Raw genomic sequence first — 56,250 nt, forward strand, 5'->3', positions numbered from 1 at the left:
GTCCGGGGTGGACTCCGCGTGCGCAGCGGGCACGTCAGCATACGAGATGGCGTCGGGGACGGGGACGCGCACGGCCTCGACGTTCGCGGCATACCCACAGTTCGGGCAGCGGACGTAGGTGTCCTCGCCGTTCTCGGCGGTGGCGAGGAACTCCTCGCTCTTGCTGCCACCCATGGCACCGGCCATCGCCTGGACGATGACGTAGTGGAAGCCGAGCCGGTCGAAGATGCGGATGTAGGCGTCGCGGTGCAGCTGGTAGGCCTTGTCGAGGCCGGCCGCGTCGAGGTCGAAGGAGTAGGAGTCCTTCATGACGAACTCGCGGCCACGGAGCACGCCGGCCCGCGGACGCGCCTCGTCGCGGTACTTCGTCTGGATCTGGTAGATCGCCAGCGGAAGGTCCTTGTAGGACGAGTACAGGTCCTTGACCGCGAGCGTGAACATCTCCTCGTGGGTCGGCCCGAGCAGGTAGTCGCCGCCCTTGCGGTCCTGCAGGCGGAAGATGTTGGGGCCGTACTCGGTCCAGCGACCGCTCGCCTCGAAGGGTTCCTTGGGCAGCAGCGCAGGGAAGAGCAGCTCCTGGGCGCCGATCTCGTCCATCTCCTCGCGGACGATGGTCTCGACCTTGCGCAGCACGCGCAGGCCCAGCGGCAGCCAGGTGTAGATGCCGGGGCTGACCCGTCGGATGTAGCCCGCCCGGACGAGCAACCGGTGGCTCGGCACCTCGGCATCGGCCGGATCCTCGCGAAGGGTTCGCAGGAACAGGGTCGACATGCGCAGGGCCACGTGGCACTCCTCGGTTGGCGGACAACCCCCAGAGGATATCCGTCGGTATGCCGCGTGCTCACCACGGTTTCCTTCGTCGCCTTCGTCGGGTTGACGGGCGCCGCAACCAGCAGCGATCAGATCTCTGGGGGACGGGGTGCGACCTGCAGGTATTGGTCCCCGCCGGCTTGTGAGTTTGTCCGTTTTGCGGAAGTCTGTCGGTCGGGTCGGGGGTTCCCAAGCGGGGGGGTGATGGCTGCGTGTGGCCGTTTACACGAAAGCGATCGATGGATCGTCGAGAGCAAGAGGCTCTGAGGATTTCCAAGGCGAAGGCGGCGCGGGATCGCGCCGAGAACAACGCCAAGCAGCCGGCAGACCAGACCACGACCTAGCGCGACGACCGCCCGCGCGCGTCAGCGCCCAGCGGCCCTGAGGGCGGTGCGGATCAACGGGAGCTGCAGCGGCAGCCGTGCCACGGTGCCCGCGAAGGCGGCCTGCGCTGCCGGAGTGCCCTTTCGCTGCGCGCGCTTGCCGTAGTTGGCGCTCATCTGCACGTTGCCCGGCAGGATGGCGAGGAGCAGGGCGGCACTCGCCCACCCGGCATACCGGCGGGTGCGCGGGTGCAGCAGCCCCGCCGCGCAGGCGAGTTCGGCAACGCCCGAGAGGTAGATCAGCTCGCGCCGGCGCGGCAACGAGTTCGGCACCAGCGGCTCGAACAGCTCGGGCTTGACGAGGTGGGTCGTCCCCGAGGTGATGAACAGGCCGGCGAGGCCGACGATGTCCTTGGTCAGGGGCGCGACGGAGCGGGGCATGCCGCCATCCTGTCAGGCAGAGCTCGCGGCCAGCGGCGAGCTGCTGCGATCCATGCGCACGCCGACTCGCCGTCTAGAACGGAGGCGGGTCCTCGGGGGACGGGCCTCGGATCAGGCGCGAGGTGGAGCCATGGCCGTGGAACAGGAGTCTGTCCGCGTCGAGCCGGTCGCACACCTGGATGATCTCCACCCTCGAGCGCCCCCTCGTCGAGAACCACTCGAGGCGGCCGAAGTCGACCCGCCGCCCGGTCCGCAGCGCGCGGCGGTTGCGGGTGGTAAGGTTGCCGGGACGGCAGGCCAGTTCGACGAGGTGGTGCTCGGTCAGGTGCTGCACTCCCTCCTCCAGCAGCGAAGTCAGCCCGGCGATCCCGTCCATTTCCACGGCTATCTCGACGCCCACCTCGACGTCCACCTCAGCGTCCACGACCACCGCCGGGTGGGCGTCACCACTCATGGTGGTGATCGCTGAGGCGGCCTCAGATCCACACTGAAGCTGGTCGAAGGGCACGGTGGTGCTCAGGTGGCCTGTGGGATCGGTCCAGACCAGGGCGCCGTCCGCGTCGAGGCGCGATCGCCACCGTGGCCGTTGCTTGATGCGGTGATGGCGTCGACACAGGCACACCAGGTTGGTCGGATCGGTCGCGCCCACGGGCCACGGGACCACGTGGTCGACGTCGCAGAACCTCGCACTGATCGCACATCCGGGAAAGCGGCACTGACCGTCCCTCGCCTTGACGAAGTCGATCATCCACTGGGGAGGTCGATAGCGACCTGAGTCGCGACTGCCTGCACGGGACCCGCCCCCTGGAGCTGGGAGGCTCCGAAACCTTCGGGCTGGGCGCTCCGCGCTCATCGGCAGGGACGCGAGCGCGCCCGACGTGTCGTGACACGCCACCACGTGGAACGATGCGGTGGACTTCGGAGCTGACGGCGCGCCCGCGTCGCCAGCCGGCGCAGGCTCCGTCGCGCCACCGCGCGGTCCTTGTCGGCGCTGCGCCACCGACGCAACCCAGGAGGCGCGCACATGGGTGACACCCGGCATACCGAATCCCGTCACCGGCACCAGTTCGGCAGCGCGTCGGCCGCCGTCCCCGTCGCTCCTTGCGCCCTCGTCACGAGCCGCCTCTGCGGCGGCGGCCTCGCGGGCGACCGCGCTGGCCGGGACCGTCAGGTGCACCGTGACCTCACCGGTGGCCCGAGCGTGGATGAGATCCATCAGGGCGTCTGCCCGGGCCTGCTCGATGCCCGCGCACTTGCCGTCGAGGACATAGCTCCGGGCCAACCCGTCGACCACCGACCACGCGGTTCGCGACTCCTCGACGGGCACCTTCGCACTCCACTCGTCCACCCCGGGAGAGAAGGCGCTGCGACGCAGCGACCGCTCGGCCCGCGCGCGCTCGGCCTTGCGCCGCACGAGGTCTGCATCCACCGACGCCAGGACGCGACGAGTCCGGCGGCGCAACGCACCGCCTGCTTCGGTGCCGAGCCGCTCGCCGATCCGGTCGGCCACCTCGGCGCAGACCTCCGGCGTGGCGTCGGCCAGCTCCTCCGCAACGATCCCGGCGCGGTAGGTGTCGAGCCGCCCAGCCGCCATGGCCTCGACCAGGGCGGGGTGACGCGTCACGAGGTCCACCGCGGTCGCGACCCGGTCAGTCGCTCCGGACGTGGTGAGCCCCAACCGGTCCTGCACGAGAGCGGGAGCGTCCAGCCGCTGGTGGCCGAGGCCCCGGAACTCCTCCTCGATGGTGCCGTCCTCACACACGACGTCATCGGTCGCGGCCACGTGCGCCAGGGCAACCGTCTGCATCGCCGCCGCGACGTTGATCAGCTGCTGGCACGAACCCGCCAGCTCCACCCACTCCGCGCCCGACGCCTCGGCCCCGACGGCGCGCACTCGACCGAGCTCCGACTGGAGTCGAAGGTGGAGGTCGGCGAGTTCGAACATATGTCCACTCTAGCCCACGCAACACTCCCTTTCAACCTGTACGAGCGATGAATTCGATTGCCAGACAACAGAATTGGCGCAGTGACCCCACCACTTCACTGTCAGTGCCGCCTGCTATGAAGGCCGGGCTTCAGTCGCTGCGGTGCTCGCGCCGATAGGACAGCCGAGCCCTGAGGGCGAGCGCAAAGGTCGCGCCACCGACGACCAGCAGGACGAGGCCGACCCACAGCCACGTGCGCCCGGCTGTCTCCCGGCCAGGCACGGCGACGAGGAAGGCACCGAAGAGGGCGAGCGACCCGGTCATCCAGAGCAGCGCGTTTCCGGCAGCGGGTGTGTCCGGGCGCGGCTCCGACCGCAGCGAGGGGTCCATCAGGAGGGGTCCATCAGCAGCGAACGCCGCTCATCAGAGCAGGACGGTCGAGAAGTTACCGACGTCCTCGAAGCCGACCCGCGCATACGTGGCCCGGGCACTCTCGTTGAAGTCGTTGACGTACAACGTGACCCAGCGCGCGCGGGTCTCCATCACCTGCTCGACCACGGACGCCATGAGGGGCACGGAGAGTCCGCGCCCCCGCAGGTGCGGTGCCAGCCACACCCCCTGGAGCTGCGCGCAGCCGAGCGCAACGGAGCCCACGTCGGCCTTGAAGATCACCGCGCCGTCCTCGACCGCGATGAAGGTGTGGCCACGGTCGATGAGGGCCAGGAGTGCCGACCGGTATGCCGCGCCGGAGCCGGTGTAGGGCGGGTAGCCGATCTCGCCCTCGAACATGTGCGCCGCGGCAGGCATCACGAGGTCCACCTCGTGCTCCCGGGCCGGACGCACCCTCGGGTCGAGCTCGATCCCGAGGGCTGAGGGCCGGTCCATGCTGCTCATCAACGGCTGGTTCGCCCGCACGGCGCGTGCCGGTCCCCATGCGGGTGCGAGGTGCCGCCAGAGCTCGGCCACCTGGTCGGCCGGCCCGAGGATCGAGGCACAGTGGCGGCGCCAGCGGCGGACCCGGTCGGCGAAGAAGCTCAGCGTCTGCTCGTCGGCCTCCACCGGGACGAGGTTGGCGCTGGACCAGCACAGCGCCTCGAGACTGCCGCCGACCTTGTGCCCGAGAACGGTTCCGGGCTGGCTGCTGAGCACTCCCTCGAGGAGGCGGGCGGCCACGAACACGTTCGCCGGCAGGTTCCGCGCGCACACCTCCAACGCGGCGTCGCGGTCCGAGGGCGACAGCGCGTGGACCGGGTTTCGAGTGCGCAGCACGGATCCAGCCTAGGGCTCGCCGGGTCAGCGCGCCGCAGAACGCCGCCCTCCCGTCGTCCTGCGGTCCACAGCTGTGGCCGAGGGGGCGACGTAGTCGGGCTCCCTGGTGGACGACGCAGCTGCGTCTGCCACGGGATCGTCGAGTTTGCCGCAGCTTGCTGCGGATCCACGAGCCACCGCTCGTGCGGCAGCGACAAGCAAGAGCGACACGAACGCCGACACCAGGCGGGAAAACCAACACCAGCACCAACACCGGACCAGCTCACCAAGGAGACCATCATGTCCACGAACGACCGGGCCCTCGCGGGCCCACGTCCCGCAAGCCGTCGCCGTGCCTGGAAACGTGCGACCGGGGCTGCCGCAGCCGGCGCCCTCTGTGCGACCGCCCTCGCCTCATCGCCGAGCGGCGCCACGGCCGGCGTCGGGGGCGCCACCGTCGATCCCGACCCCGCGACGACAGCCGCCCAGGCCCGGCTGGTCGGGCGCTCCTCGCTCCCGGCCGAGACCTATCGACCGGGTACTGCGTCGTCGGGATACTTCCAGACCGGGACGACGGCGGTTGCGCGTCCCTACCCTGCCCAACCAGTACAGGGCTTCTCGGCCATGCACCGCAACGCCGACGGCAGCTACCTCGTCATGACCGACAACGGCTACGGCCAGAAGGGCAACAGCCAGGACTTCGAGCTGGTCGTCAACCGGATCCGGCCCGACACCAGCACAGGGACGACGACCTTCCTCGGTCTGCAGTTCCTGCTCAGCGACCCCGACCACCATGTCGACTGGACGATCTGGCGCGACGGCGGCTGCGCGGCGGCGGCGACCCTGCCGGCGGGCTACGCATGCCCCCCGCCGGACCGAGTGCTGACCGGCTGGGACTTCGACCCTGAGTCCATGCAGGTCGCGCCCGACGGCACCTTCTGGTTCGGCGACGAGTTCGGACCGTTCCTGCTCCACGCGGACGAACACGGTCGGCTCCTGGAAGCGCCCGTTCCGGCCCCGGGGGTGAAGGCGCCCCAGAACCCCACGCTCGCAGTTGGTGAGCAGCCCAACCTCGCGTCGTCGCGCGGGTTCGAGGGCATGGCGATCTCCCCGAACGGCCAGCGGCTCTACCCGATGCTCGAGGGTTCCATCGCCGAGGACAAGGCTGCCGGTCTGGCCTCGGACCTGCGGATCTTCGAGGTCAAGGTCAACCAGGACCTCGGGGCGCAGTTCACCGGCACCTACTGGCGCTATCGCCTCGAGAGCCCCGGGGACTCGATCGGAGATGCGATCGCGCTGAACGACCACGAGCTCCTCGTTGTCGAACGCGATGCGGGAGCGGGACCGAACGCGCGCTTCAAGGCGGTCTTCACCGTGGACCTCAAGGACCGGGACCACGACGGGTATGCCGACAAGCAGCTCCTCGTGAACCTCCTGGCCGTTCCTGACCCGGCCAACGTCGGCAAGCTGGGAGCCTTCTTCCCGTTCGCCTTCGAGACCATCGAGGACCTCGCCGTCGTCGACGACCACACGATCGCGGTGATGAACGACAACAACTTCCCCAACACCGGTGGCCGATCGGCAGTCGTCCCCGACCCGAACGAGTACATCGAGGTCACCCTGGACCAGGCGCTGGGCATCGACCCGCGGTTGCTCCCGCAGGGGTGAGCTGAGGGGAAGTTGCTGGCTCGGTCGCGGGGCTGAGCCGGGGAACAGGTCACTCTCGGGTCCGCTGGTGGGGGCGGGCCCGAGAGCCTGGTCAGCCGACCGTGACCGACGGAGCCCCGGCGCTTTCCTCGTCGATGGGCTCACCCATCTCGTCGGCGATGCGCATCGCCTCCTCGATGAGCGTCTCGACGATCTGGCTCTCGGGCACAGTCTTGATGACCTCGCCCTTGACGAAGATCTGGCCCTTGCCGTTGCCGGACGCGACGCCGAGGTCGGCCTCGCGAGCCTCGCCGGGACCGTTAACGACACAGCCCATGACCGCGACTCGCAGCGGGACCGTCATCCCCTCCAGTCCGGCAGTGACCTCGTCGGCAAGCTTGTAGACGTCGACCTGGGCCCGACCGCACGAGGGGCAGGACACGATCTCGAGCTTGCGCGGCTTGAGGTTCAGGGACTGCAGGATCTGGTTGCCGACCTTGACCTCCTCGACCGGCGGGGCGGACAACGACACGCGGATGGTGTCGCCGATGCCCTTGGACAACAGCGCACCGAAGGCGGTGGCGGACTTGATGGTGCCCTGGAACGCCGGCCCCGCCTCGGTCACCCCGAGGTGCAGCGGCCAGTCGCCCCGCTCGGAGAGCATCTCGTAGGCCTTGACCATGACGACGGGGTCATTGTGCTTGACCGAGATCTTGAAGTCGTGGAAGTCGTGCTCCTCGAAGAGGGATGCCTCCCACACGGCCGACTCGACCAGGGCCTCCGCCGTTGCCTTGCCGTACTTCTCGAGAAGCCGGGGGTCGAGCGAGCCGGCGTTGACGCCGATCCGGATCGAGACACCGGCATCCTTGGCCGCCGCTGCGATCTGCTTCACCTGGTCGTCGAACTTGCGGATGTTGCCCGGGTTGACCCGCACCGCAGCGCAGCCGGCGTCGATCGCCGCGAAGACGTACTTGGGCTGGAAGTGGATGTCCGCGATGACCGGGATCTGGGACTTGCGGGCGATCGCCGGGAGCGCCTCGGCATCGTCCTGGCTCGGGCACGCGACGCGCACGATGTCGCAGCCCGAGGCGGTGAGCTCGGCGATCTGCTGCAGGGTGCTGTTGATGTCGGTGGTGGGCGTCGTGCACATCGACTGCACCGAGATGGGGGCGTCACCGCCGACCTCGACCTTGCCGACCTTGATCTTGCGCGTCTTGCGGCGGGGCGCGAGCACGGGCGGGGGCAGGGCCGGCATACCTAGTCCAACAGTCATGCGTTGAGTATCTCCCAGAGAGAGGTGGAGGCCGACGCCGGCTGGAAGCCGGCTCCGCGCCGGCCGCGTGGCCGACCCGAGGCCGGGGTCAGCCGAGCTTGACGGGCTTGACGAAGTCGGCGTAGATGAGCAGCGCGGACATCACGATGAGCACCGAGGAAACCGCATAGGCGACGGGCAATGCCTTGGCGACGTCCACGTGCCCGGGGTCCGGGCGGTTCAGCAGGCGTGCCGCGTTCCGCTTGAGCCCCTCCCACAACGCTCCCGCGACGTGGCCGCCGTCCAGGGGCAGCAGCGGGATCAGGTTGAAGACGAACAGCGCGAGGTTGAGGCCGGCCATCAGGTTGACCAGGATCGCGATCTTGCCGCCGAGGCTGTCGTCGAGTCCCTTGATGGAGCCCGACGAGATTTCTCCGGCCATCCGGCCCACGCCGACCACGGACACCGGTCCGTTCGGGTCGCGTTCCTCGGAGCCGAACGCCGCCTGCGCGACGTCGGTCATCCGCTGCGGGATGTGCAGGAGCACCCCGGCGATGTGCGAGACCTGATCGCCGAGGATGCCAGGAACAACCGTGACGCTCTGGCGCTCGAGGGCCAGCACGGGAGCCGAGGAGACCCCGAGGAAACCGGCCTCGAGGACCACGGGCTGACCGTCGGCGTCCACCAGCGGGGTGCCGTCCGGGCCGACCTGCTGCACGGTGTTGCGGATCGGGCTGACCCGCAGCGTCTCCCGGACGCCGTCGCGCAGCACCACGATCTCGGTCTGCTCGCCGACCCTGGGCCGGATCTGCTTGCCGACATCGATGGTGCGCTTGATGGGTTGGCCTGCGATGGACAGGATGTGGTCGCCGGGCCGGATGCCGGCGATGAAGGCCGGGGTCTTGGGGTCGGAGGGGGCACAGGTCGTCTTGGCGGCCGCCTGGCTGGCGGGCACGACGCACTCGCTGACCGAGGCCACGACCGCCCCGTCCTTCTCCACCTGCATGCCGTAGATGGTCACCAGACCGGTGAGCAGCACGACGGCGATGACCAGGTTCATCACCGGGCCGCCCATCATGACGACGACCTTCTTCGGCACCGACAGCTTGTAGAAGACGCGGTCCTCGTCGCCGGGCCTGATCTCCTCGAGGCTGAGCTGACGTGCCTCGTCGGCGAGCTGGGTGAACCGGCCGGTGCTCGACACGCGCAACGTCCCGGGTTTGTCTCCCGGCCGCGGCGGGAACATGCCGATCATCCGGATGTAGCCGCCGAGCGGGATGACCTTGATGCCGTACTCGGTCTCGCCCCGCCTCGTCGACCACACGGTCGGCCCGAAGCCGACCATGTACTGGGTGACCTTGACCCCGAACTTCTTGGCGGGGACGAGGTGCCCGATCTCATGCAGCCCGATCGACAGGCCCACCCCCAGGACCACGAAGAGCACGCCGAGCACGTACAGCAGGGCCGTCATCAGCGAAGCGCCCCCTCGGTGTCCGCCAGCGACTCCTCGGTCATCGATCCAGTCTGCAAACCCAGCACCTTCCGAGCCTCCTCGCGCGCCCACGCGTCCGCGCGCATCACGTCCTCAACGGTCAGTGTCCCTGATTCGATCCCGCGTGCGCCGCCGGACCCGTGGATCTCCACGACCCTGGCCACCGTGTCGACGATCTCGACGAAGCCGATGCGACCCTCGTGGAAGGCATCGACGGCGACCTCGTTGGCTGCGTTGTAGACCGCTGGACTGGTGCCCCCGGCCTCGCCGACCTGTCGGGCAAGGCGCACGGCCGGGAAGGCCGCGTCGTCGAGCGGTTCGAACTCCCACGACTGCGCCTGGGTCCAGTCCACGGGGACGTCGACGTCGGCGAGCCGCTCGGGCCAGGACAGCCCGAGCGCGATCGGCACGAGCATCCGCGGCGGTCCGGCCTGGGCAATGGTCGAACCGTCCACGAACTCCACCATCGAGTGGATCAGCTGCTGCGGGTGGACGACGACGTCGATGCGGTCGAACGGGATGTCGAAGAGCAGGTGCGCCTCGATCACCTCGAGCCCCTTGTTGACCAGGGTCGCGGAGTTGGTCGTGATGACCCGCCCCATCGAGAAGTTCGGGTGCGCGAGCGCCTCAGCCGGGGTCACGGCTCGCAACAACTCGCGGCTGCGCCCACGGAACGGTCCCCCACTGGCGGTGACCACCAGCCGGCGCACCTCGTCGGCGCGCCCCCCGCGCAGGCACTGGGCGATGGCCGAGTGCTCGGAGTCGACGGGCACGATCTGGTCCGGCTTGGCGGCGGCCTTGACCAGTGGTCCGCCCACGATGAGCGACTCCTTGTTGGCCAGCGCGAGCGTGGAGCCCTCGGCCAGGGCCGCCAGCGTCGGACGCAGCCCGATGGCCCCCGTGATTCCGTTGAGGACGACGTCTGCGCCACACCCAGCGGCCGTCACCGCAGCGTCGTCCCCGACCACCACCTGGGGCCGGTATGCCGCGCGGCCGGCCCGCGCGGCATACGCACCGATCGCCTCGGCGACCTGCTCGTGGGTGCCGCGGGCCACCGCGACGAGGTCGACCTCGAACGTGACTGCCTGCTCGGCGACCAGCTCGACGTTGGACCCCGCGGAGAGGGCGACCACCCGGAAGCGGTCGGGGTTGCGCGCGATGACGTCCAGGGCCTGGGTGCCGATGGAGCCGGTCGAGCCGAGGACGGCGACGGTGCGCGGGGAAGTCACTGGTTCATTGTCGCGCATGTCGGCAGGCACGCGGTCCCACCCCGCTCGAGCCGCTGGCCGGACGACCGTCCTGCGCCACCTGGGTGGCGCGTCCGGGCACACCTACTCCTGGAAGACCCGCTCCTCGATGAGCTGCTCCTCGACCACGCGACCGGCTGGCTCGAACCGGCCCTGGTCGAACCGCTTCTGGAACTCCAGCTCGAGGTGGTCGGCGCCGTTGCGGTTCTTCTCGATCGACATGACGACCCAGTGGCGGAACCGCTCGGCGTTACCCAGGTGGTAGACGAGGTGGTGCTTGGCGACGATGTCGTACTTGTCATTGAGGATCAGGACGACGTCGGCCTCGTAGGCGAGGGCCGACGAGCCACGCAGGTCGTTGACCCGCATCCGCCGGCCGGCCACCAGGCTGGACTTGTCGGCGGCGACGATCGCCAGGACCGGGACGCCCAGCTCGAGCGCCATGTCCTTGAGCCGCTCGACGACGATGGAGACTCGCTCCTCCTCGCCCATGACCCCTGCCACCGGGACCTTCTGGAGGTAGTCGACCAGGACCAGTGGGGGTCGTCCGTCGGTCTCGATGATCTCGGCAACGGCGGCACGGATCTCGTCGAGCGTGGTGTGCATCCCGCTCGAGGTGTGCACGTGCAGTCGTTGGCCGTAGCTCTCGAGGGCCTCGACGGCCTCCATGCCGCCGACGGTCTCACCGAAGCGCTCGCGCATCGACTTCGTGCGGCTGTGCCTGGCTTCGAAGCCGGCCCTGATCTTGTTCAGACCGACGGCGTCGGTGCCGGCGATGGCTCCCGCCTCGATCGCGATGAGCCGCTCCAGGATGCTGTGGGCGTCGTGCTCGTAGGAGAAGAGCACCGCGCTGCGGTTGGCCGCGACGGCGTTGCGCAGCATCTGCAGCGCCATCGCCGTCTTGCCCAGTCCCTGCGGCCCACCGAGCAGGACCAGCTCGCCCGAGCGGAAGCCACCGGTCAGGGCCACGTCGAGGGCGTCGAAGCCCGTGGGCCAGACGCGTGCTCCGGCGGTCTGGCCCAGCCGCAGCTTCTCGTCCGTCTCGAGGAGGACGTCGGCGAGCGATCGCAGTCGGCCGACGTTGCGCGACTGCACTGGCGGTTCGCCGGTGATGGACAGGACGCTTGCTCCCGCTGGTTCAGCGCTGGTCATGCGACAGATTGAACCGTCGATGTGCCTCCGGTGGAAACGGTTCGGTGAACTTTGGCACCGAACGGATGACCCCAGTTCAGCCCTTAAGGGGCAATCCCGACATAGGTGGTCTCGAGGTACTCCTCGATGCCCTCGAAGCCACCCTCCCGGCCGAAACCGGAAGCCTTGACGCCGCCGAAGGGGGCTGCCGGATTGGAGATGATCCCCTGGTTGATTCCGATCATCCCGTACTCCAGCGCCTCACTGACCCGGATCACCCGTCCGAGGTCGTTCGTGTAGACGTACGAGGCGAGGCCGAACTCGGTGCTGTTGGCCTTGGTGATGGCCTCGGCCTCGGTACGGAAGGTGGCGATCGGGGCCACGGGCCCGAAGATCTCCTCCTTCATCATCCGAGCCGTCATGGGCACCCCGCTGATCACGGTCGGCTCGAAGAAGTAGCCCCGGCCCTTGACCTGTCCTCCGCCGGTCAGGACCGTGCCCCCCTTGGCCTTGGCGTCCTCGACCAGCTCGCTGACTCCGTCGCGCGCCTTGGCATCGATCAGCGGACCGACGTCGACGCCCTTCTTGGTGCCCTTGCCGAGGGTCAGGCCGGCCATCCGCGCGGCGAACTTCTTCGCGAACTCGTCAGCCACACCCTCGTGGACGAAGAAGCGGTTGGCCGCCGTGCACGCCTCACCGATGTTGCGCATCTTGGCGAGCATCGCGCCATCGACGGCCCGGTCGAGGTCGGCGTCCTCGAAGACGATGAACGGGGCGTTGCCGCCGAGCTCCATGGAGACCCTGAGCAGCTGTTCGGCCGACTGCTCGACCAGCCTGCGACCGATCCCGGTGGAGCCGGTGAAGGTGAGCTTGCGCAGCCTGGGGTCGCGGATGAGGGGTTCCATCACGTCACCCGTTTGGGACGTCGTGACGACGTTGAGGACACCGGCGGGCAGCCCGCACTCGCGCAGCAGGTCCGCCAGGGCGAGCATGGTCAGCGGGGTCTGGCTGGCCGGCTTGACGACCATGGTGCAGCCGGCAGCGATGGCCGGCCCGATCTTGCGCGTGCCCATCGCCAGCGGGAAGTTCCACGGCGTGATCATCAGGGTCGGCCCGACGGGCTTCTTCATCGTGAGCAGCCGGGTCGCGCCGTTGGGAGCCGTCGACCAGCGACCGTGGATGCGAACGGCTTCCTCGGAGAACCAGCGGAAGAACTCGGCGCCGTAGGTCACCTCTCCGCGCGACTCGGCAAGCGTCTTGCCCATCTCGAGGGTCATCAGCGTGGCGAAGTCCTCGGCGCGCTCGGTGATCCGTTCGAACGCGGCACGCAGGATCTCGCCCCGGTCGCGCGGAGGCGTCTTGGCCCAGTCCCCTTGCGCTGCAACGGCTGCATCGAGGGCCGCCTTGCCGTCGGCCACCGTGGCGTCGGCCACGTGGGCGAGCGTGGCACCGCTCGAGGGGTCCTCGACGGCAAGGGTGCCGCCGCCCGTGGCGTCGCGCCACGCGCCGCCGATGAACAGTCCCTTGGGAACCGAGTCGATGAGGGTCTTCTGGGTGGTGGCCATCAGCCGTGGTCCTCCGGTGCGTGGTCGTGCGTGGCGTGGGTGTGGTGGTGCTGCGGGATGTGCCCCTCGGGAATGGCTCCGTTGCGCCCGGCGAGCAGCGGTTGCGAGGGGTCCCAGCGAGTTCCCTCCCGCTCGTCCTGCCGTTTGCGCGCGATCGCCGAAAGGGCTTCGAGGACAACGCGGTTCGCGAGCGCGGCGGTGATGTCGGCGTGGTCGTAGGGCGGGCTCACCTCGACGATGTCGACACCGACGACCGGTAGCTCGAGACAGATCCGGCGCACGGCGTCGAGCAGCTGTCGGGCCGAGAGCCCACCGGGCTCCGGGGTGCCGGTGCCCGGCGCATGGCCCGGGTCGCAGACGTCGATGTCCACCGACAGGAAGACACCGTCGCAGTCGTCCGTGGCGATGGTGAACGCCTCGGTGAGGACCTCGTCGAGACCCCGGTGCACGATTTCGGTCATCTCGAACGACCGCATCTCCTGACCGGCCATCCAGTCGAGGGTCTCCGGCGGGGGCCAGTAGCCCCGCAGCCCGACCTGGAGGAACCGGTCGCCTCGCAGTGCACCGGACTCGATCAGCCGGCGCATGGGCTGGCCGTGCCCCCACAGGGAACCGAACTCGATGTCACCGGTGTCGGCGTGCGCGTCGAAGTGGATCATCGAGATGCGGCCGTGGCCGAGGACGTTGGCGACACCCTTCGCGTCCGGGAAGGCGATCGAGTGGTCGCCCCCGAGGACGACGGGTATGGCGCCCGCCCGCGTGACGCGCTCGACCGCGGCCTCGAGCTTGGGCAGGGACCGCTCGATGTCGCCGGAGTACATCTCGACGTCGCCCGCGTCGACGACCCGGAGGTCGACGAGGCCGTCGGTCCGCAGCGCCAGGGAGGGGCGCGACCCGTCGTGCGGCAGGTAGTCGGTCATCCGGATGGCCTGGGGTCCGAAGCGCGTTCCGGGCCGGTGTGAGGTGCCCCCATCGAAGGGCGCACCGAGGATCACGACGTCCGCATCGGCATACGTGCTCTCGTCTTCGAGGTCGCAGCGGTCCACGCCGAGGAAGGTGAAGTCGGGGCCGTACTGCTGCCCGTATCGCGTCATGATTCGACCCTAGTGCCGTTTCGAGGTCATGGTCTCAGCGGTCTTCCTGGCCCCAGGGCGAGCCGTACCCGCCGGGCTTCGGCGCCGCCAGGAGCTCGAGGAACGGCGCCGCGTCGAAGGCCTCGGGGCCGAGGACGCCGGACCCGCTCCAGGTGCCGTTCGCCAACAGCTCCAGGGCCACCACCGGGTTGACGGCGGTCTGCCAGACGACGCACTGGGCGCCGTAGTCACGCATCGTCTCCTCGTTGTCCACCACGTGGTAGAGGTAGGTGCTGCGCGGCTGACCGTCCTTGCCGGTGCCCGTGACCCAGACCCCGGCGCAGGTCTTGCCCTGCATCCGCGGGCCGATGGTGGCGGGATCGGGCAGCACCGCGGCGACGACGTCGCGGGGCGACACCTGCACGCCCTTGACGCTGACGGGGTCGGTGCCGTCGAGGCCGAGCGTGTGCAGGGTGCGCAGGATGGTGATGAGCTCGTCACCGAGGCCGTACTTGAAGGTCACCCGCTGCGCGTCGAGCCAGCGGGGCATGAGGAGCACCTCCTCGTGCTCGACGTGGACGCACTCCACCGGCCCGATGCCCTCGGGGAACTCGAAGACCTCGGGCTCGCTGAACGCCGGCAGGGTGAAGAAGCCCGCTTCGACGTCTCCCCCGCCCGCGTCGGCCCGCGAGCGCTCCCACACCACCGGCGGGTTGAGGCACTCCTCGATGATGGTCCACATCGAGAAGCTCGGTGCGAAGGTCTCGTTGCCGTCGTCGTCGAGGACCGCGAGGTTGGCGCCGTCACGGGTCCCGAGCTCGTCGATCGTCGAGAACAGGTGGTCGGACGCATAGCGCGCGAGGACGTCCGACAGCCCCGGCTCGACCCCGATCCCCAACAGGGCCAGCTGACCCGACTCCTCCCAGTCCCCCTGCATGGCGAACTGCTCGTCACCGAGCTTGACGCCGACCTTGGCGTAGGGCTCCTCGGGGTGGCGGCAGGACAGGCTCATCGCCATGTCGAGGTAGCCCGCACCTGCGGCGAGGGCGCCCCTGAAGATGGGCATGACGAACCGCGGGTCCACGGCGTTGAACACGTGCGTCGACCCGTGCTCGCGGGCCAGCGCGGCCACCGCGTCCTCATCCGACGCGTCGACCTGGGCCGCGACGAGCCGCTGCTCGCCGTCACGCCTGGCGCTCGCCGCCGCGACCGTGGCCTGAGCACGACCGAGGTCGTAGTCGGCCACGACGAAGGACTCGAAGAAGTCCCGTTCGACGGCGATGCGTGCGGCAGCGTCACCGACGCCGCCGGCGCCGATCATCAGGATGCGCATGGCGGATCAGGCTGCTTTCTGACGTCGGCTGGAGAGGAGCTGCCCGGTGATCACGAAGCCGAGGGCTGCCAGGAACATGACTGTCCCGATGACGTTGACCTGGACCGGGACGCCACGTTGGGCCGCACCCCAGACGAACATGGGGAAGGTGATCGAGCTGGGTGAGGCGTTGAAGTTGGTGATGATGTAGTCGTCGAAGCTGAGCGAGAAGGCCAGCAGCGCCCCGGCCGCGATGCCGGGCGCCGCCAGGGGCAGGGTCACCCGCAGGAACGTCTGGGCGGGTGTGGCACCCAGGTCGGCCGCAGCCTCCTCGAGCCGTGGGTCGAGCGTGGCTACCCTCGCCTTCACCGCAACCACCACGAACGAGACACAGAACATGATGTGCGCGATGAGGATCGCCGTCGCACCTGAGGGGATCCCCAGCATGAGGAACAGGGTCAGCAGGCTGGAGCCCATGACGACCTCGGGAGTGGCCATCGGGACGAAGATGAGCAGGTTCGTGGCCGCCCGCCCACGGAACCTGTAGCGGCCAAGGGCGAGGGCCACCATCGTGCCGAGCACGGTGGCGACCACCGATGCAGTCACGCCGATCCGCAGGCTGAGCCCCAGCGAGCTGCAGATCCCGGGAGACCCGCACGGGTTCGTCCACGCGTCCGTCGAGAAGCGTGCCCAGTTGTAGTTGAACTTGCCCACGGGGTCGTTGAAGGAGAACAGCGCCACGACGACGTTGGGGATGAGCAGGTAGAGCAGCACGGCGAACGCCGCGAAGGCGACGAGGTGCCGGCGAATCCAGGCGAGGACGGCCATGTCAGACCAGCTCCTCGGTGCCGGCCTTGCGCACGTAGGCAGCCACCAGGGCGACGATGAGGATGAGCAGGATGAACGACAGCGCCGCGGCCAAGGGGTAGTCGAGCACCCGCAGGAACTGGCTGTCGATGACCTGGCCGATCATCACGGTCTGGGTGTTGCCGAGCAGCCGCGAGTTGATGAAGTCGCCCGCGGCCGGGATGAACGTGAGCAACGTGCCGGCGACGACCCCGGGCAGCGACAACGGCCACGTGACGCGCCGGAAGGCCTCCCTCGGGGAGGCGTAGAGGTCGCCCGCCGCCTCGACGAGTCGACTGTCGAGACGCTCCAGCGACGCGTACAGAGGCAGGATCATGAAGGGCAGGAAGTTGTACGTGAGTCCGCAGATCACGGCGAACTTGGACGCCAGGAGGGTGTCGTTGTCGGTGAGGCCCACGGCCTGCAACAGGCTCGTGAAGCCCGTGTTCTGGGCCAGTGCCACCACCGGGCCGTCGTCGGACAGGATGTTGCGCCACGCCAGCGTGCGAATGAGGAAGCTCGTGAAGAACGGCGCGATCACGAGGACGAGCAGGATGTTCTTCCAGCGACCGGCCTTCTGGGCCATGAAGTACGCCAGCGGGTAGCCGAGCAACAGCGCGAGAATCGTCGCACTGCCGGCGTAGCCGACCGACCGCACCAGGTGCGGCCAGTAGCGCTCGAAGGCGTCGGCGTAGATGCCCACGTTGCCCGTGAACGTGTAGCCCTCGTCGACGTTGCCCTCCTGCAGCGACTGGGACCCCAGCGTGATCATGGGTGCGACGAAGAAGACCAGCAGGAACAACAGACCGGGGGCGAGCAGCGCGTAGGGAACCCAGCGACCCCGACGGACGGGCTTGTTGACGGGTGTCCCCGCGCCGATGGCAGCGACCTCGGCCACTACCCCTCCTCCTCGACGCCGGCGTCCGCGGCCTGCGCCGCGTCGAGTGCGAACCCGTGTTCGGCCGCCCACGAGACGGTGACGTCGTCTCCCCGCCTCGCCCGACCCGACCCGTCGTTCTGCTGCACGACGGTGAGCTCCTGGCCCCACGGCATACGCACGAGGTACTGCGTCGCCACACCCGAGAAGGAGACGTCGGTGACCGTGCCACTGAGGCGGTTGGGTCCTCCGTGCTCCCCCAGGCGGAGCTTCTCGGGCCGCACCCCGAGCCAGATGTCCTTGGTGCCCTCGGGCAGGTGGTCAGCAGCCACCGTGAGTGGCGTGTCGTATGCCGTGACCGGCACCTCCGCGCCTGTCGCACCACCCGTCACCGTGGCCTTGAGCAGGTTGGACTGGCCCAGGAAGTTGGCCACGAACGTCGACGCCGGACGCTCGTAGAGGGTGGCCGGGTCGCCGAGCTGCTCGATCCGCCCGGCGTTCATCACCGCGATGGTGTCGGCCATGGTCATGGCCTCTTCCTGGTCGTGGGTGACGTGGATGAAGGTCAGACCGACCTCCTGCTGGATCCGCTTGAGCTCGATCTGCATCTGGCGTCGCAGCTTGAGGTCGAGGGCGCCGAGGGGCTCGTCGAGCAGCAGCACGTCGGGACGGTTGACGACCGCACGGGCGAGCGCGACGCGCTGCTGCATGCCCCCGGACAGCTGCGCCGGCTTCTTGGTCGCGACCTCCCCGAGCTGGACGAGCTCGAGGACTTCCCTGGCCTTGGCCTTGGCGGCCTTGTCGCCTCGGCGCTTGAGCCCGAACTCGACGTTGTCGATCACACTCATGTGGGGAAAGAGCGCGTAGGACTGGAACACCGTGTTGACATTGCGCTGGTGCGCCTTGGTGTCGGTGATGTCCGTGTCGCCGATGTGGATCCGCCCCCCGCTCGGGTGCTCGAGCCCGGCCACCATCCGCAACGTCGTCGTCTTGCCGCAGCCTGATGGGCCGAGCAGCGCGAAGAAGGAGCCCTGGGGGATCACGAGGTCCATGGGGTGGACCGCGGTGAAGGTGTCGAACTGCTTGGTCAGACCGGTCAGCCGCAGGTCCCCGGACGTCTCCGTCGCCATCAGCCCGTCGCCAGGTTGGTGAACATGCGGGTGTACTCGGACTCTTCCTTGGCGGTGAGGTCCCGGAACTTCTTCGCCTTGGACAAGGTCTCGGCCGAGGGGAAGATCAGCTGGTTGGCGCCCAGGCTCTTGTCGATCGCCACGACCGCGTCCTTGGTGCCGGTCACCGGCGAGATGTAGTTGACCCAGGCCTCGACCTCGCCCATCACCTTGGGGTCGTAGTAGTAGTTGATCAGCTGCTCGGCGTTCTTCTTGTGCTTGGCCATCGCGGGGATCACGAAGTTGTCCGACCACAGTGTGTATCCGGCGGCGGGGAGGGTCAGACCGAGCTCGGGGGCGTCGAGCCCGAGCGATGCCACGTCACCCGACCACGCGACGCAGGCGGCGATGTCGCCGGCGCTGAGCCCGTCGGTGTACTCGTTGCCGGTGAACTTCTGGATCTGGCCCGCGTCCTTGGCCTTCTGGATCATGTCGATCGCGGCCTTGAAGTCGGCATCGGTGAAGTTCGACGGGTCCTTGCCCTGGTCGAGCAGGACGAGACCGACGGTGTCGCGCATCTCCGACAGCAGGGTGACCTTGCCCTTGAGCGACGGGTCCGTGAGCAGCTGGGTGATCGTCTCGATCTTCTTGCCACCCGTCGCCTTGGTGTTGTACCCGATGCAGGCGAAGCCGGCCTGCCAAGGCAGGGAGTACTTGCGGCCGGGGTCGAAGGACACGTCTTGGAAGGCTGCCTCGAGGTTCTTGGCGTTGGGGATGTTGGCCTTGTCGAGCGGCTGCACGTAACCCTGTCGGATCAGCCGGGCGACCATCCAGTCGGTGGAGCACCAGACGTCGCGACCGGTGTCCTGGCCGCCGGCGAGCAGCGGCCGGACCTTGGCGTAGAACTCGTCGTTGTCGTTGTAGTCCTCGGTGTAGTTGACCTTGATCCCCGTGGCCTTGGTGAAGGCATCGAGTGTCGGGCGGCTCTTCTCGTCGTCAGAGACGTCGATGTACTGCTGCCAGTTCGACCAGTTGATGACCTTTTCGGTGTCGGACATGTCCTGGGCCGCCTTGGCCGTGGGCGCGGTGGTGCTGCTGCCCGAGTTCGTGGCGGTCTTGCCCTTGGATCCGCAGGCTGCCAGGGCGGCGACCCCGAGACCGGCGGATCCCACCATGAGGGTGCGGCGGCTGAGCACGCCACGCAGGAACGCTGCCTGCATGGGGGTGACGGGGGTCTGTTCGTTCATCGATCTCTCCTGCGGGGTGGGGGCAGTCGGGGCGTTGGACCGCGTGATGCGGGTGGCTCAGCTGTCGATGTTGGCCATCACGTGCTTGATGCGCGTGTAGTCCTCGAAGCCGTACATGGACAGGTCCTTGCCGTAGCCGGACTTCTTGAACCCTCCGTGGGGCATCTCGGCGACGATCGGGATGTGCGTGTTGATCCAGACGCAGCCGAAGTCGAGGGCCTTGGACACCCGCATCGCCCGGCCGAAGTCCTTGGTCCAGACGCTGGAGGCCAGGCCGTAGTCGACTCCGTTGGCCCACCGCAGGGCCTCCGCCTCGTCAGTGAAGCGCTGGACGGTGATGACCGGGCCGAAGATCTCGTCCTGGATGGCCTCGTCGTCCTGCTGCAGCCCCGAGAGCACGGTCGGCTCGAGGAAGAAGCCGTCACCCAGGCCGGACATCCGGTGCCCACCGGCGGCGACCGACGCGTGGTCGGGCAGTCGCGACAGGAACCCTTCGATGCGCTCGAGCTGGCCACGGTTGTTGACGGGGCCGAGCAGCGCGTCGTCGTTGTCCGGCAGACCGACCGTCGCCGAGTTCTTGGCGTACTCCCCCAGGGCCGCGACGAAGTCGTCGTGGATGTGCGGAGCGGCCAGCACCCGGGTCGCGGCCGTGCAGTCCTGACCGGCGTTGAAGTAGCCGGCGATGGCGATGCCCTCGACCGCTGCCTCGATGTCGGCGTCGTCGAAGACGATGACCGGTGCTTTGCCACCGAGCTCGAGGTGGACGCGCTTGAGATTGCGGCTGGCGCTCTCGGCGACCTGCATCCCGGCCCGCACGGAGCCGGTGATGGCTACGAGGGCGGGGGTCTTGTGCTCGACGACCGCGCGACCGGTGTCGCGGTCACCCGTGACGACGTTGAACGTGCCCGGCGGCAGGAACTCCGAGGCGATCTCGGCCATCAGCAGGGTCGTCTCGGGAGTGGTGTCGGACGGCTTGAGGACGATGGTGTTGCCGGCGGCCAGCGCAGGGCCGATCTTCCAGACGGCCATCATCATCGGGTAGTTCCAGGGGGTCACCTGGCCGACGACCCCGATCGGCTCGCGACGGACCCAGCTGGTGTGACCCTTCATGTACTCACCCGCGGCGCGGCCCTCGAGCACCCGAGCGGCGCCGGCGAAGAACCGCAGCTGGTCGACCATCGGCGGGATCTCCTCGCTCGCCGTCAGGGCGTGCGGCTTGCCGGTGTTCTCGGACTCGAGCTTGACGAACTCGTCGGACCGCTTCTCGATGGCGTCGGCGAACTTGAGCAGCGCCTGCTGCCGCTCGCTGGGGGTGGTCTGACCCCACTCCTCGAAGGCCTTGGCGGCCGAGGCGTAGGCGGCGTCGACATCGTCCGCGGTCGAGATGGGGGCAGTGGCGACCACCTGGGCGGTCACCGGGCTGACGATGTCGGAGGTCGCATCGGTGCGCGCCTCCACGAACTCGCCGTTGATGAAGTTGCGCAGGACACGAGGGCCCGCGGACGTGGCAGTCACTGATGCTCCAATGCGGATCGGCTACTGATTCCGGTGTGTGGCACTGTAGCCGCCTCACAGCGGATTTCAATAGGTTCTGGCCGTCAGAATGCGGAAATCGTCGCCGATTTGATGCAGTGGCGATCGATTCCGTCGTGTTGGGACTTGCGCGAAGCGGTTTCGAAGGACACCATGGCCACCGTGACCCGGCCCGCCAGCACCAGCACCGATGTGCGCCTCGACGATGTGTCGAAGGCGATCATCGAGCAGCTGCAGGTGGACGGTCGGCAGTCCTACGCGACGATCGCGAAGCGCGTGGGGCTGTCCGAGGCGGCGGTGCGCCAGCGCGTGCAGCGGCTCCTGGACCAGGAGGTCATGCAGATCGTCGCGGTCACCGATCCCCTGCAGGTGGGCTTCCGCCGGCAGGCCATGATCGGCATCCGCGTCGACGGTGACCTGCTACCGGTCGGCGACGCCCTCACCGCCATGTCGGAGGTGTCCTACGTCGTCACGACGGCAGGTTCCTTCGACCTGCTGGCCGAGGTCGTCTGCGAGGACGACGCCGAGCTGCTCGACCTGCTGACCCGGCGCATCCGCACCCTCCCCGGGGTGCAGACCACCGAGACGTTCGTCTACCTGAAACTCAACAAACAGCACTACAACTGGGGTACTCGATGACCACTGACCTGTCCATCTTCGAACCGTCCAGCGACACGCACACGCCGCTCGGCACGCTGCACAGCGCGGCCGCTCGCGACCACCTGTGGATGCACTTCACGCGCCACTCGGTGTTCGAGGACCGCAGCGAGGGCGGGATGGGCCACAGCGTCCCCATCATCACCCGCGGTGAGGGCCACAAGATCTGGGACGACCGCGGCAACGAGTACATCGACGGACTCGCCGGGCTCTTCGTCGTCCAGGTCGGCCACGGCCGCGAGGAGCTCGCCGAGGCGGCCGCCAAGCAGGCCAAGGAGCTCGCCTTCTTCCCGCTGTGGTCCTACGCCCATCCCCGCGCCATCGAGCTGGCCGAACGCCTGGCCGCCGGCGCCCCCGGTGACCTCAACCGGGTGTTCTTCACGACGGGTGGAGGCGAGGCCGTCGAGACGGCCTGGAAGCTGGCCAAGCAGTACTTCAAGCTGACCGGCAAGCCGACCAAGCACAAGGTCATCAGCCGCGCGGTCGCCTACCACGGCACCCCCCAGGGCGCCCTGTCCATCACCGGCATCCCCGCGGCCAAGGAGATGTTCGAGCCGCTCGTGCCAGGCGCCTTCAAGGTCCCCAACACCAACTCCTACCGCGCTCCGGAGCACCTGCGCGACGACGACAAGGCGTTCGGCCGCTGGGCCGCCGACCGGATCGCCGAGGCCATCGAGTTCGAGGGTCCCGACACCGTGGCCGCCGTGTTCCTCGAGCCGGTGCAGAACTCCGGAGGCTGCTTCCCGCCGCCGGCCGGCTACTTCGAGCGGGTCCGCGAGATCTGCGACGAGTACGACGTCCTGCTCGTCTCCGACGAGGTGATCTGCTCCTTCGGCCGCATCGGCTCGATGTTCGCGTGCGACGACTTCAACTACGTGCCCGACATCATCACGTGTGCCAAGGGCATGACCTCGGGCTACTCCCCCATCGGCGCGATGATCGCCAGCGACCGGCTCTTCGAGCCGTTCAAGAAGGGGACGACCTACTTCCCGCACGGCTACACGTTCGGCGGCCACCCGGTCAGCGCGGCAGTGGCGATGGCCAACCTCGACATCTTCGAGCGCGAGGGCCTGAACCAGCACGTGAAGGACAACGCCCCCAAGTTCAGGGCCACCCTCGAGAAGCTGCTCGACCTGCCGATCGTGGGCGACGTCCGCGGCGCCGGCTACTTCTACGGCATCGAGCTGGTCAAGGACAAGGAGACCCGCGAGACGTTCAACGACGCGGAGTCCGAGCGACTGCTGCGCGGCTACCTGTCCAAGGCGCTGTTCGACGCCGGGCTCTACTGCCGTGCCGACGACCGCGGCGACCCGGTCATCCAGCTCGCGCCGCCGCTGATCATCGGGCAGACCGAGTTCGACGACATCGAGTCGCGTCTCCGCTCGGTGCTCACCGGCGCCGAGAAGCACCTCTGACACGCGTCGACGCCCCGTGACCGAACCCCTGTGGTCGAGTGACGGACATGAGCAGGGCCCGTATGCCGCATCGCCGGCACCCGGGCCCTCCTCACGTCCCGTCCCGCCCCGTGCGGACGTGGTCATCGTCGGCGGCGGTTTCACCGGGCTGTGGACGGCGCACTACCTGCTGCTGTCTGACCCCTCGCTCGACGTCCTGGTCCTCGAGGCCGAGCAGGTCGGCTTCGGTGCGAGCGGACGCAACGGCGGTTGGGTGTCCGCGCTGTGGCCGGTCGGTCCCGAGGCGCTGGCCCGCCGCCGGGGTCGCAGCGCCGCCCTGGCCATGCTGGAGGAGCTGCGACGCACGGTCGACGAGGTCGGCAGGGCAACGGAATCCGCGGCGATCGAGTGCGGATTCCGCAAGGGCGGCTCCCTCGCCCTGGCGCGGTCCGACGCCCAGGTCGTCAGGGCGCGGGCCGAGGTGGCCCACGCGGAGCAGTGGGGCACCGGCACCCGCTGGCTCGACGCCACCGAGGCGACCGAGCGGCTGGCCGCCAGTCGGGTCCAGGGCGCGACGTTCACCCCACACTGCGCCCGGGTGCACCCGCGGATGCTCGTCGACGGCCTGGCTGCGACCGTGCGGTCGCAGGGCGCCGAGCTCGTCGAGGGGGCGCGGGTCAGCACCATCGAGCCCGGCCGCGCGACGCTGTCCGACGGCGGTCAGGTCATGGCGCGCCACGTCATCCGGGCCACCGAGGCGTGGACGCCGCAGCTCGCCGGCGAGCGCCGCACCGTCGCCCCGGTCTACTCGCTCGTGGTCGCCACTGAACCACTGACGGCAGCGCAGTGGGAGTCGGTCGGGCTCGCCGAGCGCGAGGTGTTCAGCGACCAGCGCCACGTCATCATCTACGGCCAGCGGACGGCCGACGACCGACTGGCGTTCGGCGGGCGAGGAGCGCCCTACCACTACGGCTCGCGCATCAGGCCCGAGTTCGACCACGAGCCCAGGGTCTTCGCCGACCTGCGCGCGACCCTCACCGACCTCCTCCCCCAGCTGGACGGCGTCCGCTTCACGCACGCCTGGGGTGGCCCGCTGGGGATCGCGCGCGACTGGCACCCCTCCGTGGGCCACGACCGGTCCACCGGCCTGGGCTGGGCAGGGGGCTACGTCGGGGACGGGGTCGCAGCCGCCAACCTCGCGGGACGCACCTTGGCCGACCTGGTGACTGGTCGGCCCACACCGCTCACCGAGCTGCCGTGGGTCGGGCACCGCAGCCGACGCTGGGAGCCCGAACCCCTGCGGTGGGCCGGCATCAACGCGGGTCTCAGGCTGGCTCACGCCGCCGACCTCGAGGAGGCGCGCACCGGCCGTCCGGCCCGGCTCGGCAGGCTGCTCAGCGCCCTCACCGGCCACTAGGGAAGACTCCACTCGTGTCGACCGCCCCCGCTGACCTGTCCCCCGCCGCCCTCGAGTTCGTCACGGCCCGACACCTGGCCACGCTCACGACGTTGCGCGCCGACGGGTCACCCCATGTCGTGCCGGTCGGATTCACTTGGGACAGCGCGGAACTCGTCGTTCGCGTGATCACCAGTGGCAGCAGTCGCAAGGCCCGCAACGCCGCCCTGGGAGGTCGCGCAGTCGTGTGCCAGGTGGACGGCCGGCACTGGCTCTCCTTCGAGGGGACGGCCCGGGTGCTCACCGACGCGGCAGCGGTGGCCGACGCGGTCGACCGCTATGCCGCCCGCTACCGCGTGCCACGGGAGAACCCCGAACGGGTCGTTGTCGAGATCGCCGTCGACCGCGTGCTCGGCAACGTCTAGCGTCGGTCGCTACGGGCCGGACTCCGGGTCAGCCGGCGGGAACGGTTCGAGTGCCAGCCTGAGGTAGTACAGCGGCGCGTCGCCCCACTCGGCCAGCTCGTCGGGCTGCGCTCCCACGACGGCACCGAACCAGGTGAAGGACCGGTTGACCGCGTGGGTGACCATCGCGGGGCCCATCAGCGCCTGGAGCGCCTCGGCATCGATGACGTCGGACCAGACCGCGGCGTATGCGTCGAGGATCTCGGCCCACGGCTGGTGCGTGACCCGGGTCGCGAAGCCGTAGGGCACTGCGAGGACCTCCAGCACGTGTGCCCACTGGGCATCGCCGAAGTCGAAGAAGCGCAGTCCGTCGTCGAGGACGAACACGTTGCGGGGGTGCAGGTCACCGTGCTGAAGGCTCGAAGGCATCGGCGCTGCGAGCAGTGCTTCCACGGCGGCGTCCACCACTGCTGACCGATCACGCAACGACCGCGCTTCGTCAGCGGCGAGATGCGACGGATGGTCGGCCGGCAGGACGGCCAGCTGCTCGATGAGCCACGAGTACCGCTGAGGGACGGTGCCCGGAGAGCAGTCCGGCAGGCCGCGCTCGACCAGCGTCCCGCCATGGCCTGCCACACGACGCTGGACGCGTGCCGCCCGGGCGACGACGGCTTGCCAGTCCGCCAGCGTGGCGTCGTGGCGCTCCCCCAGGGTCAGCCCGCGGTCGGCCGTCATCATCCAGCCGCGCTCGGCGTCGATCGCCAGCGGCGCCTCGACCTCCCCCGGCTCGAGCTCCGCGAGGGCGAGGTGGACGGCCGGCTCGAACGCGGCCGAGGGGCAGTTGGCCTTGAACCACACCGTGCCGTGGTCGCTCGGCACGACGAGCTGGGTCGACCACGGTCGGATCCGCGGCTGCTCGATGTCCCCCGTGACACCCAGACCAACCGCGGCGAGCTCGTCGGTGATCCACCGCGTTGCCTCGGCGCGCCAGGCGTCGGTCGCCACCTCCTGTGAGAAGCCCGCGTCCATGCCACCCGACTCTAGACAGGCCACGGCCGCGTCTAGAGTCAGGCCATGGACGGCGCCCGCAGGAGCACCCCCGACCCGGAGGTCGAAAACCTTGCCGACCTCGACGCCGTGCTCTCGTCAGGCCGCCCGCTCACCGGCCTGCGCTTCCAGGACCTCGACCTCACGGCATACGAGGACAGCCTGCTCGCTCGAACCGACATCGAAGGGCTCGTGGTCCTCGGTGGGCGCCTCTCGCCCGCCCTGGGCGCGCACCTCGGTGCGCACCGCGCGCTGGTGTTCCCGACCGACCCGCACGCACCGATCGACCCCTATCGCGCCTCGCTCTACACCGCCGACGAGCTGTATGCCGGACTCGCTGGAGGCGGCTACGAGTCGACACCGGATTTCCTTGCGTACCAATGGATGAGGGACGGCGCGGTGCACCGTGACGCCTTCGTCACCCTCCTGCGGGCGATCCACGACGACTCCATCACGGATGCCCTCGACGAGTTCGTCGCAGGGCGCCCCGTCGTCGGTGTCATGGGTGGCCATGCACTGGCGCGTGGCACCACGGCGTATGCCGCCGCGGCGGGACTCGGGCGTTCCCTCGCTGCGGGAGGACTGGTCGTCGCCACTGGTGGCGGACCCGGTGCGATGGAGGCCGCCAACCTCGGAGCCCTCGCCCGCGACGAGTCCTCGGTCGCAGCTGCCCTCGAGCAGCTCGCGGCAGTGCCGTCGTTCCGACCGTCGGTCTCTGCCTGGGTGAGCTCAGCCCTGGCGGTGCGGGCGCAGCTGCCGCGCGCTGACGGCGCGGGCAGCCTCGGCATCCCCACGTGGTTCTACGGCCACGAGCCGCCGAACGTCTTCTGTGACGGCATCGGCAAGTACTTCTCCAACGCGATCCGCGAGGACGGCCTCCTCGCCCGGGCCACCGCGGGGTTGGTCGTCCTCGAGGGAGCGGCGGGCACCGTGCAGGAGATCTTCCAGGCGGTCACCCCTCTCTTCTATGCGCCGGGAGAGTCCCCGCTCGCGCCGCTCGTCCTCGTCGGCCAGGAGTACTGGTCGGAGACGGTGCCGGTCTGGGCCGCCGTGCGCGCCCTGGGCCAGGAGCGCGGCATGGGTTCGGTGATCCACCTGGTCGAGACCGCCGAGCAAGCCGTCCAGATCGTCCTCGCGTCCACCGCGGAGCGCACCGAGGAGGCTCCGTGAAGCTCGCTGACCTGGCCGCACGCCAGTTCACCTACCAGCCGCGAGGCCTGACGCTCGACGGCCCGCTGCCCCTGGGCTACCACCACCTCGCGGTGGAGCGGCGGCTGGGAGCCGGCGACGCGGCATACCGATCGGCCAGTGAGTCCGTGATGACCTATGGGGCCCAGCGAGGACTGGGGCTGCGGCCACAGGCGACGGCCCCGCGGGCTGCTGTCGGCGTGGAGATCCTGAGCCGTCTCCTCGTCGTCGGCGTGCCGTGCCGCATCGTCTGGGCCGAGGAGGGCCCGGAGCGCACCGGGTTCGGCTACGGCACCCTCGAGGGCCACGTCGAGAGCGGCGAGGAGGGCTTCCTCGTGGAGCGCCGCGGCGCCGACGTGTACGCCGTCGTGCGCGCCTACTCACGACCCGCCGGCTGGCTGACGCGTCTCGGCGGTCCGCTGACCCGCAGGCTTCAACACGTCGCCGCGCTCGGTTACCTCAGGGCGGTACAGCGAGCGGTCGACCACGGCTCGTGACGGTCGGGTCACGGCACGGGCCTGGATCGTGGATGCACCCCGGCGACGAGGCCGCCGAGGGCCCGCGACACCGCGCCGGTGGCCAGGTCCACGACCCTGAAGCGCGGCTTTCCGGACGCGTCGGCGCCGAGGAAGACCACGGCGGACCCGTCCTCGGTGAAGTCGGGGTAGAGGGCCCCGCTCCCTGCGGCCACGAGGTTCGTCAGGCGTCGGGGGGCGCCGCCGTCAGGTCGCACGAGGAAGAGGTCGTTGGCGGAGGAGCCGGCCTTCGGAAGTGCGGCGTAGACGATGAGGTCGCCGGTGGGACTCCAGTCGGGTGTCTGCGCGAACACCGCAGGAGGGGTCAGCCGCGTCACCGTGGGCGGTGTCTTCGTGAGGTCGACGCGGGCCAGCGTGACCCCCTTGATGTCCTCGTGGTCCTTGGGGGTCGCGAGCACCCACTCGACCACGAGCGCCTTCCCCGAGGGCGCATAGCGTACGCCGGAGAAGAACTCCCCCGCCTTCGCGCTGAGCAACGTCCTGGTCCTGCCCGTCCCCACCTCCACGGTCTCCAGGGTGCCGCCCGTCTGACCGTGAGGTTGCATGCGGCTGTAGGCGATCTGCGACCCGTCGGGTGACCACGCCGGGTCGTCGAGGTACTCGCAGGGCGTCTCACAGCTGACGACCCGCGTCAGGCCGCTGCCGTCGGTGCCGATCACCCACAGCCCGGCGTTGCTGCCCGCCTGGTCGCCCGAGCCCACGAACGTCAGGCGCGTCCCGTCGGGAGACAAGTCGGGATTGTCCTCCGGTCCGGTGCTCACGGTGTCGAGGGCATGGTCGTCCGAGCCGTCCGGACGCACGAGCTGGATCCGGAATGTGCTGTCCTGGTAGGCCAGCCACTCCTCACCCACCGCCGGCACGGGAGCCGCGGCCGGGGTCGACCTGGTGGCGGTGGTGCCTGACGTGACTGGTGGCGACGTGGCCGCCGCCGAGTCCTCCCCGCTGCAGCCGGCCACTGCCAGCAGCAACACCCCCGACACGGCACCGAGCACTCGAGTTGCCGACATGGCTCCTCCCTTCCGTCTATCGGTCACGAGGCCTTGGGGGCGGCAAAAGGTTGTCGGTGTCGACTTCGTGCCGGACGAGGAGAATGGCGCTGGTCGACCTGGCTCCCGATGACAACCTTGTGGGTGGGTCGGCCGCTCTTCCTGGTGGAGCGAGAGGAGAGGGGCATGGCCGTCGTGGGCACCGCCGAGCACGCCACCACGGCGGGGTTCGACGCCTTCGTCACGGCACGTGGCCCAGCCCTCCTGCGCACCGCCTTCCTCCTGACCGGCGACCGGCAGAGGGCCGAGGACCTCGTCCAGACGGCTCTCGGGAAGACCTGGCCCCGATGGGACTCCATCGAGGTCGGTCCGCGGGAGGCGTACGTCCGTAAGGTCATGCTGACCACCTACATCGCCTGGTGGCGTCGGCGGTGGAACGCCGAGTACCCGACGGAGCAGCTGCCCGAGCTCCCCGCCAGGGGCGTCGACCCCGACCAGCGTCGTGACCTGCTGGTGGCGCTCGCCTCCCTCCCGAAGGGGCAACGTGCCGTCATCGTGCTGCGCTACTTCGAGGACCGCACAGAGGTCCAGACGGCGGAGCTGCTCGGCTGCACCGTCGGGACCGTCAAGAGCCAGAGCGCGCGGGCGCTGGCGACCCTGCGCCAGTGTCCTGCACTCGCCGTGACCGAGGGAGAACTTCGATGAGCGACCTCGACACCCGACTCCGTGAGGCCCTGCACGAGCTCGCCCCGGCCCAACCAGCCACCGACGGGCTGGCCGACGGGGCACGCCACTACGCCGCCCGTGCCCGACGGGCCCGCCAGCTCGGAGTCGCCGGCGCAACGGCCGCCATCCTGGTCGCCGCCGGGCTGCTGCTGGGCTCGTTCGACCCGCCGAGCCGGGTGGTTCCCGCCGGCCCCCTCCTCACCCCGGCCGACTGCTCCCGCTCAGCGACCCTGACCAGCGTTCCCGCGACGGACGTCGTGGACACGGCGGGGGCCGTCGCAGCATGGGCGTGTCCCGACCGGTCACCCCGGCAGTCAACCTCGACGGCGACCAGCCCCTCCGTGGTCGGCCCCGAGGACGGATGGCGGCTGCCCGCGACCGAGGTCACCGGGTCCCGCCTGCGCGGCCTCATGGTGTCTGGTACCAGCGGCCAGTCCTGCGGCCAGATCCGTCCCGGCCCCGCCTTCACCCTCTCCCTCGAGGACGAGTCGGGTCGTGTCAAGGCCTACCGCAGCACCGAGATGACGTGCGGTGGCGCCTACGCACTGGCCTCGTTCCTCGACCTCCTCGCCGGCGAGGAGGTCGACGCCCGCCCCGCCTCGACACCGAGCGCCGCTCTCGACTGCCGCACGGACGAGACCTGGCTGCGGACCCACCCGACCTCGCGCACCCACCTCCTGCACTCCCCACTGGTCGCCGCGACCTTCTGCCTGGAGCCGAACTTCGTGTCCGGGGATCCGATGACGCCGATCCAACCCCTGACGACACGCAGCTACCGGTCCATGGCCCTGCCCGCCGACACGCTCGCCGCGCTCAACTCGGACCTCACCTCGGACTGGGGCGGCTGGTTCACGGGGAACGGCGGCTGCAGCTTCGAGGGCCCGTGGACCTACACGATCGTGGGCGCGACCAGCGCCGGCGATGAGCGCATGTTCGCCACCGCGTGCCTCGACGAGCTGTGGGTCACCGGGGCAGCCCGCACCGGCTTCATCCCTTCGGCGCCAACCACGGCGGCTCTGGAAGCCCTCGTCCCACCCAGCTGACCTCGGCTCCGTCAGTCGAAGACGATGGTGCGACGGCCGCGCAGCACCACGCGGTGCTCGGCGTGCCAGCGCAGCGCCCGCGCGAACGCCATGGCTTCCAGCTCCTGTCCCACCGACGCCAGCTCGGCCGGGCTCATCCGGTGGTCGACGCGCCGAAAGTCCTGCTCGATGATCGGGCCCTCGTCGAGGTCCGCGGTGACGTAGTGCGCCGTCGCACCGATGACCTTGACCCCGCGGTCGTGGGCCTGGGTGTAGGGCTTGGCCCCCTTGAAGCTCGGCAGCAGCGAGTGGTGGATGTTGATGATGCGACCCTGGAAGTCGGTGCACAGCTCGCCCGACAGGATCTGCATGTAGCGCGCCAGGGCGACCGTGTCGGCCGAGTAGTGCTCCACGAGGCGCCGAAGCTCGGCCTCGGCCGCCGGCTTGGTGTCGCGAGTGACGGGGACGTAGTGGTAGGGGATGCCGTGCCACTGCGCCAGCGCGCGGAAGTCCTCGTGGTTGGAGACGATGGCCGGCACCTCGATCGGCAGCGACCCGCTCTCGACCCGGAACAGCAGGTCGTTGAGGCAGTGACCCTGCTGGCTCACCATGACCAGCACCCGGCGTCGCCGAGACAGGTCGTGCGCGGCATACGTCATCGCGAACTCCGTTGCGACGCTTGCCATCGCCGCGTCCAACGCCTCCACCGGCAGGGCAGAACCCTCGCGCAAGAGGTGCATCCGCAGGTGGAACTCCCCCGCCCTCAGGTCGGCGAACTGCTGGCTGTCGAGGATGGTCATCGACAGGTCGAGCATCACCCCGGAGACGGCGTGCACGATCCCGCGCCTATCTGCGCACGAGACGGTCAGGACGAACTCTCGGCCCGTCTCGGCAGGTGCGGCAGGAGTGGAGCTCACGCGACCAGCCTAGGGGCGGACGGGAGGACTACGGGCGGGTGACCATCACGATGCCGAGGCACATCTCGTCGGTGGTGCCCTCGCCCCAGACGATGTAGCGCTCCGGCTGGCCCTGGAACGACGGCAGCTTGTCGCGCAGGCTCTGGTCGTGGGTACACGACACCGTGAGGGTGTCCCCGATCTTGATCCTGACGGCCGGGTTGACCGGGCGGCTCCCCTGGTCGTCGAAGTCCCAGATCGGGATGTCGAGGACGGTGCGCTCGTTGGCCTTCCCCTTGTTGACGGTGATCGAGATCTTGGTGCCGAGCAGGTGCATGTGCCCGGCGACCGCCCGGATCGTCGACCCCTGGGTCACCGTCCGGGTACAGGTCTGCGTCGGGCCGGCCTTGTTGCCGGGGCACAGCAGGTGCAGGGCGTCCCCCGCGCGGCTCGCGCCCCCGAAGCGACGCTGCACGTCGGCCATCGCCGCTGCCCGGTCGCACAGCGGACCCTTCTTCCCGGGCCGGCACGGCACCTCGACCGGCGCGGGGAGCAGCACCGTCTGGAGGGTCTGGCGCGAGCCGTCGTCGGCGGCCACGCGCAGCTTGGCGGCGCTCAGGTCGGGCGACCGTCCCGCGAGCAGGTTGTAGTGGACCTGCATGATGATGCGCGAGCCGGCTTCGACCGGCATACCGAGGTCCTTGGCGAGGACCCGCTCGCCACCACCGGGCGCCCACGCACCCAGCCACGGCGCCCCGTTGAGGCCGGCACCCTGGCTCTCCACGCCGGTCCCACCGAAGCAGGTCCAGCCCTGGCCGGTCTGGCTTCGATCCATCGCCTCCGCAGCGGCCACCTTGTCGGGCGGCACCCGGAACAGGATCACGTGGTGCACGACGTCGGGGTTGCCCGGCAGCACGTTGATGCCGGTCACGACCGACTTGGCCGTCAGGTGGGGGTCGAGCAGGAAGCAGCGGTAGTCGTCCGTTCCCGGGGCGGCCGGCGCCTTGGGGGTGTATGCCGCGGGCATCCGGAGGGTGACGAAGCGCTCCCCCGTGCGCAGTGCAGCCTCAGGCGGTGCAGTGCTGCCCGAGTGCTGGTGACCGGACGACGGTGTCGAGGTCCCCGCGGGAGCCGCCTGCGTCGACTGGGTCGCGCGCGACGCCGGGGCGGCCCCAGGCTCGGGGTCGCCGGCGGCGCAACCAGTGAGGAGCAGGAGGAAAGCCCCAGCCGTCAGGATCGGCGCACGCAGCATCACCGCACGAGCATAGGCAGACCAGCCCCCGCCCGGTGCTCGATCGCTGTGACCGGACGCTCTCAGCGGGTGTGGCGAGCACCACAGCGTCACACGCGAGGCTGGTCTGGTGATCGCTAGGCCGTGGAGGCCGCGAGCTGGCCGCAGGCGCCGTCGATGTCCTGGCCCCGGGTGTCGCGGATCGTCGTCGGGATGCCGTGGGCGCGCAGCCGTTCGACGAACTGCTGCTCGACCCCGGGTCGGGAGGCCGTCCACTTCGAGCCCGGCGTGGGGTTGAGGGGGATCGGGTTGACGTGCACCCAGCCCCGGCCACGCGCATTGAGTTTCTTTCCGAGGAGGTCGGCCCGCCACGCGTGGTCGTTGATGTCCTTGATGAGCGCGTACTCGATGCTCACCCGGCGCCCCGTCACCTCGTAGTAGCGGTGGGCAGCATCGAGGGCCTCGTCAACGCTCCACCGGGTGTTGATCGGCACGAGCTCGTTGCGCAGCTCGTCGTCAGGCGCGTGCAGCGACAGGGCCAGCGTGACCGGGATCCCCTCCGCGGCGAGCTTGTCGATCGCCGGGACGAGGCCGACCGTCGACATGGTGATGCCCCGCGCCGACATCCCGAGGCCGTCCGGCGCGGGGTCGGTCAGCCGCCGGATCGCGCCGATCGCGGCCTTGTAGTTGGCCAGCGCCTCGCCCATGCCCATGAACACGACGTTCGAGATGCGGGTGGGGCCGGTCGCCTCGACAGGACGCTCGTCGCCGTCCTCGGTGCCGTCCTCGTCGCCCAGCTCGGCCTGGTGTTCGGCATTCCCGACCGTGCCGTGGCTGCGCGCTCCGGCGCCGCCCGCGCCCTGCGCGAGCTCGCCGCTGCGCAGCAGCCGCGCACCGGCCACGACCTGCTCGACGATCTCGGCCGCACTCATGTTCCGGGTGAGCCCGGCCTGTCCGGTCGCGCAGAAGGGACAGTTCATGCCGCAGCCGGCCTGGCTCGAGATGCAGATGGTCACGCGCTTGGGATAGCGCATCAGCACCGACTCGACGATGGCACCGTCGTGCAGCTTCCAGGCGTTCTTGATCGTCATGCCGTCGTCGGCCGTGCGCTGCACGAGGGGGGTGAGCAAGGTCGGCAGCAGGTCGGCCACGAGCTCGTCGCGGATCGCCTTGGGCAGGTCGGTCATCTCCTCGGGCGAGGCGACCAGCCGTTCGAAGTAGTGCGTCGACAGCTGCTTGGCCCGGAAGCCCTTGTGCCCCAGCGCCTCGACGGCCTCCTTGCGCTCAGCCGGAGACAGGTCGGCCAGATGCCGTGGTGGCTTGCCCCGACGAGGGGCGGTGAAGGTCAGCTGGCCAGGTTGGGGGCGCTCGCTGGTGGGCTCGGGGAGGTCCGTGGTCATGGTGCCCCCAGTCTCGCAGGTGCGCGGGTATGCCGTGGTGTCAGGCGGGTGGGACGACCCAGGCGAGCAGGGCCCAGGCCAGCGGCGCGACGAGCAGCACGGAGTCGAGCCGGTCCATGATCCCGCCGTGCCCGGGCAGCAGCGTGCCCATGTCCTTGATGCCCAGGTCGCGCTTGATCGTGGACTCGGTGAGGTCACCCACGGTGGCAGCCACCGCTGCACTCGCTCCCAGCAGCGCGCCACCCCACCACGGCCCGTCGAGGGTCAGCACGACCGCGATCGCACCGCCGACGACGCACGCGACCATCGAGCCGGCGAAGCCCTCCCAGGACTTCTTGGGGCTGACCGACGGCGCCATGGGGTGCTTGCCGAACAGGACACCGGCGGCGTAGCCGCCGACGTCGCTGAGCACCGCGACGAGGAGGAAGATGAAGACCCGGCGGGCGCCGTCGTGCGGAGTGGCCAGCATGAGGGCGGCGAAGCCCGCGAGGAAGGAGGGGTAGACCGCGACGAAGAACCCCCCGGCGATGTCGCGCACCGCGTCGAGCACGCCGTCGGCGATGCGCCACAACAGGATGCCGACACAGGTCAGGCCGACGGTCACGACCAGGGCCTCCCCGCCGCCGACGTAGGCCGAGACGAGCATGCTGACGCTGCCGACCACACTGGGGACCAGGGGCACGTTGATCGACACCTGGGCCAGCGCCCGACGCAGCTCCCACACGCCGACGACGATGGCCACCACGATGATCCCGAGCATCAGCTCCTTGCGCAGGACCAGAGAGCCGATGATGAGTGCGCCCAGGCCGAGGCCGACCCCGATCGCCGCGGGCAGGTTGCGCCCCGCCCTCGACGGCCGACCGCCCCGGGCCGACGCGGGGACGGACTCGTCGGGAGCCGCACCGTCGCGGGAGGTGTCCGGCGAGGCCGACCCTCCGGGCACGCCAGAGCCCGCGGCGTCAGAGGCCGCGCGACGGTCGCGACGGGACTGGGACATGTTCATGACCAGCGCTGGGTGAGGTTGAGGACGAGCCGCTCAGACCTCGCGCAGCTCGGTCTCCTTGCCCTTCAGCAGCTCGTCGATGAGCTCGACGTACTTCTTGGTGCTCGCGTCCAGCTCCTTCTCGGCGCGGCTGCCGTCGTCCTCGCCCACGTCGCCGTCCTTGACCAGCTTGTCCAGCTCGTCCTTGGCCTTGCGGCGGACGTTGCGGATCGACACCTTGGCGTCCTCGCCCTTGTGCCGAGCGAGCTTGACGTAGTCCTTGCGACGTTCCTCGGTGAGCATGGGCAGCACGCAGCGAATGACGTTGCCGTCGTTGCTGGGGTTCACGCCCAGGTCGGAGTCGCGCAGGGTCTTCTCGATCTCGTGCATCGCCGACTTGTCGAACGGCGTGATCAGGATGGTGCGTGCCTCCGGCGTCTGGAACGACGCCAGCTGCTGCAGCGGGGTCGGAGCGCCGTAGTAGTCGACGGTGAGCTTGTTGAACATGCCCGGGGTCGCCCGGCCCGTGCGGATTCCCGCGAAGTCCTCCTTGGCGACCTCGACGGCCTTTTCCATCTTCTCTTCGGCCTCGAGGAGAGTCTCTTCAATCATGTCCTGCTCCTTCTCGGGCGCTCCCCTGTCGGGGCTACGCCGGTCGTGGTGTGGTCAGTCTGGTGGGTGGGTCAGTGAGTGCCGACTCAGCCCGGCGTGACCAGCGTGCCGATCTTCTCACCGCGCAACGCCCGCACCACGTTGCCCTCGCCTTCCATGCCGAACACGACCATCGGCAGCTTGTTCTCCATGCACAGGCTGAACGCCGCCGCGTCGACCACGCGCAGGCCCTGTTGGAGGGCTTCCTGGTAGCTGATCTCGTCGAGCTTGCGGGCCTGCGGGTTGGTGCGCGGGTCGGAGTCGTAGACGCCGTCCACGCCGTTCTTGCTCATCAGGACCGCGTCGCACTTGATCTCCAGGGCCCGCTGGGCGGACACCGTGTCGGTGGAGAAGAACGGCATGCCCGCGCCCGCGCCGAAGATGACCACGCGGCCCTTCTCGAGGTGGCGGATGGCGCGACGAGGGATGTATGGCTCGGCGACCTGGCCCATCGCGATCGCGGTCTGGACGCGGGTCTCGATGCCTTCCTTCTCGAGGAAGTCCTGCAGGGCGAGGCAGTTCATCACGGTGCCGAGCATGCCCATGTAGTCGGCACGCGTCCGGTCCATCCCCTGCTGCTGGAGCTCTGAGCCCCGGAAGAAGTTGCCACCACCGATCACGACGGCCACCTGGATGCCCTCGTTGACCGACTGGGCGATCTGCTGGGCGATGCCCCGCACGACCTCGGGTGCCAGTCCGACGCGACCACCACCGAAGACCTCGCCGGACAGCTTGAGCAGGACCCGGCGATGCGGTGCCGACGATCCAGGGGCGGACGATCCGGCTGGGGCGGTCTGCTCGGGGACAGCAGTCACGAGGGATCCTCCTGAAGATGTGCGGGCGGTCACCGAATCCTTCCACACTCCCGGGAGCGGCATGGTGTCGGTTGCACCACCGTCAGCCCTGCGTGGCAGGGTGTCACCATCACGTGGTCCGCACTCCACGGACCACGGACCACGGGCCACACCACTGTCCATCGATGCACCAAAGGAGACAAGCGCATGAGGTCAGGCATCCTTCCGGGGCATCGCGACGAGACGGTTCGCCCGCAGGACGACCTGTTCGGCCACGCGAACGGCACCTGGGTCCGCACGACCGAGATCCCCGGCGACCGGGGCCGCTACGGGACCTTCGACATGCTGCGCGAGCAGTCCGACGAGCGGGTGCGCACGATCATCGAGCGGGCCGCGGCGGACCACAGCGCCGCTCCCGGCTCGCCCACCCGCAAGGTCGGCGACCTCTACCGCTCGTTCATGGACGAGGCCCGAGCCGAGACACTGGGGCTGACCCCGATCGAGAAGGACCTTGCCGACATCGCGGCGATCAGCGGGACCGACGACCTGTTCCGGGCCCTCGGTCGCCTGCAGCGCCAGGGTGGACCGGGCCTGTTCGACTTCGGCGTCGCCCCCGACGCCAAGAACCCGGAGGAATACGTCCTCTACCTCGGTCAGGGCGGCCTGGGCCTGCCCGACGAGTCCTACTACCGCGAGGAGCGGCACGCGGCCATCCTCACGGCATACCTGCCGCACGTGGCCCGGATGCTCGGATTCGCCGGCATCGGCGACGGCTCGACGGAGGACGGCTCGCCGGCCGCCCGCGTGGTGGCCCTGGAGACGCGGCTGGCCGGCCACCACTGGGACAACGTCGCCACCCGCGACGCGGTGAAGAGCTACAACCCCTACGCCTTCGCGGCCCTCGAGGGCCTGGCCCCCAACGTCCTGTGGGGTGACTTCGTCGGCGGGCTCGAGGCACGCGAGGCGTTCGAGCACGTCGTCGTGGGTCAGCCGTCCTACCTCGAGGGCCTGTCCGTCGCGCTCGACGAGGTCGCCCTCGACGACTTCAAGTACTGGTTGGCCTTCCACGTCGTCGCCTCGGCGGCGCCGCTGCTGGGCAAGGAGCTGGTCGACGCCGAGTTCGACTTCACCGGACGGGTCATCTCGGGCCTCCCGGAGAACCGCGAGCGCTGGAAGCGCGGCGTCTCCCTCGTCGAGGGGGCGATCGGCGAGGCGGTCGGCCAGCTGTATGCCGCGGAGTTCTTCCCTCCCGAGGCCAAGAAGCGGATGCTCGAGCTCGTCGGCAACCTCGTCGAGGCGTTCAGGCAGTCCTTCGAGGGGCTCGACTGGATGGGCCCCCAGACCCGAGAGCAGGCCCTGGCCAAGCTCGCCTCGTTCACGCCCAAGGTCGGCTACCCCGACCGCTGGCGCGACTACTCCTCGCTGACGATCGACGACGACCTCGTGGGCAACGTGCGCCGAGCCAACGAGTTCGAGCTCCAGCGCCAGCTGGACAAGCTCGGGGGCCCGATCGACCGCGACGAGTGGCTGATGCTGCCGCAGACCGTCAACGCCTACTACCACCCGCTGATGAACGAGATCGTCTTCCCGGCCGGCATCCTTCAGCCGCCGTTCTTCGACATGGACGCCGACGACGCCGTCAACTACGGCGGGATCGGTGCCGTCATCGGTCACGAGATCGGGCACGGCTTCGACGACCAGGGGTCGCGGTACGACGCCACCGGGGCCCTGCGCGACTGGTGGACCGAGGAGGACCGGTCCCGCTTCGACGAGCGCACCCAGGCCCTCATCGCCCAGTTCAGCACGCTCTCCCCGCTCGCTGCCCCCGACGAGAAGGTCAACGGAGCCCTCACGGTGGGCGAGAACATCGGCGACCTCGGCGGGCTGGCCATCGGCTACTCCGCCTACCGCATCGCGACGCAGGGCCAGGACGCACCCGAGCTCGACGGCTACACCGGGCCGCAGCGGTTCTTCCTCGGGTGGGCGCAGGTCTGGTCCGGCAAGGCGCGCACCGAGGAGGCCAAGCGGCTGCTCGCGATCGACCCGCACTCTCCCACTGAGGTGCGGGCGAACGCCGTCCGCAACTGCGACGAGTTCCACGAGGCGTTCGGGGTGACCGAGGGCGACGGCATGTGGCTGGCTCCGGAGGAGCGCGTCCACATCTTCTGACCGACCCGTCGAGCGGTCATCGGTCCGCGTTCCCGGGTCAGATCCCCGGGTCAGATCCCCGCATTCCGCAGCATGAACTCGGTGTCCGTGTCGCGTCCACCGCGTGGGTCCGGCCCGGGGTCGACGTCGTGCGTGGTCGTCAGGTCCTCGGGAGCCACCCGTTCGGGCAGGTGGGTGAAGTCCGGCAGCTCGTGCTCCACCTGACGACGCGGCGTGTGCTTCGTTCGTCTCCCCATGGCGTGAGTATGCGGCAGAAGTGGTCAGTTTTCGAGAAGCGCTGCAGCGGCCCCCCTCGGAGAATGGTCTCGACAGCCCACCACGACCTCGGGGAGACACCATGGCGACCACGACGAAGGCCACCGACAAGACGGCCACCGCGAAGAAGACCACCACGAAGGCCGCGCCGAAGACCGCCGGCAGCAAGAGCGGGTTCACCGCCGACGAACGCGCCGCGATGAAGGAACGCGCCAAGGAAGCCAAAGGCGCCGTCGGCGAGCAGGACCTGCTCGACAAGATCGCCGAGATGCCCCCGGAGGACCGCGAGCTGGCCGAGCGCCTGCACGAGATCATCACCAAGGCCGCTCCGGACCTCGAGCCCTCGACCTGGTACGGCATGCCCGCGTACAAACGAGACGGCAAGGCGGTGGCGTTCTTCAAGCCCGCCAGCAAGTTCAAGGCGCGCTACGCCACGTTCGAGTTCAACGACAGCGCCAAGCTGGACGACGGCGACATGTGGCCCATCGGCTACGCCCTCACGCGGCTGACGCCGGCCCTCGAGAAGCAGATCGCGGCCCTGGTCAAGAAGGCGGCAGGCTGACGGCGCGGCCGGCTACCCGGCATACCCCAACGACGCGACGAGGCCCCCCACCATCCGGKGGGGGGCCTCGTCGTGTGGTGCCGGATCGTGACTGAGCGGGTCAGCCGCCGACGCGGTAGCGGACGAAGGAGGTGACCTTCGTGCCGGCCTCGGCGAGGACCTTCTCGACGGTCTTCTTGGCGTCCTTGGCGAACGGCTGCTCGAGCAGGACGTTCTCCTTGAAGAAGCCGTTGACGCGACCCTCGACGATCTTGGGCAGGGCAGCCTCGGGCTTGCCCTCCTCCTTGGCCGTGGCCTCGGCGACGCGACGCTCCTGCTCGACGGTGGCCGGGTCGACCTCGTCACGAGTCAGCACGGTCGGGCTGAACGCCGCGACGTGCATGGCCACGTCGCGAGCGATCTGCTCGTCGCCACCCTCGGCGCCGACGAGCACACCGATCTGGGCGGGCAGGTCGGGGCTGGTCTTGTGCAGGTAGGACACGACGACCGGGGCCTCGACGCGGGAGACGCGCTTGACCTCGATCTTCTCGCCGATGGTTGCGTTGGCGTTGTCGAGCAGCTCCTGGACGGTGGAACCGTCCTCGAGCGAGCTCTTGAGCAGCGCGTCCGCGTCAGCGGCGCCGGAGGCGACGCTCTGGGCGAGGACCTGGGCAGCCAGGGCGATGAACTTCTCGCTCTTGGCCACGAAGTCGGTCTCGCACAGGACCTCGACGAGAGTGCCCACGCCGTCACCGGACTGGGCAGCGACCAGTCCGTTGGACGTGGTGCGGCCCTCGCGCTTGGTGACGCCCTTGAGGCCCTTCACGCGAAGGATCTCGGTGGCCTTGTCACGGTCGCCGTCGGCCTCGTCGAGCGCCTTCTTGACGTCGAGCATGCCAGCGCCTGTGGACCCGCGCAGGGCCTTGATGTCAGCGGCGGTGTAGTTCGCCATAGATGTTTCTCAGCTCATTTCTAACAAGGTGCCCATGCCGTCAGGCAGGGCTGCGGAAGGGGTGGGCTCAGGCCTTGGCCTCGGCAGCAGCGGTCTCCTCGGCGGCCGGCGCCTCGGGGGCGGCGGTCTCCTCGGTGGCGGCCGCAGCCTCAGGGGCGGCGGGCTCCTCGGCGACGGGCGCCTCGGTGGCCTCGGCGACGGGCGCCTCGACGGGAGCAGCAGCCTCGACGGGGGCAACCTCGACAGGGGCAGCCTCGACAGGGGCAGCCTCGGTCGCGTCGGCGGCAGCGGTAGCGCCGGCCTCCGGGGCGGCAGCCTCGGCGGTCTCGGCGGCGTCGCCACCGAGCAGCTCGCGCTCCCACTCGGCCATCGGCTCGTCACCGGCGACGACACCCTCGGCCTGCTCACCGGACTTGCCGGAGCTGCGGGCGATGAGGCCCTCGGCCACGGCGTCGGCGATGACGCGGGTCAGCAGGGTGACGGAGCGAATGGCGTCGTCGTTGCCGGGGATCTTGTAGTCGACCTCGTCGGGGTCGCAGTTGGTGTCGAGGATGGCAATGACCGGCAGGCCGAGCTTGCGCGCCTCGAAGACGGCGAGGTGCTCCTTCTTGGTGTCCACGATCCACACGGCCGAGGGGACCTTGGCCATGTTGCGGATGCCGCCGAGGGTCTTCTCGAGCTTGTCCTTCTCCCGCTTGAAGATCAGGAGTTCCTTCTTGGTGTAGCCCGACCCTGCGACGTTGTCGTAGTCGAGCTCCTCGAGCTCCTTGAGGCGCGTGAGGCGCTTGGAGATCGTGTTGAAGTTGGTGAGCATGCCACCGAGCCAACGGTGGTTGACGTAGGGCATCCCGACCCGGGTCGCCTGCTCGGCGATGGGCTCCTGGGCCTGCTTCTTCGTGCCGACGAAGAGGATGGAACCGCCGTGGGCGACCGTCTCCTTGACGAACTCGAAGGCGTTGTTGATGTAGGTCAACGACTGCTGCAGGTCGATGATGTAGATGCCGTTGCGCTCGGTCATGATGAAGCGCTTCATCTTGGGGTTCCAGCGACGGGTCTGGTGCCCGAAGTGGACGCCGCTCTCGAGGAGCTGGCGCATGGTAACGACGGCCATGCCGTGTCTCCTTGTGTCGTTGTCAGTTGCGTCGGTAGGCCGCATGGGTGCGACTACCTGCCTGGCGCCTGCAACGCACCCCACCGGCATACTCACCGGACTGCTGTGGTGCGCCCCCGTTTCGTCGGCGAGCCGAGTCAACGGGCGGAAGACGCGCGAAGTAGGTCTGCGTGTGTGAACACACGTGGACCGCCGACCATCGTACGTGCTCACGGGCGTGATCGAGAAATCGCCAGCGCCTCTGACGTGACCCTCCCGTGCCCCTCCCCGGCCCCCTCGAGCCCCCCGAAAACCCGGACGACCTCTCGCACGGACGCCGGTAGGCTCGCCCTCTTGTGACCACCCTCCTGTCCCGACTCGGCGAATGGGTCGCACCGGCACGCATGGGCGTGCCGTTCCGCTGGAACCTGGCGTCCTCCTGGACAGGCCAGCTCGGCGACGGGATCGCGCTGGCCGCCGGTCCCCTGCTCGTCGCCTCGCTGACGCGCGACCCCGCCCTCATCGCCGCGGCGGCGATGGTCCAGAACCTGCCCACGCTGCTGCTCGGCCTGTATGCCGGCGCCGTCGCCGACCGCGTCGATCGCCGCTGGCTCGTGCTCACGGGCAACCTCGTGCGGGTGGTCGTGCTGGCGATCCTGGTCGTGACCATCGCCACGGGCACGGTCTCGATCGCCCTGCTCCTCGTGACCCTGTTCGCGGTGGGTGTGGCGGAGCTCTTCGCCGACACCGGCTGGCGGGCCGTCCTACCGATGATCGTGCCCAAGGCCGACCTCGGCGTCGGCAACGCCCGGCAGATGTCCGGGTTTCTCGTGGCCAACCAGTTCATCGGTCCGGCGGTCGGCGCGAGCCTGTTCGCCCTGGGGTCCGCCGTCCCGTTCGGGGTGCAGGGCAGCGCCCTGCTGCTGTCGGCCGCGCTGTTCGCGAAGGTGCGCCTGCCACGCGAGGACACCCGCGAGCGTCCGGAGCAACACATCGGCCACGACATCCTCGACGGGCTGCGCTGGATCGCCGGCAACGCGCCGATCCGCACCCTCACCCTCGTCATCTTCATCTTCAACATCACCTGGGGCGCCCCTTGGGGCGTCCTCGTCTACTGGGCGCAGGAGCGGCTGGGTGTCGGCGCGGTGGGGTTCGGCCTCCTCACGACGGCCTCGGCGGTGGGCGGCGTGACCTCGGTGCTGCTCTACGACCGGCTCGAACGACGCGTGCCGCTGGCCCGCCTCATGAAGATCTGTCTGGTGCTCGAGGTGCTCACCCACCTCGCCCTCGCGCTGACCACGGTGCCCTGGGTCGCCATGGGGATCATGGTCGTGTTCGGCGGGTACGCGTTCGTGTGGGGCTCCCTCTCCTCGGCCGTCCGCCAGCGAGGCACGCCGAACGAGTTCCAGGGCCGGGTCGGGAGCGTCTACTGGGTGGGGCTGATCGTCGGGCTGCTCGTGGGCCAGTTCCTCGGGGGCCTCCTCGCTCGCCACTTCGGCGCCGCGGCCCCGTTCTGGTTCGCCTTCATCGGCTCCGGCGTGACCCTTGTGCTCGTGTGGCGTCAGCTCGGACACATCGCGCACGCCGACGAGGCGCACGCCGACGAGGCGCACGCCGACGAGGACGAAGCGCGGGCCCACCCGCCACGCGCCGAGGGATAGGTTCCGGTCCACGGTCGTCACGCGGCATACCCTCAGGCGCATGGCCCGTCCACCCGGCAAACCCGCACTGGCCCCGTTCGGCACCACGATCTTCGCTGAGATGACAGCTCTGGCCACCGAGCACGGCGCCGTCAACCTCGGCCAGGGCTTCCCCGACACCGACGGGCCCCGGGCAATGCTCGACGCGGCCAAGGCGGCCATCGACGGCGGGCGCAACCAGTACCCGCCTGGCCCCGGTGTCCCCGAGTTGCTCGATGCCGTCGCGGCCCACCAGGCGCGCTTCTACGGCCTCGGCGTCGACCCGAAGTCCGAGGTGCTCGTCACCGTCGGCGCCACCGAAGCCATCGCCGCGACCATCCTCGCCTTCTGCGAGCCGGGCGACGAGGTCGTCACCTTCGAGCCCTACTACGACTCGTATGCCGCGTCGATCGCCTTGGCGGGCGCGGTGCGTCGCACGTCGGTGCTGCGCTTCCCGGACTTCGCGGTGGACGAGGAGTCGCTGCGGGCCGCCTTCTCGTCACGCACCCGGCTGGTGCTGCTCAACACGCCCCACAACCCCACGGGCAAGGTCTTCAGCCGAGCCGAGCTCGAGCTGATCTGTTCTCTCGCAAGGGAGTTCGACGCGTGGGTGGTGACCGACGAGGTCTACGAGCACCTGGTCTTCGGCGATGCCGTGCACCTGCCTGTCGCGACCCTGCCCGAGATGTGGGAGCGGACCCTGACGATCTCGTCCGCCGGCAAGACCTTCTCCGCCACCGGGTGGAAGGTCGGCTGGGTGTCGGGGCCCGCAGCCGCGGTGGCCGCCGTGCGCGCGGTCAAGCAGTTCCTCACGTTCGTGGGGTCCGGCCCCTTCCAGCCCGCCGTCGCCCTGGCCCTCGCCCTGGACGACGAGGTGTATGCCGGGCTGGCGCGCTCGCTGGAAGCCAAACGAGACCTGCTCGTCGCAGGGCTCCGGTCGGCGGGGCTGGAGGTGTCGGTGCCCGGCGGGACCTACTTCGTCGTCGCCGATGCAGCTCCCCTGGGCGCAACAGACGCCCTCGCGTTCTGCCGGGAGCTGCCCGCACGGGCAGGCGTCGTGGGCGTGCCGGTGTCGGTGTTCCACGACGACGTCGCGGCCGCCCGGACCCTGGTGCGGTTCGCGTTCTGCAAACGGGACGAGGTGCTCCACGAGGCGGTGGAACGGCTGAGCCGGCTGTAGGTCGACAGCCGGGCGGTATCGCTGCCCGACATCCACACCGCCCACGTGAAGGACCGCGCCGTCCACAGGTCGCCGTCCCCTGCCGGGCGCCCGCAGGAGCGGACCGCGATCCTGAGCCGATGCATCCAGCAGCCGTGTCGCTCCTGCCCGTCGCTGCGTTGGTCCTCGCCGGCACCACCCTGTCGGCGGTTCCGACCGGGCGGGAGCACCCTGGCCTCCCGTCCTCCTCCGCGTCGACCAGTGCGCCATCGTGGAACCAGCTGGCCGCAGCGGTCCCGCGCGACTCGAGCCGCGCCCCGTCCCCCGCCCTGCGCGGCCGCTGGGCCTGGCCGCTGCAGCCGCAGCCCGCCCTGGTCCGGCCCTTCGTGCGACCGGCCACGACGTACGGCGCCGGGCACCGCGGCGCGGATCTCACCGGGGCGGCGCAGCAGGAGGTCCATGCCGTGGAGGCGGGCACGGTGACCCACGTGGGCAGCATCGCGGGTCGTGGCACCGTCAGCGTCCTGCACGCCTCCGGGATCCGTTCGACCTACGAGCCGGTGGAGTCGGCGGTGGTCGCGGGTTCGGCCGTGGCGCGGGGAGCTGTCCTGGGGCGGCTGGACGAGCACGGGTCGCACTGCGGCGCCGCCGTGTGCCTGCACCTGGGGGCGATCCGGGGCGACGTCTACCTCGACCCCCTGACCTTCCTGGAGGGCGGCCGGCGAGTGCGCTTGCTGCCGCTGGCCCCCTAGGTGTTGCCGCTGCCGGCTCCGGATCGATTGCCCCTGACCCCAGTGCCTCTGGCCCCAGTGCCCGCGGACCGACTCCCTCCGGACCACGTGTGCCGAAGCCCGTGGTTGGCGGGTCAGGCGCCCGAGGGGTATGGCCAGGGTTTGCACCCACCGAGGTCGAGGGTCTGCTGGACCATCACGGGGGCGCGCTTGCCCTTGCCGGGGCAGGTCCGGTGCTGGTGACCGAGGCCGTGACCGACCTCGTGGTTGACCTGGTACACGCGGTAGAGCGCCACGTCGGCGCCGTAGCTGTCGTCGCCCAGAGCCCACCGGCGGAAGTTGAGCACCGACCGCTCGCCGTTCCAGCACGACACCTGGGACAGGGTCCGCATCGGGGCACACAACCTGTCGGTCAGGCCAGGGCTGGCCAGCGTGACCCGAACGTCCACGTGGGCGCCCTTGGCCTCCTGCTGCGGGGTGACGTTGACGAAGCGGACACCGTCGACCTTCTGCCACCCCTTGGGGTCGAGCAGCACGGACTGGATCGTCGTCCCCACCTGCGCCGGGTCGACACCGAGCCCACCCTCGATCTCCACCGTGTACCTGACGGTCCGCCCGGAGGTCGCCACCGGAGCCCGCGGCACCGAGACGACCGTGAGCTTGCCGGTGCCCTCCTGCGGGACCTCGGTGGCACCCGCCGCGGTCGTCTCGGTCGCCGCCGAGCCGTCCTCGTTGTTGGTCGTCCGGGTGGCCGTCGCGGAGGGTTTCGCTGGAGTGGTGACCCGTGAGGCAGCTGCACCGACCGGAGCCGTGTCGCCCCTGGTGGTGAGTCGCACGGTCACCACGGCCACGAGAAGGAGGATGACCGTGACTGCGATGGTGCGGCGGAGCCGCACCTGCCGGCTGGGGCGGCGGCGGTGCCGAGGCGGCGTGCGGGTCATCCGCGAGTCCTCACTCACGCGCTGGCACTGCTCCTCTCGAGAGACGCGGACCCCGTGGGGTCCGAGCGACGACTGTGGCATCCATCTTCCCCCTTCCGACCGGCTCGCAGACCACGGCGCGCCCGGGTGGCGGCTGCCGAGAGCTCGAATCGGTTGTCACGCACGCGGGTGCGCCTGTCGGTAGGACTGCTTGAGCCGGTCGACGGAGACATGGGTGTAGATCTGGGTGGTCGCCAGCGACGCGTGGCCGAGCAGTTCCTGGACGAGCCGCAGGTCAGCTCCCCCTTCGAGCAGGTGGGTGGCCGCGCTGTGGCGCAGCCCGTGCGGGCCGAGGTCCGGTGCGTTCGGGACGTGTTCGAGCAGGGAGTGCACCGCTGCCCTGATCTGTCGCGGGTCGGCCCGACGACCCCGACGCCCCAGAAGCAGGGCCGGGCCACTGCCGTCCACGGCGACCTGGGGTCGTCCGAGGGTGAGCCAGGCCTGAACGGCGTCGCGCGCCGGGGCCCCGAAGGGCACCGTCCGCTCCTTGCCCCCCTTGCCCATCACGCGCACCACACCGCGGTCGAGATCGAGGTCGTCGATGTCGAGGGCAGTGAGCTCGCCGACGCGGATCCCGCTGGCGTAGAGAAGCTCCAAGGCAGCCCGGTCGCGCAGGTGCATCGAGTCCTGGTCGTCGCTGGCCACCGCCGCGACGTCCATCAGAGCCGTGGCGTCAGACTGCCGCAGCACCTCGGGGAGGTGGCCACCGCGTTTCGGCGCGGCCAGCCGCAAGGAGGGATCGTGCTCTACCCGCCCGGTGCGCGTGGCCCAGCCGAGGAAGGTCCGGGCTGCGGCTGACCGCCGCGCGATCGTCGAGCGAGCCGCCCCCGACTCCGCCTGGGCCGCCAGCCAGCCTCGCAGGTCACGCAGCCCCACATCGGCGAGGTCCGTGATCCCGCACTCGGCGTCCAGGAACTCCACCAGGCCCCGCAGGTCGCCGAGGTAGGCCCGAGTGGTGTGCTCCGACCGGCCTCGCTCGCTGCGCAGGTGGCGCTCGAACGCAGCCAGCGTCTGCGCCATGGACTGACTCACGCCGTCACCGTCGCAAACGCAGCGACGCGGCACAAGCCGCCACCCCGCAGCTCAGCGCGGCACTGCGGGTTTGCGCCAACCACTCCCCTCGCGGATCGCGAGACCAGCGACGTCGAGGGCGCCCAACGCGCTGCGGACCTCGTGGGCTGCGAGCCCGCACCTGCGAGCCAGGTCCTCGGTCGTGACGGCGTTGCGAGTCGGCAGAGCCGCCAGGACAGCCTGGTGGGTGAGCGACAGGTCGTCGTCGCGCTCTGAGGGCCCGTGCTTGCGCGGTGCCAGCTCCCCGATCGGACCCACCTCCTCGGCGACCTCCGCGGCGTCGGTGACCAGGGTGGCCCCGTCACGGACCAGCTCGTGGCAGCCGGCCGAGACCGCCGAGGAAACCGGTCCCGGTACGGCGCAGACCACCCTCAGGTGCTCACCCGCCAGCCGCGCCGTGTTGCGGGATCCGCTGCGCAGGCCTGCCTCGACGACGACCGTGCCCTGGCTGACCGTGGCGATGAGCCGGTTGCGGCTGAGGAAGCGCCACTTGGTCGGAGCGGATCCCGGTGGCACCTCACTGACCACGAGACCTGCCGAACGGATGTGGTCCAGGAGCCCGGCATGGCCACTGGGATAGGGCCGTTCGATGCCTCCGGCCACGAACGCGATGGTCACGCCGTCCACCGCGAGGGCGCCCTCGTGCGCGGCACCGTCGATGCCGTACGCCGCACCAGACACGACTGCGAAGTCGCGTTCGGCCAGGCCGGCGGCGAGGTCCTTGGCCACGTGGACGCCGTAGCCGGTGGCGGCGCGCGCGCCGACGATCGAGACGCTGCGAGCCGCCACCTCCGCGAGGTCGGCAGGTCCCTGCAGCCACAGGCAGAGCGGGGGCGCGGCCAGGTCGTCGAAGCCGTGCGGCCACTCGTCGTCGCCCGGGATGATGATGCGAGCGCCCAGCCGCTGAGCGATCTGGAAGTCCCGCTCGACATCCAACCCGGGTAGCCGCTCCGCCATCCTCGCGCCAACGGTCGTGCCCGGGGTCACGGTGTGCCAGGCCTCCTCCGCCCCGGCCGCCGCGATCCGGGCCGCCACGTCGGCGTCGCCCGGTTCGACGAGCCGCGCCCAGGCGACCCGTGCCCCGCGTTCCCCCCGAAACGCCCGTGGCGCCGTCACGCTGCCACCGGCCCCTGGTTGCGCAGGGCCAGGGCGGCGCCGAGGTCGTCTCGCACCGGCGTGCTGCGCCCGCCGAGGTCGGCGACGGTCCACCCGACCCGCAGCACCCTGTCGTAGCCCCTCAGGGTGAGCTGAGCGCGGTCGAGTGCCCGGTCGATGTCGACCGTGGTCGACTTCGGCAGCCGCCACCGTCCACGCCGCAGCTCGGACCCCGGGACCTCGCTGTTGACGCGCCACGAGGTCGAGTCCCATCGCTGCGCCTGCGCCTCCCTGGCCTCCCGGACCCGCGCGGCCACGACGGCGCTGCTCTCTCCGGTCAGACCTGCGAGAGAGGCGCGGGTCACCGCGGGCACGTGCACCTGCAGGTCGACCCGGTCGAGCAGCGGCCCGGAGAGTCGGCCGATGTAGCCGCGCTTGGCCATGGGGGAGCACGCGCAGCCGATGCCCTTGCCGAAGCCCAGCCCACAGGGGCACGGGTTTGCCGCCATGACCAGCAGGAACCGTGCAGGGAACCGCACCGTGGCCCGCGCCCTCGAGACCATGACGTGGCCGGACTCCAACGGCTGGCGCAGGGCTTGAAGTGCCTGGGTCTTGAACTCGGGAGCCTCGTCGAGGAACAGCACACCGTGGTGGGCCTGCGAGATCGCCCCGGGCCGCACGGCACTGCTGCCGCCACCGATGATGGCTGCCTGGGTCGCGCTGTGGTGCGGGGCGACGAACGGTGGCAGCCCCTCGACGTCGAGCTCGGCGGCCGTCACGCCCAGGAGCGAGCGGACCGCCAGCACGTCGATCGACTGCTCGCGGCTGAGCCGAGGCAGGATCGAGACGAGGCGTTCGGCGAGCATCGTCTTCCCCGAGCCGGGCGGGCCGAGCAGGAACAGGTGGTGACCCCCGGCAGCAGCCAGCTCGAGCGCTGTCCTGGCCTCGTCCTGACCGACGACGTCGGCAAGGTCCAGCGGATCCGCCCGGGCCAGGGCCGGCGCGATGGCGGAGTCCGGAACGCCGAGGCCCAACGTCTCGGACCCGCCCGAGTACGCCGCGATGAGATCGGCCAGGTGGCTGACAGCATGCACCCGGATGTCGGGCACCAGCCGCGCTTCGGCCGCGTTGGCCACGGGCACGACGACGTCGCGACACCCTGCCCGCGCCGCGGACAGGACGGCGGGGAGGACGCCGCGGACAGGACGGACCGAACCGTCGAGTCCCAGCTCACCCAGGTGCACGATGTCTCGCACCCGCTCCGGAGACACCATCGCGAGCGCTGCCACCACGGCCACGGCTATCGGCAGCTCGATCACTGAGTTAGTGCAGTATTAGGGCGTGACCACACGCGCTGCCATCTACGTCAGGATCTCCGAAGACCGTGAGGGTGCCGGACTCGGTGTCGAGCGACAAACCCAGGACTGCCGGCAGCTCGCCGAGTCCTTGGGTGCCGGCGTCGTCACGGTGTTCACCGACAACGACATCAGCGCCTCCAAGGGCAAGGTCCGTCCGGCCTACGAGCGGATGCTGACCGACATCGCCAGGGGTGCGGTGGACCTGGTCGTGGCTTGGCACCCCGATCGACTGCACCGCTCACCGTCTGAGCTAGAGCGGTACGTCGAGGTGTGTGCCGTCACGCCTACCCACACGGTCAAGGCCGGTCTGATCGACCTGTCCACGGCCTCGGGACGGATGGTGGCTCGGATCTTGGGTGCCACCTCGCGGCACGAGGTTGAGCACATGGCCGAACGGCAGCGTAGGAAGCAACAGCAGAAGGCCGACGCTGGCCAGTGGAAGGGAGGACGTCGACCCTTTGGGTACGAGGCAGACGGCGTGACGATCGTCGACAGTGAGGCCAAGGCCCTCCGTCAGGCAACCAAACACGTCCTCGCCGGTGGAAGCCTCTACTCCGTAGCCAGGGAGTGGAACCACCAGGGCATCACAACGTCGACCGGCAAGAGCTGGAGGCCTGTTGAGGTTCGCCGGGTCCTTGCTCGACCCCGGAACGCCGGCCTGATGGAGCATCACGGCCAGGTCATCGGCAGGGCTCAGTGGCCAGCCGCTGTTGATCCGGTTGAGTGGAGTGCCTTGACGGCTCTCCTGTCAGATCCCGAGAGAAGGACCACCACCGGACCCACCAGGAAGTGGCTGGGGTCGGGCCTCTACATGTGTGATGTGTGCCAGGAAGCGGTGATCACGACGCTCTCCAACGGGATCAGGGTCTACCGCTGCCGGAAGGGATGCGTGGCCAAGGCCCAGTCCGAGGTGGACGCCTTGATCCACCAGAGGATGGCGGCTCTGCTTCCCGGCAAGACAATCCCCACCACGGACAACACCAGGGATCTGACCCATGACAGAGCCAGAGCATCAGCCATCAGGAACCGACTCAACGTCATGGCCGCTCTGTTCGGCCAGGGAGTCATCGACGCCGAGCAGCTCGCTTCTGGATCTCTGGAGTTGAGGCAGGAGTTGGAAGAGGTGCAGGAGAGACTTCACCACGCCATGTCCGGTGTCCCAGCCGTCCTGGCTGGTGACCTCTTCACCTCGTGGGCGAAGGCCAATCTGGAAGGGAAGAGGACCATCCTGGCGTTGCTCTTCACCATCACGATCACCAAAACCGGCAGGGGCAGACCCAAAGGCTGGGTCAAGGGTCAGTCCTACTTCAGACCTGACGCCATCAAGGTTGGACCCACCCAACTTGGTTGGTACGCCGACAAAGCCGGAAGCGTGGGCCTTGTGGGAAGCGTGGATTTTCGTGGGCGTGCCCTTAACGCCCGGGCTCTGTAGTGAGGTTACCGACACAGTCCAGTCACCCCAGTCGGCGGTAACCCGAGCCTCCGCGTTGCGCGAGGCTGGACTTCCCGTCTTGCTCTTACCCACCGTTCACGAGGTACGTCGTCCACCAAAACGTCTTGGCGACCGTCACGATCTCTTCACACGGCTCCTCGGGATCGGAGGCGGACGAGACTAGGTTGTGCTGCTGACCCTAGCGCGCCCTGCCTCACCGGCGCGAGCCCAGTGCATTTGTTGTGCGCCAAGCGAATTGGTGATCAGGGTTGCATTGGCTAGACAAGAGAGAGCGCGCAGAGGGAAGTCGGGCGATCGTGTCGACCCGGCAAGCGCAGCTCAGTCCTGATCGACACCTGTCGGATTCCTCGCCCATCCATCGACAGGCCACCCCCGGCAGGCAACGAGGTCGGCGGGATCCACGATCATTGGGACAACAGGGCCTGTGCGGTCGCAGCGATCGAGCCTTTGACTAGCGGCGTACAGAGCGAGCAGGCGACACCTGCGGTCGATCACCCTGATGACGACCGCCGCGGCCTGAAGATCGCCACACACGGCCCTTTCCCAATATGCCGATTGCAGCGCATCCAGTCGCTTCAGCTCGAGCTCTCGCAGCTCGTCGATTGTCTCGGCCTCGGCTCGGGTAAGCGCTTGTTGGACGATCCGGTAGACCGTGCCCCTGCTGGCATAACCCATCTCCTCGGCGATGCGCTGATAGGTCGCGCCGGAGAGGGCGAGCTCAACCGCCTGCCTGCGCCGTGCCGCCGCGAGAGCCCGGTTCCGGTGGCGACCCGTCACCCGGGGGGTCATCTGGGAGGTCGTCATGACCTAAGCGTGACAAGCCTCCCAGGCGATGGACAGCCATGGCGTGCAGACGACCAAACCGTCTGACAGGCAGATGAGCGCACATAGAGCGTACGAAAACCGTTGAGAACAAAGACGATTCACGATATAATGGATACATCAACGAAATGGGATAACCACGCCTCCCCAGGCTGGCAAAACCCCGTTGATGAGCACCACGAGCCCGTTGCATCCGCGACGGGCTTTCTTCATGTCCGACCAACTAAGGAGAGAAACCATGTCGTCCCCACGCTCGCTCCATGTCGTCCCGTCACCGGTCGGCAAGCAATCGTTCGACAACCGCTTCGAGGTCGCCTCCCAAGTCCTCGCCGCCGGTCACCAGGACTACGCCGTGCGCGTCCTGACACCCCTGTCTGGTCCTCAGAAGGGACAGATCGGCGTACGCGTCGGTCGCATCCTCGTCTACGTGGCCAACCGGGAGGCCCTGTCCTCCTTCACTGCCGCGTGGGCAGAGGCGGCGGTCCTGGCCGACCAGGCGTTCGGACCGCAGATGCCCCCGCACGCTGTCGGACCACCCAACAACGCCTGACCACGACCGAGAGCACCAGCCCGCCCCCACCTCCGGTGGCGGGCTTTGTCATGTCCAAGGAAGGAGCACCATGCGAGGTCACGTGTATCGCAAGAGGAAGCCGGACGGGAGCTACAGCCGCTGGTACGCCGTCATCGACATACCACCCACTCCGACGGGACGGCGCAGACAAAGGACCACGACCCACGACACCAAGCGGGACGCCACCGCCTGGCTCGCCCGGACCATCGGGGAGCTGCGGGTCGGGGACGTGTACGACACCACGATCACGGTGGGCAACTACCTGACCGAATGGCTGGACGGCAAGCAGGCGCTGCGCCCCACCACAGTGCTGGAGTACCGCAGGCACATCAGCCAGCTGTTCATTCCCGAGATCGGTCCACTGCGCCTGCTCGACCTACGTGCCCAGCACATCGAACGGGTCTTCGCGCGCATCGCGGAGGGCAACCGGTTCCGGGAGCGACCGATCACCCCGACAACCATGCGCCGGATCCTGGCAACGCTCAACAGTGCCCTGAACGTCGCGGTGCGACGGGGACTTATCCGACGCAACCCTGCTGGGACCGTGGAGCTACCCAAGCCCACCAAGCCGAAGACAGCGGTCTGGACCAGGGATGAGGCCGCCCGATTCCTCGCAGGCACCGCCGACGAGCCGCTGCACCTGCTCTACCGGCTGCTGCTGCTGTGCGGGCTTCGCCGGGGCGAAGCGGTAGGTCTCCAGTGGGGTGACATCGACTTCGGTCAACCAACATTGACTGTGCGTCGGCAGATCGTATCGGTCGACGGCCAGCTCCTGGTCGGGCCGCCCAAGTCTGATGCAGGCCTGAGGACAGTCGCCATCGATGCGGGGACCAAGGCCCTACTCGAGTCGGCCCAGCGGCGGGCGCTCCTGAGGCATCCGTGGTCGCGGGACACCGCCTTCGAGGCGATGTTCGTGTTCTCACGGCCCTCTGGCGGGTGTTACTCCCCCACCTACGTGTCACGCCGCTTCCTCACCCTGTCCAAGGCTCTTGGCCTTCCGCGCATCCGCCTTCACGACCTGCGCCACACCTCCGCCACCCTCGGTCTCGAGGGCGGGGAGAGCCTCATCGAGGTGAGCCGCAGGCTAGGTCACTCCTCCATGGCCATCACCGCGGACGTCTACGCCCACATCTCCCCCGAAAAGGCCACCGCCTCGGCTGCCCGGCTCGCCGACGTGCTGGATGGTCGCACCACCTAGGCCGAAGTCGACCCGCCCACCCCGCATCACCCACGAAAGGACACACGATGAACAACTCCATGATCGACATCATCAGGCACACGAAGACGACCCTGACCAACGCCATGGTGGGCTACGCCAGGACCGCGAAGAGCACCATGACAATGCCCACCACGAACACGATCAGGACCACGAAGACGACCCTGACCAACGCCATGACGCGCGCTGCCAGGGCCGCGACGAGGACCGTCATCAGGCTCACCATGAGCATGATCAAGACCATGAGGAAGACCCTGACCGACACCGTGACGGGCAACAGCAAGACCACGAAGAGGAGCGTGATCATGCCCATCATGATCGTCATGCTCAGCATGAAGAGGACCGTGACCAACGCCATGATGGGCAGTGCCAGGTCCACGAAGAGGACGATCGCCACAAGCGTCCGCCGCGGCTACGCCGCCACAACCGCAACACTTGCTGCTGCACTCACCAGCGTCGCCAGAGGAGTCAAGGGACTCTGGGTCAGCCATGAAGAGCTGATGGACTCCAGCGACCTGTATCGGGCCCTAGTAATCGCGACAACCGCAGCCTTAGCCCGCCAGGTCAGCCTGCACCGCCTCGTCCTCGCGATCATCTCCGCATTGATGAACACCTGGGCGGCCGCCCGCGACCGCGGCCCCTGGCACGACCGGAACCCGCAGCGCTACGACCCCGACGGTGACGACGGCTGGTCCTACGCATAACCCAAGCCAGACCCAACCCCAACCCACCACCCGCCCCCGGCCAACGCCGGGGGCTTTGCCATGTCAGGAGCACGAATCATGTCTAAGGAAACTCTGGAACACCTGAACACCAATACCCTGATCGGCAACACCGATCACCGGGGCCACGCCTGGCACTACCGGGCCGAACACCAAGGCCAGGACACCAACCACTACCCCGGCCCGATCCCGGTCGCCGACGTTGAACGTCGACTCTTCAACTGGCGGGCAGAGGCCAGGCCGCTGGCCGTTGAGATTCCCACCACCATCGACACCATGACCCACCTGGGACCTGACGGACTCCCCCACCAATGGAGTGTCCTTGCGGACCGGCAGGCCATCACCCGCAGCGACACCCACGACGTTCTGGGCATTTTCACCACCGCCTATGTGATGCACCAGTACCGCGAGTGGTTGCTGACCACCGTCGCGAACATCCTCGACGACGACCTGTCCATCAGCTCAGCCGGGCTGCTGCGAGACGGAGCTGTGGCATGGGTCGAAGTCAGCGTGCCCGAAAGCATCACCACCCCCGAAGGCGTCACCTTCCGACCCAACCTGCTGGCCACCACCTCCTTCGACGGCTCCATCGCGACGACGTTCAAGCGCACCATCACCGACACCGTCTGCGACAACACGCGGGACTTGGCTCTGGCCGAGTCCGGCCAGCAGTACAAGGTCAAGCACTCCCGCCACTCTCAGGCCCGGCTCGGCGAAGCACGGCAGGCGCTGGCCATGATCCACACCCTCGCCGACGACTTCGCCCGCGAGGTCGCCCAGCTCTGCCGGACACCGGTCAGCCCCGCCCAGTGGGCGACATTCCTTGACAGTCAGGTTCCCGGTATCGCCCGGAACGGCAAACCCTTACAGGGAGCCGCCCTGACGATCGCGCGGAACAAGAGGGCAGCGCTCGAACGGCTCTACGCCCACGACGACCGGGTCTCACCCTGGGCAGGGACAGCCCAGGGAGTGCTCAAGGCTGTCAACACCTACGAGCACCACGAGGGAGTCGTCCGCGGGGCCAGCCGTGCTGAACGCAACATGCTGCGCACCGTCACCGGCGACTTCCGCGATCTCGACATGCACACCTGGAAGCAGCTATGTGAAGTGATCGCCGCCTAGCTCCTCGGATCCTGGCCCTCTCCCGCCCACCCGCGGGAGAGGGCCACGGGGCCTTCTTGCGTTTCAGGGCACGCGACTAAAGGGGCAGCGCTGCCGTGGTGGGCTGGGTCGTTGTGCAGCGGGTGACGTACCGGGACCTCCGTCAAGGGCGTGAGCCCAAGATGGGGGAAAAGGCACAAACTCCGTACATGACCGTCTCAGTGCAGCTGCCTGGTGGCGACACCCACAACTTCATCGACGCAATGCGCCCCTCGTCAAGGCCGGGCGGCAATCGCACGTATTACGAATGGGTCAGCTACGAGTGCCGGGTGAGCAACGATGAGTCACTCTCTATCGTCCGACGCGTGAGTGAGTCCTGGTACCACTTCAGTGGCGAGCATCGGGACATGCATGTGATCGAGGAGGGTGAGGTAGCGGTGTACCAGCGCCACCAATGGGCCGCTCGCAGGCATACTGAACAGCCGCGATTGAGGCGCGATGCTACGAGAACCACCAATGGCGTCTTCCGTTGGACCGCCTAGCCGAGGCCCTAACGCATGTTCCGCCCACGATGACGATCCGCCGGCGGGCAACCGATGTACAAGGAGGACCCGTGACCACGCTCCCCGATCCATGCGCCGCGGGCCGCCTATCGGTGCTTCTTGAGGAATACCGCACACTTCGGACCGAAGTGACCGGCAGGATCGCCGGACGGTTTACCCTCACCGGCATCGTCATCGCAGCGTCAGCGCTTGTCATCGCCAAGGAAGTACCCGACGACTCGAAGCTGCCTATCGGTGCTGCCGTCGTGGTACTCGTGGGGGTGATCTGGGCATGGAGCTGGAAACTGGTCAAGGACCTCCGCACGCATCTGAAGGTTTTGGAAGAGCGGATCAA

General features: G+C 69.2%; 54 protein-coding genes (1 of these 54 only partly in view). 20 read left to right on the forward strand and 34 right to left on the reverse strand.

Annotation, left to right across the window (positions count from 1 at the left end):
* From proS to AC1DS4_RS08340, 5 genes are all read right to left on the reverse strand, one after another.
* Positions 1 to 783, reverse strand: a 783-nt coding sequence (gene proS, locus AC1DS4_RS08320; protein ID WP_477646020.1) for a proline--tRNA ligase, incomplete at its 3' end; no start/stop codon positions are given.
* Positions 784 to 1,175: 392 nt separating this feature from the next.
* Entirely contained in the window at positions 1,176 to 1,574 is a 399-nt protein-coding gene (locus AC1DS4_RS08325) for a DoxX family protein (protein WP_477623401.1), read from the reverse strand.
* 73 nt (positions 1,575 to 1,647) lie between these two features.
* Positions 1,648 to 3,519 (reverse strand): HNH endonuclease signature motif containing protein, encoded by a 1,872-nt coding sequence (locus tag AC1DS4_RS08330; RefSeq protein ID WP_477623400.1) that lies wholly within the window; start codon positions 3,517 to 3,519, stop codon positions 1,648 to 1,650.
* A 130-nt stretch (positions 3,520 to 3,649) separates the two neighbouring features.
* A complete protein-coding gene (locus AC1DS4_RS08335) occupies positions 3,650 to 3,889 on the reverse strand; it encodes a hypothetical protein (RefSeq protein WP_477615421.1) in 240 nt (79 codons plus the stop codon).
* Between the two features lie 33 nt (positions 3,890 to 3,922).
* On the reverse strand, positions 3,923 to 4,768 hold the full coding sequence (locus tag AC1DS4_RS08340) for a GNAT family N-acetyltransferase (protein ID WP_477615422.1): 846 nt from the start codon (positions 4,766 to 4,768) through the stop codon (positions 3,923 to 3,925).
* Between the two features lie 279 nt (positions 4,769 to 5,047).
* On the opposite strand from AC1DS4_RS08340, the gene AC1DS4_RS08345 reads away from it, so the two are divergent.
* Positions 5,048 to 6,415: an esterase-like activity of phytase family protein gene (locus AC1DS4_RS08345; protein ID WP_477623399.1), complete on the forward strand. Its 1,368-nt coding sequence runs from the start codon at positions 5,048 to 5,050 to the stop codon at positions 6,413 to 6,415.
* A gap of 91 nt (positions 6,416 to 6,506) precedes the next feature.
* Here the strand turns inward: AC1DS4_RS08345 and ispG are convergent, their stop codons facing one another.
* The 12 genes from ispG to AC1DS4_RS08405 form a co-directional block, all read right to left on the reverse strand.
* A complete protein-coding gene (gene ispG / locus AC1DS4_RS08350) occupies positions 6,507 to 7,667 on the reverse strand; it encodes a flavodoxin-dependent (E)-4-hydroxy-3-methylbut-2-enyl-diphosphate synthase (protein WP_477615424.1) in 1,161 nt (386 codons plus the stop codon).
* Between the two features lie 88 nt (positions 7,668 to 7,755).
* Positions 7,756 to 9,117 carry a M50 family metallopeptidase gene (locus AC1DS4_RS08355; protein ID WP_477632663.1) on the reverse strand — a complete coding sequence of 454 codons (1,362 nt, stop codon included), beginning with the start codon at positions 9,115 to 9,117 and terminating at the stop codon, positions 7,756 to 7,758.
* Positions 9,117 to 10,385 carry a 1-deoxy-D-xylulose-5-phosphate reductoisomerase gene (gene dxr / locus AC1DS4_RS08360; RefSeq protein WP_477632664.1) on the reverse strand — a complete coding sequence of 423 codons (1,269 nt, stop codon included), beginning with the start codon at positions 10,383 to 10,385 and terminating at the stop codon, positions 9,117 to 9,119. The genes AC1DS4_RS08355 and dxr overlap by 1 nt, the downstream gene beginning before the upstream one ends.
* An 84-nt stretch (positions 10,386 to 10,469) precedes the next feature.
* Positions 10,470 to 11,537 (reverse strand): DnaB-like helicase C-terminal domain-containing protein, encoded by a 1,068-nt coding sequence (locus AC1DS4_RS08365; RefSeq protein ID WP_477615427.1) that lies wholly within the window; start codon positions 11,535 to 11,537, stop codon positions 10,470 to 10,472.
* Between the two features lie 83 nt (positions 11,538 to 11,620).
* A complete protein-coding gene (locus tag AC1DS4_RS08370; protein WP_477632665.1) occupies positions 11,621 to 13,081 on the reverse strand; it encodes an NAD-dependent succinate-semialdehyde dehydrogenase in 1,461 nt (486 codons plus the stop codon).
* Positions 13,081 to 14,175 (reverse strand): agmatinase, encoded by a 1,095-nt coding sequence (gene speB / locus AC1DS4_RS08375; protein WP_477623395.1) that lies wholly within the window; start codon positions 14,173 to 14,175, stop codon positions 13,081 to 13,083. The genes AC1DS4_RS08370 and speB overlap by 1 nt, the downstream gene beginning before the upstream one ends.
* A gap of 34 nt (positions 14,176 to 14,209) precedes the next feature.
* The gene (locus AC1DS4_RS08380) at positions 14,210 to 15,487 is read right to left on the reverse strand and encodes a saccharopine dehydrogenase family protein (protein ID WP_477632666.1); all 1,278 of its coding nucleotides are present in this window, start codon (positions 15,485 to 15,487) and stop codon (positions 14,210 to 14,212) included.
* Between the two features lie 6 nt (positions 15,488 to 15,493).
* Positions 15,494 to 16,294, reverse strand: a complete 801-nt coding sequence (locus tag AC1DS4_RS08385) for an ABC transporter permease (RefSeq protein ID WP_477632667.1) — start codon at positions 16,292 to 16,294, stop codon at positions 15,494 to 15,496.
* Between the two features lies 1 nt (position 16,295).
* On the reverse strand, positions 16,296 to 17,210 hold the full coding sequence (locus AC1DS4_RS08390; RefSeq protein ID WP_477615432.1) for an ABC transporter permease: 915 nt from the start codon (positions 17,208 to 17,210) through the stop codon (positions 16,296 to 16,298).
* On the reverse strand, positions 17,210 to 18,319 hold the full coding sequence (locus AC1DS4_RS08395; RefSeq protein WP_477615433.1) for an ABC transporter ATP-binding protein: 1,110 nt from the start codon (positions 18,317 to 18,319) through the stop codon (positions 17,210 to 17,212). The genes AC1DS4_RS08390 and AC1DS4_RS08395 overlap by 1 nt, the downstream gene beginning before the upstream one ends.
* Positions 18,319 to 19,545 carry a polyamine ABC transporter substrate-binding protein gene (locus tag AC1DS4_RS08400; RefSeq protein WP_477615434.1) on the reverse strand — a complete coding sequence of 409 codons (1,227 nt, stop codon included), beginning with the start codon at positions 19,543 to 19,545 and terminating at the stop codon, positions 18,319 to 18,321. Before AC1DS4_RS08400 ends, AC1DS4_RS08395 begins: the two co-directional genes overlap by 1 nt.
* 57 nt (positions 19,546 to 19,602) lie before the next feature.
* A complete protein-coding gene (locus AC1DS4_RS08405; protein ID WP_477615435.1) occupies positions 19,603 to 21,060 on the reverse strand; it encodes a gamma-aminobutyraldehyde dehydrogenase in 1,458 nt (485 codons plus the stop codon).
* Positions 21,061 to 21,231: 171 nt separating this feature from the next.
* Between AC1DS4_RS08405 and AC1DS4_RS08410 the strand changes: the two genes are divergently transcribed.
* From AC1DS4_RS08410 to AC1DS4_RS08425, 4 genes are read left to right on the forward strand one after another with little or no spacing between them, the layout of a single operon-like run.
* On the forward strand, positions 21,232 to 21,717 hold the full coding sequence (locus AC1DS4_RS08410) for an Lrp/AsnC family transcriptional regulator (protein ID WP_477615436.1): 486 nt from the start codon (positions 21,232 to 21,234) through the stop codon (positions 21,715 to 21,717).
* Positions 21,714 to 23,150 (forward strand): aspartate aminotransferase family protein, encoded by a 1,437-nt coding sequence (locus tag AC1DS4_RS08415; RefSeq protein ID WP_477632668.1) that lies wholly within the window; start codon positions 21,714 to 21,716, stop codon positions 23,148 to 23,150. The genes AC1DS4_RS08410 and AC1DS4_RS08415 overlap by 4 nt, the downstream gene beginning before the upstream one ends.
* Before the next feature lie 16 nt (positions 23,151 to 23,166).
* Complete coding sequence (locus tag AC1DS4_RS08420) at positions 23,167 to 24,546, forward strand: NAD(P)/FAD-dependent oxidoreductase (RefSeq protein WP_477632669.1); 1,380 nt, start codon at positions 23,167 to 23,169, stop codon at positions 24,544 to 24,546.
* 14 nt (positions 24,547 to 24,560) lie between these two features.
* Positions 24,561 to 24,950, forward strand: coding sequence for a pyridoxamine 5'-phosphate oxidase family protein (locus AC1DS4_RS08425; RefSeq protein WP_477615439.1), 390 nt, complete (start codon positions 24,561 to 24,563; stop codon positions 24,948 to 24,950).
* Positions 24,951 to 24,959: 9 nt separating this feature from the next.
* Here the strand turns inward: AC1DS4_RS08425 and AC1DS4_RS08430 are convergent, their stop codons facing one another.
* Complete coding sequence (locus tag AC1DS4_RS08430; protein ID WP_477632670.1) at positions 24,960 to 25,958, reverse strand: aminoglycoside phosphotransferase family protein; 999 nt, start codon at positions 25,956 to 25,958, stop codon at positions 24,960 to 24,962.
* Between the two features lie 45 nt (positions 25,959 to 26,003).
* Between AC1DS4_RS08430 and AC1DS4_RS08435 the strand changes: the two genes are divergently transcribed.
* Positions 26,004 to 27,146: an LOG family protein gene (locus AC1DS4_RS08435; protein WP_477632671.1), complete on the forward strand. Its 1,143-nt coding sequence runs from the start codon at positions 26,004 to 26,006 to the stop codon at positions 27,144 to 27,146.
* Complete coding sequence (locus tag AC1DS4_RS08440) at positions 27,143 to 27,661, forward strand: DUF1990 family protein (RefSeq protein WP_477632672.1); 519 nt, start codon at positions 27,143 to 27,145, stop codon at positions 27,659 to 27,661. Before AC1DS4_RS08435 ends, AC1DS4_RS08440 begins: the two co-directional genes overlap by 4 nt.
* An 8-nt stretch (positions 27,662 to 27,669) precedes the next feature.
* On the opposite strand, the gene AC1DS4_RS08445 is transcribed toward AC1DS4_RS08440, so the two are convergent.
* On the reverse strand, positions 27,670 to 28,707 hold the full coding sequence (locus tag AC1DS4_RS08445; RefSeq protein ID WP_477632673.1) for a TolB family protein: 1,038 nt from the start codon (positions 28,705 to 28,707) through the stop codon (positions 27,670 to 27,672).
* 165 nt (positions 28,708 to 28,872) lie between these two features.
* On the opposite strand from AC1DS4_RS08445, the gene AC1DS4_RS08450 reads away from it, so the two are divergent.
* Complete coding sequence (locus AC1DS4_RS08450; protein ID WP_477615444.1) at positions 28,873 to 29,391, forward strand: SigE family RNA polymerase sigma factor; 519 nt, start codon at positions 28,873 to 28,875, stop codon at positions 29,389 to 29,391.
* Entirely contained in the window at positions 29,388 to 30,455 is a 1,068-nt protein-coding gene (locus AC1DS4_RS08455; protein WP_477632674.1) for a hypothetical protein, read from the forward strand. The genes AC1DS4_RS08450 and AC1DS4_RS08455 overlap by 4 nt, the downstream gene beginning before the upstream one ends.
* Positions 30,456 to 30,466: 11 nt before the next feature.
* On the opposite strand, the gene purU is transcribed toward AC1DS4_RS08455, so the two are convergent.
* The 6 genes from purU to pyrH form a co-directional block, all read right to left on the reverse strand.
* The gene (purU, locus tag AC1DS4_RS08460; RefSeq protein WP_477632675.1) at positions 30,467 to 31,351 is read right to left on the reverse strand and encodes a formyltetrahydrofolate deformylase; all 885 of its coding nucleotides are present in this window, start codon (positions 31,349 to 31,351) and stop codon (positions 30,467 to 30,469) included.
* A gap of 28 nt (positions 31,352 to 31,379) precedes the next feature.
* On the reverse strand, positions 31,380 to 32,582 hold the full coding sequence (locus tag AC1DS4_RS08465; RefSeq protein WP_477632767.1) for a monooxygenase: 1,203 nt from the start codon (positions 32,580 to 32,582) through the stop codon (positions 31,380 to 31,382).
* Between the two features lie 116 nt (positions 32,583 to 32,698).
* Positions 32,699 to 33,961, reverse strand: a complete 1,263-nt coding sequence (rlmN, locus tag AC1DS4_RS08470; RefSeq protein WP_477632676.1) for a 23S rRNA (adenine(2503)-C(2))-methyltransferase RlmN — start codon at positions 33,959 to 33,961, stop codon at positions 32,699 to 32,701.
* A gap of 40 nt (positions 33,962 to 34,001) precedes the next feature.
* The gene (locus tag AC1DS4_RS08475) at positions 34,002 to 34,964 is read right to left on the reverse strand and encodes a phosphatidate cytidylyltransferase (protein ID WP_477632677.1); all 963 of its coding nucleotides are present in this window, start codon (positions 34,962 to 34,964) and stop codon (positions 34,002 to 34,004) included.
* 33 nt (positions 34,965 to 34,997) lie between these two features.
* Positions 34,998 to 35,555: a ribosome recycling factor gene (gene frr / locus AC1DS4_RS08480; protein ID WP_477615449.1), complete on the reverse strand. Its 558-nt coding sequence runs from the start codon at positions 35,553 to 35,555 to the stop codon at positions 34,998 to 35,000.
* Positions 35,556 to 35,641: 86 nt separating this feature from the next.
* On the reverse strand, positions 35,642 to 36,409 hold the full coding sequence (gene pyrH / locus AC1DS4_RS08485) for a UMP kinase (RefSeq protein ID WP_477632678.1): 768 nt from the start codon (positions 36,407 to 36,409) through the stop codon (positions 35,642 to 35,644).
* Positions 36,410 to 36,595: 186 nt separating this feature from the next.
* Between pyrH and AC1DS4_RS08490 the strand changes: the two genes are divergently transcribed.
* Complete coding sequence (locus tag AC1DS4_RS08490; RefSeq protein ID WP_477632679.1) at positions 36,596 to 38,557, forward strand: M13 family metallopeptidase; 1,962 nt, start codon at positions 36,596 to 36,598, stop codon at positions 38,555 to 38,557.
* 50 nt (positions 38,558 to 38,607) lie between these two features.
* On the opposite strand, the gene AC1DS4_RS08495 is transcribed toward AC1DS4_RS08490, so the two are convergent.
* The gene (locus AC1DS4_RS08495; protein ID WP_477615452.1) at positions 38,608 to 38,793 is read right to left on the reverse strand and encodes a hypothetical protein; all 186 of its coding nucleotides are present in this window, start codon (positions 38,791 to 38,793) and stop codon (positions 38,608 to 38,610) included.
* A gap of 101 nt (positions 38,794 to 38,894) precedes the next feature.
* On the opposite strand from AC1DS4_RS08495, the gene AC1DS4_RS08500 reads away from it, so the two are divergent.
* Positions 38,895 to 39,374 (forward strand): iron chaperone, encoded by a 480-nt coding sequence (locus tag AC1DS4_RS08500; RefSeq protein ID WP_477623383.1) that lies wholly within the window; start codon positions 38,895 to 38,897, stop codon positions 39,372 to 39,374.
* A 100-nt stretch (positions 39,375 to 39,474) separates the two neighbouring features.
* On the opposite strand, the gene tsf is transcribed toward AC1DS4_RS08500, so the two are convergent.
* Both tsf and rpsB read right to left on the reverse strand, forming a co-directional pair.
* Positions 39,475 to 40,305: a translation elongation factor Ts gene (tsf, locus tag AC1DS4_RS08505; RefSeq protein WP_477632680.1), complete on the reverse strand. Its 831-nt coding sequence runs from the start codon at positions 40,303 to 40,305 to the stop codon at positions 39,475 to 39,477.
* Positions 40,306 to 40,372: 67 nt separating this feature from the next.
* Positions 40,373 to 41,416 (reverse strand): 30S ribosomal protein S2, encoded by a 1,044-nt coding sequence (gene rpsB / locus AC1DS4_RS08510; RefSeq protein ID WP_477632681.1) that lies wholly within the window; start codon positions 41,414 to 41,416, stop codon positions 40,373 to 40,375.
* 335 nt (positions 41,417 to 41,751) lie between these two features.
* Between rpsB and AC1DS4_RS08515 the strand changes: the two genes are divergently transcribed.
* The 3 genes from AC1DS4_RS08515 to AC1DS4_RS08525 all read left to right on the forward strand — a co-directional run bounded on the left by AC1DS4_RS08515 (position 41,752) and on the right by AC1DS4_RS08525 (position 44,985).
* The gene (locus tag AC1DS4_RS08515; protein ID WP_477632682.1) at positions 41,752 to 43,056 is read left to right on the forward strand and encodes an MFS transporter; all 1,305 of its coding nucleotides are present in this window, start codon (positions 41,752 to 41,754) and stop codon (positions 43,054 to 43,056) included.
* A 40-nt stretch (positions 43,057 to 43,096) separates the two neighbouring features.
* Positions 43,097 to 44,254 (forward strand): pyridoxal phosphate-dependent aminotransferase, encoded by a 1,158-nt coding sequence (locus tag AC1DS4_RS08520; protein WP_477623379.1) that lies wholly within the window; start codon positions 43,097 to 43,099, stop codon positions 44,252 to 44,254.
* Between the two features lie 119 nt (positions 44,255 to 44,373).
* Positions 44,374 to 44,985 carry a peptidoglycan DD-metalloendopeptidase family protein gene (locus tag AC1DS4_RS08525; protein ID WP_477615458.1) on the forward strand — a complete coding sequence of 204 codons (612 nt, stop codon included), beginning with the start codon at positions 44,374 to 44,376 and terminating at the stop codon, positions 44,983 to 44,985.
* 113 nt (positions 44,986 to 45,098) lie between these two features.
* Here AC1DS4_RS08525 and AC1DS4_RS08530 read toward each other — a convergent pair whose 3' ends face one another.
* The 4 genes from AC1DS4_RS08530 to AC1DS4_RS08545 form a co-directional block, all read right to left on the reverse strand.
* Entirely contained in the window at positions 45,099 to 45,923 is an 825-nt protein-coding gene (locus AC1DS4_RS08530; RefSeq protein ID WP_477632683.1) for a DUF3152 domain-containing protein, read from the reverse strand.
* 138 nt (positions 45,924 to 46,061) lie between these two features.
* Positions 46,062 to 46,964 carry a tyrosine recombinase XerC gene (locus AC1DS4_RS08535; protein WP_477615609.1) on the reverse strand — a complete coding sequence of 301 codons (903 nt, stop codon included), beginning with the start codon at positions 46,962 to 46,964 and terminating at the stop codon, positions 46,062 to 46,064.
* A 63-nt stretch (positions 46,965 to 47,027) separates the two neighbouring features.
* On the reverse strand, positions 47,028 to 48,131 hold the full coding sequence (gene dprA / locus AC1DS4_RS08540) for a DNA-processing protein DprA (RefSeq protein WP_477632684.1): 1,104 nt from the start codon (positions 48,129 to 48,131) through the stop codon (positions 47,028 to 47,030).
* Positions 48,128 to 49,429, reverse strand: coding sequence for a YifB family Mg chelatase-like AAA ATPase (locus tag AC1DS4_RS08545; protein ID WP_477632685.1), 1,302 nt, complete (start codon positions 49,427 to 49,429; stop codon positions 48,128 to 48,130). Before AC1DS4_RS08545 ends, dprA begins: the two co-directional genes overlap by 4 nt.
* Before the next feature lie 22 nt (positions 49,430 to 49,451).
* Here AC1DS4_RS08545 and AC1DS4_RS08550 point away from each other — a divergent pair, with 22 nt between their 5' ends.
* Positions 49,452 to 50,900 (forward strand): recombinase family protein, encoded by a 1,449-nt coding sequence (locus AC1DS4_RS08550; protein ID WP_477632686.1) that lies wholly within the window; start codon positions 49,452 to 49,454, stop codon positions 50,898 to 50,900.
* Between the two features lie 339 nt (positions 50,901 to 51,239).
* Here AC1DS4_RS08550 and AC1DS4_RS08555 read toward each other — a convergent pair whose 3' ends face one another.
* Entirely contained in the window at positions 51,240 to 51,725 is a 486-nt protein-coding gene (locus tag AC1DS4_RS08555) for a helix-turn-helix domain-containing protein (RefSeq protein ID WP_477632687.1), read from the reverse strand.
* Between the two features lie 256 nt (positions 51,726 to 51,981).
* Between AC1DS4_RS08555 and AC1DS4_RS08560 the strand changes: the two genes are divergently transcribed.
* Entirely contained in the window at positions 51,982 to 52,293 is a 312-nt protein-coding gene (locus AC1DS4_RS08560) for a hypothetical protein (RefSeq protein WP_477632688.1), read from the forward strand.
* 82 nt (positions 52,294 to 52,375) lie between these two features.
* Complete coding sequence (locus tag AC1DS4_RS08565; RefSeq protein WP_477632689.1) at positions 52,376 to 53,512, forward strand: tyrosine-type recombinase/integrase; 1,137 nt, start codon at positions 52,376 to 52,378, stop codon at positions 53,510 to 53,512.
* Between the two features lie 112 nt (positions 53,513 to 53,624).
* Here the strand turns inward: AC1DS4_RS08565 and AC1DS4_RS08570 are convergent, their stop codons facing one another.
* Positions 53,625 to 53,774, reverse strand: a complete 150-nt coding sequence (locus AC1DS4_RS08570; protein WP_477632690.1) for a hypothetical protein — start codon at positions 53,772 to 53,774, stop codon at positions 53,625 to 53,627.
* Between AC1DS4_RS08570 and AC1DS4_RS08575 the strand changes: the two genes are divergently transcribed.
* From AC1DS4_RS08575 to AC1DS4_RS08585, 3 genes are all read left to right on the forward strand, one after another.
* Positions 53,773 to 54,234, forward strand: a complete 462-nt coding sequence (locus AC1DS4_RS08575; protein ID WP_477632691.1) for a hypothetical protein — start codon at positions 53,773 to 53,775, stop codon at positions 54,232 to 54,234. The two genes, AC1DS4_RS08570 and AC1DS4_RS08575, sit on opposite strands and share 2 nt — an antisense overlap.
* Before the next feature lie 78 nt (positions 54,235 to 54,312).
* The gene (locus tag AC1DS4_RS08580; RefSeq protein ID WP_477632692.1) at positions 54,313 to 55,374 is read left to right on the forward strand and encodes a DUF932 domain-containing protein; all 1,062 of its coding nucleotides are present in this window, start codon (positions 54,313 to 54,315) and stop codon (positions 55,372 to 55,374) included.
* Between the two features lie 592 nt (positions 55,375 to 55,966).
* Positions 55,967 to 56,250: the 5' portion of a hypothetical protein gene (locus tag AC1DS4_RS08585; RefSeq protein ID WP_477632693.1), read on the forward strand. 76 nt of this gene lie beyond the right edge of the window; only the first 284 of its 360 coding nucleotides appear in the window; it begins with the start codon at positions 55,967 to 55,969; its stop codon lies off the right edge, out of view.

The organism is Pedococcus sp. P3_C7 (assembly GCF_056402615.1).

Bases quoted from the DNA above. Each gene is read 5' to 3' on its own strand.
- AC1DS4_RS08325 (WP_477623401.1), bottom strand. From the start codon at position 1,574: ATGCCCCGCTCCGTCGCGCCCCTGACCAAGGACATCGTCGGCCTCGCC.
- AC1DS4_RS08330 (WP_477623400.1), bottom strand. From the start codon at position 3,519: ATGTTCGAACTCGCCGACCTCCACCTTCGACTCCAGTCGGAGCTCGGT.
- AC1DS4_RS08335 (WP_477615421.1), bottom strand. From the start codon at position 3,889: ATGGACCCCTCGCTGCGGTCGGAGCCGCGCCCGGACACACCCGCTGCC.
- AC1DS4_RS08345 (WP_477623399.1), top strand. From the start codon at position 5,048: ATGTCCACGAACGACCGGGCCCTCGCGGGCCCACGTCCCGCAAGCCGT.
- ispG (WP_477615424.1), bottom strand. From the start codon at position 7,667: ATGACTGTTGGACTAGGTATGCCGGCCCTGCCCCCGCCCGTGCTCGCG.
- AC1DS4_RS08355 (WP_477632663.1), bottom strand. From the start codon at position 9,117: ATGACGGCCCTGCTGTACGTGCTCGGCGTGCTCTTCGTGGTCCTGGGG.
- dxr (WP_477632664.1), bottom strand. From the start codon at position 10,385: ATGCGCGACAATGAACCAGTGACTTCCCCGCGCACCGTCGCCGTCCTC.
- AC1DS4_RS08365 (WP_477615427.1), bottom strand. From the start codon at position 11,537: ATGACCAGCGCTGAACCAGCGGGAGCAAGCGTCCTGTCCATCACCGGC.
- AC1DS4_RS08370 (WP_477632665.1), bottom strand. From the start codon at position 13,081: ATGGCCACCACCCAGAAGACCCTCATCGACTCGGTTCCCAAGGGACTG.
- speB (WP_477623395.1), bottom strand. From the start codon at position 14,175: ATGACGCGATACGGGCAGCAGTACGGCCCCGACTTCACCTTCCTCGGC.
- AC1DS4_RS08380 (WP_477632666.1), bottom strand. From the start codon at position 15,487: ATGCGCATCCTGATGATCGGCGCCGGCGGCGTCGGTGACGCTGCCGCA.
- AC1DS4_RS08385 (WP_477632667.1), bottom strand. From the start codon at position 16,294: ATGGCCGTCCTCGCCTGGATTCGCCGGCACCTCGTCGCCTTCGCGGCG.
- AC1DS4_RS08395 (WP_477615433.1), bottom strand. From the start codon at position 18,319: ATGGCGACGGAGACGTCCGGGGACCTGCGGCTGACCGGTCTGACCAAG.
- AC1DS4_RS08400 (WP_477615434.1), bottom strand. From the start codon at position 19,545: ATGAACGAACAGACCCCCGTCACCCCCATGCAGGCAGCGTTCCTGCGT.
- AC1DS4_RS08410 (WP_477615436.1), top strand. From the start codon at position 21,232: ATGGCCACCGTGACCCGGCCCGCCAGCACCAGCACCGATGTGCGCCTC.
- AC1DS4_RS08415 (WP_477632668.1), top strand. From the start codon at position 21,714: ATGACCACTGACCTGTCCATCTTCGAACCGTCCAGCGACACGCACACG.
- AC1DS4_RS08430 (WP_477632670.1), bottom strand. From the start codon at position 25,958: ATGGACGCGGGCTTCTCACAGGAGGTGGCGACCGACGCCTGGCGCGCC.
- AC1DS4_RS08435 (WP_477632671.1), top strand. From the start codon at position 26,004: ATGGACGGCGCCCGCAGGAGCACCCCCGACCCGGAGGTCGAAAACCTT.
- AC1DS4_RS08445 (WP_477632673.1), bottom strand. From the start codon at position 28,707: ATGTCGGCAACTCGAGTGCTCGGTGCCGTGTCGGGGGTGTTGCTGCTG.
- AC1DS4_RS08450 (WP_477615444.1), top strand. From the start codon at position 28,873: ATGGCCGTCGTGGGCACCGCCGAGCACGCCACCACGGCGGGGTTCGAC.
- AC1DS4_RS08455 (WP_477632674.1), top strand. From the start codon at position 29,388: ATGAGCGACCTCGACACCCGACTCCGTGAGGCCCTGCACGAGCTCGCC.
- AC1DS4_RS08465 (WP_477632767.1), bottom strand. From the start codon at position 32,582: ATGCTGCGTGCGCCGATCCTGACGGCTGGGGCTTTCCTCCTGCTCCTC.
- rlmN (WP_477632676.1), bottom strand. From the start codon at position 33,961: ATGACCACGGACCTCCCCGAGCCCACCAGCGAGCGCCCCCAACCTGGC.
- AC1DS4_RS08475 (WP_477632677.1), bottom strand. From the start codon at position 34,964: ATGAACATGTCCCAGTCCCGTCGCGACCGTCGCGCGGCCTCTGACGCC.
- frr (WP_477615449.1), bottom strand. From the start codon at position 35,555: ATGATTGAAGAGACTCTCCTCGAGGCCGAAGAGAAGATGGAAAAGGCC.
- AC1DS4_RS08490 (WP_477632679.1), top strand. From the start codon at position 36,596: ATGAGGTCAGGCATCCTTCCGGGGCATCGCGACGAGACGGTTCGCCCG.
- AC1DS4_RS08495 (WP_477615452.1), bottom strand. From the start codon at position 38,793: ATGGGGAGACGAACGAAGCACACGCCGCGTCGTCAGGTGGAGCACGAG.
- AC1DS4_RS08500 (WP_477623383.1), top strand. From the start codon at position 38,895: ATGGCGACCACGACGAAGGCCACCGACAAGACGGCCACCGCGAAGAAG.
- tsf (WP_477632680.1), bottom strand. From the start codon at position 40,305: ATGGCGAACTACACCGCCGCTGACATCAAGGCCCTGCGCGGGTCCACA.
- rpsB (WP_477632681.1), bottom strand. From the start codon at position 41,416: ATGGCCGTCGTTACCATGCGCCAGCTCCTCGAGAGCGGCGTCCACTTC.
- AC1DS4_RS08520 (WP_477623379.1), top strand. From the start codon at position 43,097: ATGGCCCGTCCACCCGGCAAACCCGCACTGGCCCCGTTCGGCACCACG.
- AC1DS4_RS08525 (WP_477615458.1), top strand. From the start codon at position 44,374: ATGCATCCAGCAGCCGTGTCGCTCCTGCCCGTCGCTGCGTTGGTCCTC.
- AC1DS4_RS08535 (WP_477615609.1), bottom strand. From the start codon at position 46,964: ATGGCGCAGACGCTGGCTGCGTTCGAGCGCCACCTGCGCAGCGAGCGA.
- AC1DS4_RS08555 (WP_477632687.1), bottom strand. From the start codon at position 51,725: ATGACGACCTCCCAGATGACCCCCCGGGTGACGGGTCGCCACCGGAAC.
- AC1DS4_RS08560 (WP_477632688.1), top strand. From the start codon at position 51,982: ATGTCGTCCCCACGCTCGCTCCATGTCGTCCCGTCACCGGTCGGCAAG.
- AC1DS4_RS08575 (WP_477632691.1), top strand. From the start codon at position 53,773: ATGAGGAAGACCCTGACCGACACCGTGACGGGCAACAGCAAGACCACG.
- AC1DS4_RS08570 (WP_477632690.1), bottom strand. From the start codon at position 53,774: ATGGTCTTGATCATGCTCATGGTGAGCCTGATGACGGTCCTCGTCGCG.
- AC1DS4_RS08580 (WP_477632692.1), top strand. From the start codon at position 54,313: ATGTCTAAGGAAACTCTGGAACACCTGAACACCAATACCCTGATCGGC.